Raw genomic sequence first — 57,671 nt, forward strand, 5'->3', positions numbered from 1 at the left:
GTCAAAGAAAGAGTTGATACCTTTTTGGATTGCTTGTAAAGGGGATAGTAATTTTGAAGAAAAAAAGTAAATAGCAAAACATGAAATAAACAATATAATAATAGAAAAAATAATTTGCTTATATGCGTCTTTTAAAACCAACATTTCCAACTCATCTTGCTTTTGAGTTGCACAAGCAATATAGCTTACTTTAGCTTTTGAATTATCTATATTAGCGCAAATTCCAAATCTTTCTTCTTGTGTATCAACGCTTATATATTCAAATGTTTTATAATCTCCAAATTGTTGATGATATTTTTTTATCTCTTCTATACTTGGATGTTGGGTTAAGATTAGTGATTTATTATTTGATGCAAAAGGAATAGAGCTTGTTGTATCAAAAACAAAAACATTTCCTGGAAGTTTTTCAAAGGTCTTTTGCAAAGATGTTAGCAGTAAATCAACACCTAAAACACCTATCAACTTACCATTTTTCTTAATCGGGGTAGAATAAGTAAAACTAGGTAATTTTGTAACAGAATCTTCATAAACATCACTTATAAACACTCCATCATTTGCAATAGCCCCTTTATACCAGTCTCTAGAAGTAGCATCGTAACTTGGATCATCATAAGAAGAAATTCCACCACCTCTTTTTCTAAAATTAACCCCTTTTTTATCAGAAACAGTATCACTTACAAGCATAGTTCCATCGGGAAAACCAACATAGACAGCTAAAGTATTTGATCCATCTTTAAAAATTTTTAAATCATCTCCTAGCATTTGCTCCATAGAATCAAAATTTAAAACTTGATTTTTTCCCAAAGAATCAATGTATTTTTTTATGGCAAGTAAAATATCTATATAGCCATCAACATATCCTTCTACTTGAGTTTCTGTGATCAATAAATAATCTTCATTCGCTTGTTTACTGTTTGAAATTAAATTATTTCTACTAGAAACAAATGCCATTATAGTGATTATTGATAAAGCTAAAAAGACAATAACACCAACAACAATGGACAATTTATTTTTCACACTCATTTGTGTATTTACATTCATATATCTCCTTTTTTGTATTTAAATTGAAGTATTTTAGTAAATATATTTTATCAAAAAATAATAAATTTTAATAAAAATTATATATTATGACAAAATATTTGTTTATTATTTAAAATAATACTCTGCTGGTTTAGTGAAGAAAAATTAGGTATATAAGCATAACCGCTGATAGGATTTATAACTATACATATATGCTGATCTTGTTTATTAGATAATCTTATAATGCAGTTATTATTAAAAGATGAGAGTTTATCATAAGGACGCATAGCATTTTTCAAAGGTGTATATAAGCGACCATAATCATCAAAAATTAAACGCGTACTTCCCTTGCAAGCACCTTCGAACAAAACTTTTGAAATACCATATGTTTTTTCTATATTATATTTTAAATTCGCCTTAGAATCATTTTGATTTATTACTCCACTTTGTCCTGAGTTCATCAATAAGTTTGGATTAATCAAATCAACAGCTATTTCTCTGTCTTTATTGATCATATTTTTACCTATATTTGCATTACCATCACCATTTTTATCTAAAAAAATAGTATAAGTTTGTTCATTATTTGTAGCTGACTTTGAGCGTATGAAATATAATTGCCATTTGGCTTTAAACCACTCTCGTTTAGCAATGTTAAATTCTTTTACTCTAAAATCATTTTGTATTAATGCTAAATGTCTTGTGTATTTAATATCATTTAAAATTTGTTCAGCCCCTAAACGCAAATAGTCAGGTTTGTAATAAAAATACCCCATAGAAAACAATAAAGATAATATAATACAAACAAAAACTAGTTCTATTAAAGTAAAAGCTTGTTTCATTTTATATAATAATAAATTTTATGCTTACCTAAACTAACATATATCTTACTAGCTTTTTTACTAGAATGAAGTTCTAATTTACCTTTGGAAATACCATAAAATTTAAGTCTTAAAGCTAACTCTTTATCTTTAGTGAAAATATGTGTAAAATTTCGTTGTTTTAACTTTAAAGACAATTCTTTAGCAATATGATAATCATAAGCAAAATGTTTTTTTGGATCTTTTAATAAATAATAAAAACTTTGATTAAAAATAATACCAAGATAAAAAAATAGTAAAAAAACTAAAGAGCATTCTATAAAAATTTTATGTTTTAGGCGCAATTGTGGCATTCTTGAGCGATAAGAAGACATTAAATAACGAACTAATAATGGAGTACAAACTACACAAAAAGGTAAAAAGTCTTCTAAAAAAAGTCTTTGTCTTATAGAAAAAATCAAACAAAAAACAAAAGTAGTTGCACTAATAAACCATAAAAGAGGTTTATCATCTTGTAAAAGAATTCTATAAATAACATAAAAAAAATAAAGAAAAATTAAAGGTGAAAAGCAAGCTGCAAAAATACCTAAAGTATCTAAAAAATATCCTTTAGGTTTTCCACTTGCATCAAAACCATAAATACTCATTGCAATAGCAAATAAAATCAAAGAGCATGCAATAAGTAATTTATCTTTTTTATATATAGCAAAAAAGAAAAAAGATAAATATAAAATTACAAAATTTCCATCTACAAAAAGAACTAAAAAAAACAAGATATAAAATAAAAAAAATTTTTTATATTCAAACAGCACCAAAATCAAAAGCGTAAAAAATATTACTACGCTAGATTCATTGATAAGCAAAGCACTGGCTACACTACCAGGAAGCAATATAAAAAGCACAACAGAAATAAAAGCATCAAAAGAAGTTTTGGTGTATCTTAAAGCCAAAATATACAACAAAATACAACTTAAAGAATGCAACAAAACAAACGGAAGTCTTAATCCAAAATCATTTTGTCCAAGAAGAGCAGTACCAAATCTAGCAATCATAGCAATTAAGCTATGATCGTAAAAATAAATTTGTGCTTCATTGTAGCTGATAGATAAAGTGCTTACACCATATAATAAAGCACAAAAATCAAAAAATAAAACGGCTAATAAATACCTTTTCATTTTTGATTAGTCAAGTTTTACAGGCCCATTACTTGCGTGAGATTGTAAAAATCTTAAAATTCTATCTTTTTCCGCATCAGTGATTTTAGCAAAACCTTGCATAGCAGATAAATATGCATCCCATTCTTCCATTAAATGTTCTTTTGGTTTATGTGCTGCGTGACAACTTGTGCAAGTATCATAATAAGTTAATTCTATCTCATCCCAAGCAAGAATTTCTTGATCGGTCAAATCTTTACTTTTAACTAAAAATTCCATTTCATTACTTGCATTTTTACCATTTAAAGTAAGTAAAAGATAAATTCCATCTTTGGTATAAGCAAGGCTTTTTGGATTTGACTCCACAACCTCACCTTTGACTTTAATTAAAGAGTATTCACCTTCTTCTTTTATAAGCTCCACTTTAGAGCCTTCATAAATTTGTCCTACTACTTTTTTACTAGCACTATCTAAAAGATCTACTTTTTCATTAAAAATAAACATATCTTTAGCAAACAAAGCACTAGCTAAAAAAGTTAATGTCAATATAATTTTCTTCATTTTAAGCTCCTATGATTTCTGGTGGTGTAGTTGAATTATAAGGTTTTATAACTTCTTTTAGCTTTTTAATACCCACTAAGCAAGTATTTACACTAGTTGCTTGAGCCATAGTTGAAGTTGGTCTTGAGCTTGTTAAAACATTTACATGGCCTGCATTACATCTTGGCTTGCTATCGCTTACATCTTCAGGGTCATACCAAGCACCCTCTTGGATACTAATAACCCCTTCCATGATATTATCTGTTACAAAAGCACCTGCTAAAAGTGATCCACGATCATTATATACTTCTACAACTTCTCCGTGGGTAATGCCAAGTTTTTTAGCATCATTTGTATTAATCATCACAGGCTCTCTACCTTGAATTTTATACAAATCTCTTACCCAAGTATTATCAAGTTGAGAATGCACTCTATATCTTGGATGTGGACTTACTAAATGGAAAGGATATTTTTTAACTAATTTTTCATTACCCAGCCACTCTGCAGGCTCAAACCATGTTGGATGTGCTTTAAAATCATCTAAATTGTATTTTTCAAATTTTGGAGAATAAATTTGGATTTTTCCACTTTCTGTTGCAAGTTTATTTGCCACAGGATCGGCTCTAAATTCAGAGTGTCTTACAAAATTATAAGCTTCTTTTGGTGGTTCAAAATGGATAAAACCTTGTTTCCAAAAGTCAGCAAATTCCATATAATAAGGACAATCACTTCTTCCATAAAAACCTTCAAGCCATTGTTGTTTTGTTTTATTACCTGTAAATTTTTTATGCTCTCTCTCGCCAATTCTTTTTGCTAATTCTTCGAAAATATCATAGTCATTTCTACTTTCAAAATAAGGCTCAATTACTTTTTTCATAGCATAAACATAATCTTGAGAATAAGAGCCACCAAAGCTAATATCATCTCTTTCTAAAGTTGTAGTTGAAGGTAATACAATATCTGCCATTTTTGCCATAGGAGTCCACCAAGGCTCATGTACAATTAATGTATCAAGTGTTCTTAAAGCTTTGATAAGTTCATTTGTATTTGGATGATGGCCCAATACAGAAGCACCCACTACATACATGAGTTTAATTTTAGGATAAGTGATTTCTTTACCTTTAAATTTAACTGTTTTACCTGGATTTAAAATAGCTTCTGAAACTCTACTTGCAGGAATATTAGTATCAAGATTATTTTTACCTTGTGGTAAACCTACTGGTAATCTTACACCTGAAAATGCTTGACCACCACCTGAATAATGCATAGAAAAACCAAATCCACCACCAGGTAAGCCTACTTGACCTATCATTGAAGCTAAAACCATTAAAGTCCAATCAGCTTGCTCGCCATGGTGTGCTCTTTGCATAGCCCAGTTACCTGCTAAAAAGGTTCTATTTTTTACAAAAGTATCTGCCAATGCGGTAATAACTTTTTCTTCAACGCCGGTAATATTTGCAGCCCAAGCTGGAGTTTTATCAATACCATCAGTTTTTCCAAGCAAATAAGGTAAGAATTTGTCAAAACCATCAGTGTATTTTTCAATGAATTTTTTATCATATTTTCCACTTTTATATAAATAATTCATCATACCAAGCATTAAAGCAACATCAGTATTTGGACGAATCTTAATCCACTGGGCATTTAAAATTTCTGCTGTTTGAGTATATTGAGGATCGATAGTTATAAACTTAATTTTTGATTTGCTGTATTTTTTATAATAATCATCATTACCACGATTTGCAACTTTAAAATCAATTTGATTACATTTATAAAGATCAGCTCCCCATAAAACATAAACCTGAGTGTTTTCCAAAATAACTTCATGAGAAGTTTGTAAAGAATAAACTTCCAAATCTCCTACTATACTAGCATTTACTTTACCAGCAGCACCATTACTATACTCACCATCAGTACCAATATGGCCACCTAAAGCGGTATTAAAAAATCTTCCTGCTACTGAGTTACAATTGTGCAATAAACCTACATGTCCCCATGCACCATAACTTGCATTAAATAAATTTTCAATAGGGGTTTCTTTTAATTTTTCCAATACAAGCTCTAAAGCTTTCTCCCAACTTACTCTTACAAAAGGTTCTTTACCTCTTAATTTAGGTCTTTTTTTACCTTCTAAAAAGCTTTTTCTAACACAAGGATACTTTACCCTAGTGTCTGAATAAGTTCTATCGATAATAGCATCAGTTATTACTGAAGGATGTTTATCAGATTTTTGTGGAGTAACTTTTACTATTTTTCCTTCTGAATTTACTTCAGCCCAAAAAGCACCAAAGTGAGTTGCATGAGGAATTTTTTTAGTATCGTAAAATTTTGTTTGTGCTGCCATTAAAGGATTAACGGAAGCAACTGCTGAAGTTGCAGCAAGACCTTTTAAGAATTTTCTTCTTGTTAAACTCATGTTTGTCCTTCCTTTTAGTTTAGTATTTAATTATATTGTATTATTTATAGCTAATAATAAACTAAATTTTAATACTCCAGAAAAAATCAATCCATTCTTTAGCTTCTTTAATATAAAATTCAGGGATTAATAATGCTGAAGTTTTGTAAAAAACACTTGCTACTTTAAGCTCTAAATGAGGAAACTTTTGACTTAAGACTCTCTTAATTTCTATCATAGTTTCACCACTATCTATGATATCATCTACCAAAAGAACTTTTTTATATGAACTAAGATCAGGAATATTAAAAATTTTAATCGTATCTAATTTTTGAGTATCTTCATAATGGATAGAATTTAAAGAAAATAAATTTCTATTACCCATACCTTCTGCTAAAAAATGGCCCAAAGTCATACCACCTCTTGCTATAGCAAGTAAAACATCGGGATTAAATTCCTCTTTTATTTTACGCGTAAAAGGGATAATTTCTTTTTGAAATTCTTCATAAGCATAATAATACATAATCACTTCCTATAAAAATTGTAATAAAAATACCAATAATGAAATTGCACTTAAAATGATAATTCCAAGATTAATTTTATCAAATTCTTTTTGCATAATACGCATAAATAAATACGCAATAAAACCAAAAGCAAAACCTGTTGTAATAGAATAAGTCAGTGGCATCATAATAATAATAAAAAACGCACTCACAGCTATTGCTTTATCTTTAAAATTAATATTTGCAACTTCCATAAACATTAAAACTCCAACAAGAACCAATACAGGATAAATAGAATTTGCAGGAATAGCTTTAAATACCGGTAGTAAAAATAAAGTGAAAACAAAACATATAGCAGTAACTAAAGCTGTAAGACCTGTTCTACCGCCTGCTTCAACTCCTGCTGAACTCTCCACAAATGCCGTTACAGTAGAGGTGCCAACAACTGCTCCCATAGCTGAACTAACAGCATCTACTCCTAAAGTTTTTCCTAGTTTTTTATCACCTTGTTTTGGATCATCAAATATTTTTCCTCTTGAGCCTACGCCCGTGATTGTCCCTACGCTATCAAAAAGCTGAGTAACAAAAAAAGTAAGCACTATAGGAATCATACTAAGCTCTAAAGCTCCTTTAATATCAAGCTTACCAAATATTGCACTTAAGCCATTATCTCCGTTTATAACTGGCATCGACAAAAGTTGTTCTGGAAACCTAGCTCCATCAATACCAAAAATCCAAGCACACAAAGCACTTACAAAAACAGCTAAGATAAAAGCAGCTTTAATCCTCCAAGCCCAAAAAATAAAAACTAAAAACAAACCAAATAATCCAAAAAGTACTTTAGTGCTTGAAAAATCTCCCAAGCCTACTAAAGTTGCTTCACTTTTGGTGATAATTCCCATTTGCACAAGTCCCATAAAAGCTATAAAAGTTCCAATACCCGCTGATATAGCTTTTCTTAGATCATTTGGTATGCTTTTTATAACCCAAATTCTAAAATTAGTAAAAGATAATAAAGTAAAAACAATACCTGATAAAAAAACAGCCCCCAAAGCACTTTGCCAAGGAATTTGATAAGTATTACACACGCTAAAAGTAAAATACGCATTTAATCCCATGCCTACACTCATAGCCACAGGAGTATTAGAAAAAAAAGCACTTAAGGTAGTAGCTATAATAGTTACCAAAGCGGTTGCTACGATTAAAGCTTCTAGTGGCATACCTGAATTACTCATTATATTAGCATTAACTGGTATAATATAAATCATTGCTAAAAAGGTAGCAATACCTGCATAAATTTCAGTTTTTACATCGCTATTATGCTCTTTAAGTTTAAAAAAATCCATTTTAATCCTTAATAAATTTTTAGTTCATTATATAAACTATCTCGCTCTATTGCTATATAACCTGAACTTTGAATCATCTCTATGAAGGTTTTTAAACTTAAGCCATTTGAACTTTTTGCTCCACCTGCACTTTGTATGCTTTCTTTTTCTATGGTACCATCTAAATCATTTGCGCCAAAATCTTGAGCCACCATAGCTAAATTTATACCCATAGTTGCCCAATAAGCTTTGATATTTTTAATATTATCAAGTACAATTCTTGCTATAGCTAAAGTTTTTAAAATTTCCACCGAGCCAAGTGGCTTTTTACCTGTAATAAAACTATTATCTTGTTGCCAAACTAAAGGAATAAAAGCATTAAACCCACTTGTTTGATCTTGGAGATTTCTTAATCTTATCATGTGATTAATTCTATTTTCTCTACTTTCTATATGCCCAAATAACATAGTAGCATTACTTTGTTTGCCTTTTTCATGCCAAAGTTTGTGAATTTTTAGCCAATTTTCACTACTTACCTTACCATGACAAATTCTTTTTCTAACTTCTTCATCAAAAATTTCAGCTCCACCACCTGGCATAGAATCAACACCATACTCAAGCATTTTTTCTATTACTTCTTCATAACTCATATCAAAAGCTCTACTTAAAAAATCAACCTCAGCAGCAGTTAGAGCTTTAATGTGTAAAAATGGATATTTTTCTTTAATCATTTTAAAAATTTCTAAATACCACTGCCATGATGTATTTTTATTGTGCGCTGAAACAATATGAATTTCTTTCGTATCTCTTAAAACTGTTTCATCAACTATTTTCATTATCTCTTCATGTGTCATAGTGTAAGGATTAGGATTTTTCCTATGTGCTGAAAAAGCACAAAATTTACAAGTATCTGCACATATATTTGTAGGATTAATATGTCGATTGATATTAAAATAAACCTTTTTGCCATGCAAATTAGTACGAATTTTTTGTGCATATTTAGCTAGAGTAAAAAGCTCTAAATCCCAAAGTTTATTAGCCTCTTCTTCATTTAATCTTTCTTGATTTTCTAATTTTTCTATAATTGTTTGCATATTCTTACCATATTTTTAATTTTAAACTACAATTATAATTTTAACTTACTTAAAATTTAATACAAAGTATTTTTTGGTATGATTTTAATAAAAATTTAAAGCAAGGAATAATTTTCAAAAATGGATATGCAAAAAATTCAAAAATTAAAAAATTCTTTAAAAGACTATGAAGCATATTGTTCTAGACTTTTTTTAAAGCAAGGCTCTTTTAGCTTTTACCATTCTAAAGAGATTGATCGTTTTATAGAAGATATTTATGAACTTGTTTTAAATGATTTTTTTGATGATTTTTTTCCACATAATGACAAAATTCCTTTTTGTATTATCGCCATTAAACAATATGCTAAAATGAATTTAAGCATAAAAGAAAATATTGATTTATTGCTTATTTATAAAGATATAAAAGCTTATAATATTAAGCCTTTAATGAAAGCATTTATTACTTTTTTAAACGATATTGGTTTAAGCATTAACTATCAAATTTGTGAAATAAATGGACTTTATAATATAGCTAAAAATGAGCTTAAACAAAATATTTTACAATATCGCTATATTAGTGGTTCTAAGATTTTATTTAAACAAATCAAAGAAAAAATTTCCCAAGCTCAAGATGAGTTAAAAGAAGAATTTGCTCTAAAAATCTTGCAAGAATTTAACCCTTATTATCAACCTTTAATCAAGCAAGAATTTGATATTAATAAAAATTTTGGCGGTTTAGATGAGCAACTTAATATAGAAAATTTAAATATTTTATTTAAAGATTCTCCCAAAAATTATATGCTTAATTTTATCAATGAAAAAGAATTTAGCGAATTTAAGCTTGCGAGTGATTTTTTATTTTCACTTAAATGTGCAATGAATCTTTTAGAAGGTAAAAACACAAATTTATTTTTAATACAAAATTCACAAGAACTTGCTAACTTAATGCATAAAAAAGAAAAGAAAAATTTAGATCTTAAATCCATACTCATTCAAAAAGCAATGCAAAGTATGCAAATTTGTGGAATTTATACACATTTTTTAGCAAGATGCATCCAGGAAAAACATTATAAAGAAAATAAACTTTATGAAATACAAGATAACTTTTTTACTCATTCAGATGAAAATGAAAATTTAAATTTAATACTCAATCGACTTTTAAAACTAGAAGATGAGGATTTTATTTTTGATATTAAACTAATTTTTGCATTAAAAAGAGCAAAAAATAATGATGAAAATTTGGAGTTATTTAAAGGCATATTAGAAAAAAAACATTCTTTTAGTATTTTAAAACTACTAAACAATGCAAACATTTTAAAAGATTTTTGCAAACCATTAATTCAAAGTAAATTTTTACTCGAAGAAGAAGGTGTTTATAGCGCATTAGATAGAGCATTACTTTGCTTAAAATACTTTGAAGAAAAAGATTGCAAATTTGATAAAAAAACACTTCTAATAATAAAGCTTACCATACTTTTAAGTGCTATTCATGAAGAAAATGAAATTTCTTTAGCTAATATTTATAGAGCTTATGTTGGAAAATTCCAAGTTGATAATGAACTTTTAGATTTTGGCTTAAGATTATTTAAAAATTTTAATGCTTTTAAAGATATTATAGAAAAAGAAGATATTTATAATTCTACTATTGTATTAAATTTTATTTCCAAATTAAATGATACTCATACCCTAAAAACCTTACATCTTTTATCTTTTTGCAATGCTAAAGCTTTGGGTATAGAAAATCATTTTTATTATAAAAGTTTAGAAAGATTGTTTCAAAATGCACTAGAAGGTTTTGAGGATGAAAATTTAATTGATGAGAGTCAAAGAAGGGTAAAAAAAGAACAAACCCTAAAAAGAAGCAAGGCTTTTTTAGATCTTGATGAGCAAACTCAAAACAATATCACTCATATTAAATCTAATCTCTTTTTTATAAAAAATAGCTTTGAAAAAATTATTAAAATAACACAGATTGCGCAAAAAGAAAATTTTACTTTTTGGCTTGACAATCAAGATAATTTTACTCTAGAGCTTATAATGAATAGAAAAAATAATCTTGAAAATATACTCAACACTTTAAGTTCTTTAAATTTAGTCTTTATGAGTTTTTTTGAATTATTTGATGAAAAAGTTTATCTGAAATTTGAATATTCAGATATAGTAAGTGATAATCAAAAACAAAGTTTAGAAAATTTACTTAATTCTAAATTACATTTAAAAGTACAAAAAAAAGCAAAAAAACCAAACATTAAAAAAGATGAATTAAAATTAGACATGAATTATTCCAAAAGCTATGCCAAAATAACCTTAAACACAAAAGATCAAAAAGGTTTAATGGCTTATGTAATGGATGTGCTTGTAAGATATGATATTGTCTTAAGTGCAGCAAAAATTCAAACTATAAAAGAAAGAACGCGAAATGTTTTGATTTTGCATAAAAATGAAAGCTTGCAAGATCATAAAGATCAAATTCTTAAATCACTAATAAGCGAGTAAAAGATGTGTGGAATAGTAGGTTATATAGGAACTAAAGAAAAGAAAAAAATCATATTAGAAGGTTTAAAAGAGCTTGAATATAGAGGTTATGATAGCGCCGGTATAGCAGTAATGAAAGATGGAGAATTAGACTTTTTTAAAGCGGTTGGAAAATTAGAAAATTTAGCTAACAAAACTGCTAATTTTAATAGTGATGGATTTGGGCTTGCTATAGGCCATACGCGTTGGGCAACCCATGGAAAACCAACTGAAATAAATGCGCATCCACATTTAGGACAATACTCTTGTGTAATACATAATGGAATCATAGAAAATTACCAAGAATTAAAAACAAAACTCACACAAGAAGGTATTAATTTTCTAAGTCAAACAGACACTGAAGTTATTGTACATTTATTTGAATATCATGCGAGTAATTTAGAACCATTTGAAGCTTTTAAAAAGACTATAGCTGAACTAAAAGGTGCTTTTGCAATCTTGCTTGTGAGTAAAAAAGATCCTAATACAATTTATTTTGCTAAAAATGCTGTGCCACTCATCATCGGAAAAAATGGCGATGAAAATGAATATTATTTTGCATCAAGTGATGCACCTTTAGTTTCTTTAGTGGATAAAGTAGCCTATCTTGAAGATGGAGATTATGGATATGTTAATTTAAACGAATGTAAAATTTGTCATGATCAAGCTTGTATACAACCTACTTTTGTGGCTTTAAGTCAAGATAAAAGTTATGCTCAAAAAGATGGTTATAGGTTTTTCATGGAAAAAGAAATTTATGAGCAAAGTAGAGTTTTAGGCGAAGTTTTAATGGGACGATTACAAGGTGAGCAGATTGTTTTTGAAGATATAAATGAAACTCTTTTACAAAACATAGATGAAATCACACTTTGTGCTTGTGGTACAAGCTATCATGCAGCATTAAGTGGGGCTTATTTACTTGAAAGACTTGCAAAAATTAAAACTAAAGTTGAAGTAGCAAGTGAATTTAGATACAGAGAAGCCATTATAGGTAAAAATACTCTTTTTATAGTAATCTCTCAAAGTGGTGAAACAGCTGATACACTAGAAGCTTTAAAAATAGCAAAAACACAAGGAGTTAAAACTTTAGCAATATGCAATGTGGATAATTCTAACATCGTGCGTTTGGCTGATATATCTTTACTTACTAGAGCGGGTATTGAAAAAGGCGTAGCTTCAACTAAAGCATTTGCCACTCAAGTAGCAACTTTATGGATGCTTGCAATCTATCTTGCACAAAAAGCAAATTTAGATATGAGTAAAGAAATCAAAGCTCTAAGAAGTTTACCAAGTATAGTTAAAGTTGAACAAAACTTGCATGAAAAAGTACATAGAATTTCAAAAAGATACCTACATGGCCATGGCTTTTTCTTTATAGGAAGAGATGTATTTTATCCACTAGCACTAGAAGGAGCTTTAAAACTTAAAGAAATTTCATACTTACATGCTGAAGGCTATCCAGCAGGAGAGATGAAACATGGACCTATTGCTCTAGCAGATAGTGAGCTTTTTACCGTTGCATTAATGCCGCAAAATTGTCTTTATGAAAAAACAAAATCAAATGTAGAAGAATTAGCTGCAAGGGATTCTACTTTACTTGCTATCTCTCCACTTGATTTTGATTTAAGTGATGATTTTATAAAAACTTCAAAGCAAGAGCACTATATGTGCGAATTTTTCGAAATGATGGTAATCTTACAACTTCTAGCTTTAGAAGTTTCTATAAGACTTGGCAATGATGTGGATATGCCAAGAAATCTAGCAAAAAGTGTTACAGTAGAATAATATTTGTGTAGTTTTGAAAAAAACTACACCTTTCTTCAAAAATTTTATAAATACTTCTTAAATTATAAGCAAACTTTAGGGTTTATTTAGTTTAAATATCACAACTTATTTTATTACAAGGAAAGGCCATGGAATACAGAATCGAACACGATACTATGGGAGAGATTAAAGTTCCTAATGATAAATATTGGGGAGCACAAACTGAAAGAAGTTTTGAAAATTTTAAAATTGGTTGTGAAAAAATGCCAAAAGTTTTAATTTATGCTTTTGCAAATCTTAAAAAATCTTTGGCTTTGGTAAATAATAAACTTGGTAAATTAGATGATGCTAAAAAAAATGCTATCGTGCAAGCTTGCGATGAAATTGTAACAGGAAAATTTGACGATAATTTCCCACTAGCAATATGGCAAACAGGTTCAGGCACTCAAAGCAATATGAATATGAATGAAGTTATAGCAAACCGTGCAACTGAAATTATGGGTGGAGATTTTAGAAAAGAAAAGCTTGTTCATCCAAATGATCATGTAAATATGAGTCAAAGTTCAAATGATACTTTTCCAACTGCTATGAGTATAGTTTCGGTAGAGCAAGTAGAGAAAAAACTTATCCCTGCTTTAGATGAGCTTATTGCAACTTTTGAAAAAAAAGTAAAAGAATTTGAAGGAATTATTAAAATAGGAAGAACTCACCTTCAAGATGCTACACCACTTACCCTAGCTCAAGAATTTAGCGGATACCTTTCTATGTTACTTCACTCAAAAGAGCAAATCATCGCTTCTTTACCTACATTAAGAGAACTTGCAATAGGTGGGACAGCTGTTGGTACAGGATTGAATGCGCATCCAGAACTTAGTGAAAAAGTAAGCGAAGAATTAAGCAAGCTAATAGGCACTAAATTTGTTTCAAGTCCAAATAAATTCCATGCCCTAACAAGCCATGATGCAATTAATTTTACCCATGGAGCCATGAAAGGCTTAGCTGCAAATTTAATGAAAATAGCAAATGATATTAGATGGCTAGCAAGTGGTCCTAGATGTGGTCTTGGGGAATTAAACATACCTGAAAACGAGCCAGGAAGTTCTATCATGCCAGGCAAGGTTAATCCTACTCAATGCGAAGCTTTAACTATGGTTGCAGTGCAAGTTATGGGAAATGATACAGCTATTGGCTTTGCAGCAAGCCAAGGAAATTTCGAGCTTAATGTTTTCAAACCTGTGATTATTTATAACTTCTTGCAAAGCCTTGATTTATTAGCTGATGCTATGCATTCATTTAATATCCATTGTGCTGTTGGTATAGAACCAAATAAAGAAAAAATTGATTTTAACTTGCATAATTCTTTAATGCTAGTAACTGCACTAAATCCACATATTGGCTATGAAAATGCAGCTAAAGTAGCAAAAAATGCTCATAAAAAAGGTATTTCTTTAAAAGAAAGTGCTATGGAACTTGGCTTAGTAAGCGAAGAAGACTTTGCTAAATTTGTAGATCCTACAAAAATGATAGGAGTAAAAAAATAATCAAAAGACTAGGAATAACCCTAGTCTTTTTAAGGATTTAGATGATTTATGAAAATGATTTTTTATTTATAGAAAAAGAAGATTCTCAAATTCCTTGGGTAAAAATTTTTACTAAAGAAAATTACAGAGAATTAAGTGATTGTCCAGCCTTTTTGCAAAATATGCTTTTTCAGTATGTTTTAGCTTGTGAGTTAAGCCTTAGAGAATACTACAACCCAGAAAAAATCAACATAGCTTCCTTTGCAAACTATGTGCCAAGAGTGCATTTTCATGTTATGGCACGCTTTAAAGAAGATGGGTTTTTTCCTGAATGCATGTGGGGAAAACAACAAAGAGAAATTAAGGATTTAAAATTGCCTGATTTTGAAGGATTTGTATCAATTTTACTTAAAAAAATAAACAATATTCATGTTTAAAAATTTATTAATTCTAGTTATCAAATCCTATTACATTATCTACTTAGGATTATTTTAGTATAAAAATCATATAAGTTTAAAATATGAGAAAATCAAACTATAAGCTTGATAATAATTCATCTTTATTTTTATAAAAGGTCAAATAACTTTTTTTAAAACTCATGTTTTTATTAAAAACAGCAAATAAATTATTTAATATAATAAACTAAAATTTGAAAAAAGAAAGGTTTAAACTATGAAGCAATTGTTATTTTTACTTACACTTTGCTCACTTGCATTTTCCACGCAATGTGAGGTTAAAATAAAGCAAATTCAAAAAGAAATAGCTTATGCTAAAAATTACAATCATCAAGAAAAAGCTTTAAGTTTAGAATTAGCCTTAAAAGAAGTTCAGGCAGATTGCGCAAAAGATCCTCTTTTTTATGATAAAAAATTAGAGGGCAAAAAACTTAAAGAGCAAGAGATAGAAAAAATCGAACAAGAATTAAAAGAATTAAAAAAACAAAAAGATTATATGAGTAAAACAGAGTATAAAAATAAAAAACAAGCTTTAAAAGACAAAAAAGACAAAATCAAAAAAGAGATTAAAGAATACATCAACAAACTCTAATTTAATTCCAAATTTGCCACCATTTTTTATTTTGTTGTTTTAATTTTTGCATTAAAATATTTTGATTTTTTAATGCAAACTCATTTTCTCCATCAAGCTTTGATAATTCTTTGGTATATTCTAAAACTTGTTTACTCAATCATTTTATTAAAAAATTCTATAGCCTTTTGATAATCTTCCAAATTCTCAAAGTCGCTTCTTAAACAAGAGCTAGATCAATACAAGTTTACAATTTTTTTAAGGCTTTTATTTGCTTATCTAAAAGTATATAAACTCTAGCTCTGTTAAAATATACTAAATAATATATATTATCTAGTACATGGTTTTATGAAAGTCAAAAGTACTTCTTGAAATTTCAAACAATTAAATCCACAAAATGCTCTATTATGATAAGCTTCCAAAAACAATACGCTCGCTTAAAACTTCATCGCATTTTTCAAATTCTGAATTTTCAAAATATTCTTTAGCTAAATCTGATAACTCAGTAATTAAATTATCTAAATCTTAACCCTAGTTTTGATTTTCTTTATTTAAACTTTTCAAAAATTCTTCTATATTATATTTTGTTCTATAAGTTTCACTCATTAAGTGAATCAAAATATCTCCTAAATCAAGCACAGTCCATTCTTCACTACTTTCTATATTTAAAAACTCCTCACCCTTGCTTTTAAGATTAGTTTTTAAATCATCAATCAAAGAAAGCGCGTGTCTTTCCCCCATAGTAGTAGCAATCACTACAAATTTAACAAAATAATCCTTATCTTGCATATCAAAGCTTTCTATTAAATCTGCCTTTTTATCATCTAAAATCTGCACTATATTATTAATTCTTTCTTGCATTGTTTTCCTTTTGTTAAATATTTTTAAATTTAGAATAATAAAGCTTAACTTCTTCTTTGATTTGCTCACAAACTTGCGTTGTTTGTAAAGTTTGTCTTATAAAAGATGAAGAGATATTTACTTTAGTATCTAAAGTTTTAAAATGTTTTGGTATAAAAATATCATCTCTTTTAGCTATAACAAATTCTACCAAATTTTGCAATCTTTCAAATTCATGCCATTTTTCAAGACTTTGCAAATGATCAGCTCCTAAAATAAGATAAAATTTTGAAATTTCATATTGCTTATATAAAAATTCAACACTTTCTATACTAGGCACAGGTCTTTGCTTTTTTATTTCAAAATCACAAATTTCAACTTTTATTAAGCTTTCCCAAATTTCCTTGCACCATTTTAAGCGTCTTTGTTCATCTGCAGTAAATTCTTGTTTAAAAAGACTAATAAAAGTAGGCATAATAATGAGCTTATCAAGCTCTAAATTTTCTAATGCATTTAAGACTATAGCATTATGACCTAAATGAGGCGGATCAAAACTACCGCCAAAAAGTGCGATTTTCATTAAAATTTAACCTTTTTTTAGTAGAATTTTATCTACTTAATCATAAAAAGGAAATGAAAATGGCTGTAAAAGTTGCAATAAATGGCTTTGGACGCATTGGAAGATGTGTTGCAAGAATTATCATGAAACGCGATGATATAGAACTTGTAGCGATTAATGATACTACTGATATTGAACTCACAAAATATCTTTTTAAATACGACACCGTTCATGGGGTATATGATGGTAGTGTTGAAAATGAAAATGATGATTTAATAATTGATAATAAAAAAATAAAAGTTTTAAAAAGTAGAAATGTAGCAGATTTAGACTTTGCAAAATATGGCGCACAAATTGTTTTAGAGTGTACCGGTGCACACTTAACTATGGAAAAATGTCAAGGATTTTTAGATCATGGGGTGCAAAAAGTCATCATGAGTGCACCTGCAAAAGATAAAACTCCAACCTATGTTTTAGGAGTAAATGCTCACGAATATAAAGGCGAAAATATCATCTCAAATGCAAGTTGTACCACCAACTGCCTAGGACCAATTTGTAGAGTTTTGCAAGATAATTTTGGCATAGAAAAAGGTTTAATGACTACTATACATGCTTACACCAATGGTCAAAGTATTATTGATGCAAAAGCAAGAGATAAAAGAAGATCACGCGCTGCTGCACAAAATATCATCCCTACTTCTACCGGTGCAGCAAAAGCTATGAAGCTTGTTATGCCTGAACTTGATGGAAAATTACATGGTCAAAGCATGCGTGTGCCTGTAGCTGATGTATCAACTGTAGATTTAACTGCAACTTTAAAGAAAAAAGTAAGTAAAGAAGAAATCAATGAAGCCTTTAGAAAAGCAGCTGCTAGTAATTTAAAAGGCATATTATTGGTAGATGATGAAGAAAGAGTTTCTAGTGATTTTATAACTTGCTCTTATGGTGCAATTGTAGCAAGTGATTTAACTCAAGTTATTTGTGATGATTTTGTTAAAGTGGTTGCTTGGTATGATAATGAATGGGGTTATTCTTCTCGTTTAGTAGATATGGCAGTATTTATAGCAAAGGCTTAAGATGAGTAGTATTTTATCGATTAAAGATATTGATCTTGCAAAGAAAAAAGTATTTATAAGATGTGATTTTAATGTTCCTCAAGATGAGTTTTTAAATATCACCGACGATCGTCGTATTCGCTCGGCCATCCCTACTATAAGGTATTGTTTAGATAATGGCTGTGCGGTTATTTTAGCTTCACATTTAGGGCGTCCAAAAGAAATAGCTTCAAAATACTCTTTAGAACCAGTTGCAAAAAGACTTGCACGCTTAATGGCTAAAGAAGTCATCATGGCTAAAGATGTTATAGGTGAAGATGCAAAGAAAAAAGCTAGCGAATTAAAATCAAGTGAAATTTTGCTTTTAGAAAATTTACGCTTTGAAAAGGGTGAAACTAAGAATGATGAAAATTTAGCCAAAGAACTTGCTTCTATGGCTGATGTTTATATTAATGATGCTTTTGGGGTTTGTCATAGAGCCCATGCTAGCGTTGAAGCTATTACAAAATACTTTGATAATACAAACAAGGGTGCGGGATTTTTACTCCAAAAAGAAATTGAGTTTGCAAGCAATCTTATCAAACACCCTGCGCGTCCTTTTGTGGCCGTAGTAGGTGGTTCTAAAGTAAGTGGGAAATTACAAGCTTTGACTAACTTACTTCCAAAAGTAGATAAATTAATCATAGGCGGAGGTATGGCCTTTACTTTCTTAAAAGCTCAAGGTTATGATATAGGAAATTCTCTTTTAGAAGAAGATTTAATTGAAGAAGCAAATAAAATCTTACTCAAAGGTAAAAATCTAGGTGTAAAAATTTATCTTCCTGTGGATGTTACAGCAGCGCAAACTTGCTCTCAAGAAGCAGTAATGAAATACACCCCTGTGCAAGAAATTCCTGCAGGTTGGATGGGACTTGATATAGGTCCTGCTAGCGTAAGATTATTTAAAGAGGCACTTTCTGATGCTCAAACTATATGGTGGAATGGGCCTATGGGAGTTTTTGAAATCGATAAATTCTCAAAAGGTAGCATTAAAATGAGTCATTATATTAGTGAATCTCATGCAACAACTGTAATAGGTGGTGGTGATACTGCTGATGTTGTAGCAAGAGCAGGTGATGCTGATGAGATGACTTTCATTTCAACCGGTGGTGGAGCATCATTAGAGCTTATAGAAGGAAAAGAACTTCCTGGTGTAAAACCTTTGACCATAAAGGATAATGAATGATTTTTGCAGCAAATTTAAAGTGTAATCATACAAGATCAAGCTTTGAACTTTACGCTCAAAAATTAAACCAAAACTTAAACAAAGAAGATGAAATTTTCATCTTCCCTCCTAGCATAGCTTTTTTAAAAGACAATTTTTCATTTCAGCAAGGCGCGCAGAATTTCTACCCTTGTGAAAATGGAGCCTATACCGGAGAAATTGGTAAAATTCACTTAGAAGAATTTAATATCAAAAGTGTTTTAATAGGTCATTCTGAAAGAAGAGCTTTAAATGAAAATGAAAGCTTTTTAAAAGCTAAATTTGATTTTGCAAAAAATCTTGATTTTAATATCATTTATTGTATAGGCGAAAGTTTAGAAACCAAAAATACTAATAAAAGCTTAGATTTTTTAAAAAAACAAATTGAAAATATTGATTTATCTTATAAAAAACTTATCATAGCATATGAGCCTATTTATTCTATAGGTACAGGAGTTAGTGCTAATCTTGATGATATTAATACCATACTTAATTTTTTAAGAGAATTTACTAACGCTAAGCTTTTATACGGTGGAAGTGTTAATCAAAACAATATTAAAGAAATTTGTGCTTTAAAAAATTGTGATGGAGTATTAATAGGTTCAGCCGCATTAAATGCAAATGATTTTTTAAATATGATACAAATAGCCAAAGGTTAAAAAATGTCTTTAAGCAATGAAGAATTAAAAAGCATATTAGAGCATAAAATTGCTCTATTAGAAAACTCGCATAAAGAAGAGAAAAATATCTCATTAGAAGCCGTAAATTCTATCATTAAAACTTTAGGTTTGCCAAATGATTTTAGCCCTTTAGCACATAGATATTTTCAACTTCACACCCCACCTAGTCTCATATGGCTTCATTTAAGTGAATGCACAGGATGTAGTGAGAGTTTGCTTAGAACTTCATTGCCTGACTTTTTAGATCTGATTTTTGATTTCATTTCTTTAGAATATCATGAAACCTTTATGAGTGCAAGCGGACACCAAGCAGAATCGCATTTAGAGGAAGTTTTAGAAAAAAAAGATTTTCTTTTGGCCGTTGAAGGCGGGGTTTGTGCTATAGATCCTTTTTATCTAACTATAGGGGCACATGGTGAAAATGGATATGAAATTTTACAAAAATGTGCCAAAAATGCTAAAACAATCTTTGCTATGGGAACTTGCTCAAGCTATGGAGGAATTCAAGCTGCACATCCAAACCCTACCAAAAGCATAGGAATTTCTAAAGTCTTGGAAAAAAAAGTAATCAATATACCAGGTTGTCCTCCAAGTGATGTAAATATCATTGCAGCGCTTTGCTTTTATATATTATTTGAGCAAGACATGGCTTTAGATGAACAAAATAGACCTTTGGCTTTTTATGGTAAATGTTTGCATGATTTATGTGAAAGAAAAGCTAAATTTGAAGCAGGTAATTTTGCTCAAAGTTTTAACGATGAAAATATAAAACAAGGTTATTGTCTTTTTAAAGTAGGTTGTAAAGGACCTTATGCTTATAATAATTGCCCTAAGGTTAAATTTAACTCCAAAACCTCTTGGCCAGTAGCTGCAGGACATGGCTGTATTGCCTGTAGTGAAGAGAATTTTTGGGATGATTTTGGTTTTTATGAAAAACCTATGAGCAATGAATTTGCTTATAATAATTTTTCTATTATATTGGATAATAAAATAGTCCATAATAGCTCTAACAATGAGCTTAATTCAGATAATATTTTGTTAGATTTAGAAAGCGATATTAGTGGAATTTTTTATCAAAATGACACAAAGATTAATTTTTTAGACTTTAGTTTTGAAGCTAATCCTAAAGTTTTTTTAAATAATTTTGCAAAAACTAAAATGGCTATGACTTTAGTACAAAACTATCAAGAGCAATTTAAAACATATTATAATTTTATACAAGAAAATTATAATAATGAAAGCAAAATTAGTAATAATATCTTAGATTTATTTTATTTTATATATCCTTTTATTAGCGGAAAAAAATTAAGCCATTTAGATGAGTTTTTAGATCTTGCTTTAGCTTATAAGTTCAAACATCCTAGCAAATTTGATTTTAAAACTACCATTAATGAACAAGCAAAGCTTGATATTTCTAAATCAATGCGTATGCCTTTGATTTATATTTTAGGTGGTTTAGATAAAGAAGCTATTGCTTTTGGATTGATTTTTTCTTTAAAAGAAAATTTAAAACAGGCTTTAAAAGCATGTAAAAATATACATAACAAAAAACAAATTTTAATACACTCAAATAATGAAAAAATACTAAAATTATTTTGGGATTTAACGAGTGTTTAAAGACTTAATGATAAAATATTTATCTCCCTAGTATTTGAAATTTGCAAAGCTTAAAAACTTTGCAAATTTATTTAAGATTTAGTTATTTTGACGATATAACTTTATCTTGATTTGAAAGGAACATTATGCAAATTTCTAGCTACAACTCTCAAAATTTTTCTATGGATATAAAAACAAAAAATGGCAATCATCTTTCTTTTTCTATGTACGATAAAAAAGAAGCAAAATTAGATAAAGATGGAAATTCAGCATCTTTGAGTTTAAGAAATCAATTTGGTTTTTCGTTTTCATATAGTGGCACAAAACTTTCGCAAGAAGAAATTGAAGAAATTAAAGAAGCAGTAGCCAAAGTACAGCCTCAAATTGATGAATTTATGAAAAACTCAAGAGTAGGAACCTTAAAGCCAAAAGAGCTTATCACCACTGCGATGAAAATTGGTGATGCTCTGCCTATACCAAAAAATGAAGAGCACAAAAAAGCAACCTTGCATGAGTTATTTAATATTATGGATAAAAGTTTAAATAAAGAAATGACAAAAACTGATCTTGAAGATATTAAAAAACAGATTTTCCAAGATAGTGCTAAATTATTAGAAGAAATTTGGAAGCAATATAACAATCAAGAAAAGAAAAAAGAAGAAGAAAATAATAAAGAATTTGGATTTTACGCTTAAGAAGGAAAATAAATGCAAGTAAAAGATATTTTAAAAAGCATGCTAGAACTCCAGCAAAAATTAAATGATGATACTAATGGTATAGGATGGGAAAATGGCTATACCAAAGAAGGTAAATTAATTAGCTTTAGAAGATGCATTTATATGGAGTGTGCTGAACTTATTGACTCTTTTGCCTGGAAGCATTGGAAAAGTATACACACTCCTGCAAACTGGGATAATGTATGTATTGAAATAGTAGATATATGGCATTTTATCTTGAGTTTAATTTTAGAAGAATACAAAGAAAAACAAATTAATGATAAAAATTTCATAGCAGAAGAAGTTTCTTCTGTAAGTTTTTTTGATGATTTTTGCAAAGAAACTTCTAATCCAAACGAAGCAGATATTTATGGAATTTTAAATGATATTGAGCTTATTATCCATAAATGCAGTGGATTTGATTATGATTTAGGTGAGCTTTTAAGTGTCTATTTTATTCTAGCTAGAAAATGTGGCTTAAATTTCTTTAAACTTTACAAAACATATATTGGAAAAAATATTTTAAATCAATTCAGACAAGAAAATGGCTATAAAGAAGGCACATATAAAAAAACATGGAATGGTGTAGAAGACAATGAAGTTTTAAATCAAATTTTAAAAGAAACCTTAGATTATAAAGAAATTTACAAAAAACTTCAAAATTATTACGATGAATTAAAATGAATATTTTATATCTAAGCTTGCAAAATTTTTTTAGTAAACCTTTTTTAAAATTTTCTTTTTTGCCTTTTTTTGTTAGTTTAATTATTTTAGCCTTGCTTGTATTCTACACCTATGATATCTTTTTTTCTTATATTGAAGATGTCATTAGCAGAACTTTCATGGCTTGGTTTTTTAGCTTTTCCATAGTACAATTTTCACTTACATTTTTGAGTGCCATAGGTGGATTTTTCATAGTAGTTTTTGCCTCAGTATTTTTATCCATGCTAATTATTTCTTTTTTAACGCCTTATATAGTAAAAAAAATAAATCAAAAATACTACAACTATTTCATACAAAAAGAAGTAAATTCTTTAGAAGTTTTACTCAAAACATTTAAATTTATATTGACTTTTTGCGTATTATTTATAATCGCTACTTTTTTACTAATCATACCTTTTATAAGTATTCTGATTTATTATGGAGTTTTTTATTATTTATTTCATAAACTTTTACTCTTAGATGTATTAAGCAATGTCTTGGATAAAAATTCTTTTAATAATTTTTATAAGAACTCTTCACCTTTGAACTTTAAAATAAGTACTTTAATATTTTTTATTTTATCAAGCATTCCTTTACTTGGACTATTTTTACAAGTATTTTATGTAATTTTTTTAACTCATTTAAGTTACCAAAAGATCTTAAATTTAGAAGCTAAAAATAATGGATGAGAGAATTAAAAAATTCATTCATTCTCAAAAACTCTTAACCTTGAGCGTGCAAGATAATGATGAAATATATTGCGCAAGTTGCTATTATACTTTTGATGATAAAAATCTTGCATTGATTTTTGCTAGCGAAGAACATACTAGACACATTCAGCTTTCTTATAAAAATCCAAAAGTAGGAGTTAATATAGCACTAGATACAAATATTATCAATCTTATTAAAGGAGTACAAATTAAAGCTATTTTTAGAAAAGCTACCGCAGAACAAGAAAAAATATATTATGAAAAATTTCCCTTTGCAAAACTTGCAAAAGCTTGTATTTTTGCTCTAAATATACAATGGGCAAAATATACCGATAATAAAATTCTACTTTCTAAAAAATTAGAATTTTTTATTTAAAAATATCCTAAAAATATAATATTTTTTAATAAAAATTAATTTTTTTATAATTTTTTAAATATTTTTTTAATAAAATCATACAAACTATCATAATCATAAAGTCAAATATTGACTTTGTCAAGGAGAAAAAATGCTCTCTTCTATTAAGAAATACCTACTAGGTAATTTTTCCAACAAAATAGCTTTCTTAGTTTGTATTTTTGTTGTAGTTTTGCTATGTGTTTTAGGTTTTTTTAATTATGTTAAATCTAAATCCAATAGCCATACACTGTTAGTTCAGTTTCAACAAAAGGTTGCTTTTGATGTGAGTAAAAGATTTGATTTATACGCAAGCGATAGACGCAATGTGATCAATTCTTTAACAAAATACATCAAAGAAAATAAAAATAATCTAAATTCAACACAATATACTAGTTTATTAAATTCTATAGGAAATTCTTTGGGTTTTGATTTAACCTATGTGGGTTTTGAAGATGGAACTATATTTAGATCAAATGGCAATAATCAAACTCCAGAAAGTGGTTATGATCCTAGATCTAGAGGATGGTATAAAGAAGCCAAGGAAAAAAGAGAGTTAATTGTCACAGATCCTTACATATCATCTAGTATGCAAAAACCAACCATTTCTTATGCTAGTCCTATTATAGACAATGGAGAAGTTATAGGTGTAGTTGCTGCTGATTATGATTTGAAAAAATTCTCAGAAGAAGTTTTGGCTATAAGTAAAACACCTTATTCACATGCTGCTGTTTTAGCTGATGATGGAACTTATCTTTTTCATACCGATTCTTCCAAAATCTTAACCTCAACTAATATTAGTAAAGATATTATTTCAAATTATTTTAAAACAACTGAAGGTGCAAACAAAGGTCTTTCTAGGGATATTTTCAAAATTCAAACTAAAGAAGAAGGGATCAAAGCTTTAATTTGTAATGGTAGTATCAATCCAAAATATACTATTTGCTCTATAGCTGATTATGATTTTTACAGCGATACAGCTAAACAAACATTGATGGAACAAATTATTATTTCCTTAATTGCTATTTTTATTACTTTGATTTTTATTAGAATAATCATTTCTTATAATCTTAAGCCAATTGCTATTATATCTTCAGGCTTGCATAATTTCTTTAACTATTTAAATCATAAAGACATTCATTCACACCCTATTAAACTAAAAACTCAAGATGAATTTGGAAAAATGGCTGATGAGATTAATGAAAATATTAATATTATCAAAGAGGCTTTAAGTAAAGATGCAAAAGCTATTGAAGAATCTGTAAATGTTGCTAGAAAAATAGAAACAGGTGAGCTTAATTTACACATTAGCTCTCATGCTAACAATCCACAAATTCAAGAACTCATAGATGTTTTAAATAAAATGCTTGATACTTTACAACAAAAAATTGGTAATAATTTAAACGAAATTCAAGCGGTATTTGATAGTTATAAACAATTAGATTTTACTGCAGCTATTAATACCCCAAAAGGCGATGTTGAAAAAGCAATCAATGCCCTTGGGAATGAAATCAAAAACATGCTTTCAAAATCACTAAACCAAGGTGAGTTATTAAATCAAAAAGCCGAAGCACTCAAACAAAGTATGCATGAACTTACAAATGATGCCACACATCAAACCTCATCATTACAAGAAAGTGCAAGAGCTTTAGAGCAAATGAATTCAACTATGAGTGAAATTTCTATCAAAGCACAAGATGTAGTTAAACAAAGTAATGATATTAAAAGTGTTACCACTATGATTTCAGATATTGCTGATCAAATTAACCTACTTGCATTAAATGCAGCTATTGAAGCAGCTCGTGCAGGAGAACATGGTCGTGGCTTTGCTGTTGTTGCTGATGAAGTTAGAAACTTAGCAGAAAGAACTCAAAAGTCTTTAGGTGAGATTGAAGCTAATACTAATATCTTAGCCCAGTCTATAAATGATATGGGCGAAGCTATAAAGGAAGAAGCTAATGATATTAGCCAAATTAATGAGTCAGTGGCTACTATAGAAAAACTTACACAACAAAATTCTCAAACAGCAATACATACAAATGCTATTGCAAATGAAGTAGATTCTTTAGCACAAGATATATTAAGTGAAACAAAAAAAAGAAAATTTTAAAAGATGCCTTTTTGGCATCTAGATTTAAGAAAAAGAAGGTTTAATTTGTTCTAACCAAGCATCAATTCTACTTTCGGTTAAATCCTCATGGTTATCATTATCTAATGCAAGCCCTACAAATTTATCTCCTTCTACCGCATCACTTGATTCAAAAGTATAACCACCTGTAGAAACTGAACCTACTAAATTTGCACCTGCTGCTTTTAAAGCCTGAGCAAGTTTTCCCATAGCACTACAATATGTATCTGAGTAGCTTTCACTATCTCCCATACCAAAAACTGCAACGGTTTTTCCACTAAGATTTAAAGCTGAAAAATCAAAACTATCCCAATCATCTTGAAAATCTCCACTTCCCCAAGTAGAAGTTCCGCAGATTAATTTATCATAAGAATTGATTTTTTCTGCATTAATATCTGCAATATTTAACACATCTGAAATTCCTAATTTTTGAGCGATCATATTTGCCGCACCTTCGGTATTTCCCATAGAGCTACCATAAATTACTGCTACTGACATTTAACATCTCCTTAAAATTTGATTATTAATAGTATAGGGAACTAATTTTAGCAAAGTTTTGTTATTTTCACATAAATTATGTCTTATTTCTTTATGTTGAGTAAAATTTTTATTTCTTGGATACACAATATAAAATATTTCAAAAACATTTTTTTTGATAATTTGCAAAGCTAAATTTATATCCTTTTTATTATCTTCAAAAAAAGAAGGCATAATAGCCATTTTATCATTGATAATAATGATATTTTCTTGAATATCTACCCTAGCCTTTACATTGCTTTTACAAATTTTATCATACACAAAAGACTCAAAAGCCACCTGTGGATCTAAGATAAAATTTGATGACATAAAAACATTTTGTATTAATCTAGCTAAAGCATATTTTGGCATCTTTGCTTCAAGCTGTAATTTATTTAAATTTCCTTCTTTATATGCTTTGATGATTTTATGAGAATATGGACAAAATTGTTTTATTTTACTAAATTTCAAAACCCTTTCTGTGATCATATTTTGGATTTTTAACTCAAAAATATTTCTTAAACTAGTAGCTTTTTTTGCATAAATATAAGGTATTTTTAGATCATTTTCCACCAAAGAATTATACAAATTTAAAAAAATAAAATTAATATTTTCTTGTTCTAAATCTCTAAATATTTTAGGTACCAAATCCTCTTTGTTATTAAAACCAAACATATTATGCCTTTTTTGTACATTCATAAGTTTGTTCAAGACCAAAAACCTTGCAATATTCGCAATATACACAACTCACACTGCGTTTAGCACAAACCAAAGGTATATTGCGTTTTTTTGCCTCTGTTTTAATTTTTTTCATGGTGTTGTGATTTAAAAAACTAGTAAGCATGACTATGCATTCAGTATTTTGCGGAATGGGTTTTCTATTTACCCTATTTTCATTTCTAGCATCCCAATGCTCTATACTTTTTGCGCCTAAATTTGTCAAAACTGCCTTAATTGGAGTAATTTCATCTGCACCTATAACCAAAACTGACATTGAGCTTTCCTTTTATAAAAATGATAATTGTTATTATAATTTATAAAAGATAAATTTTAACTGATACTCAATATCAATTTTTAAAATTATGTATTATAGGTTTGATCAAAAATATCTGCGTGTAAAATCTCTTCTAAAACCACTGTAGCATATGAACCTTTTTGCAAGAAAAATTCTAAAGTAAAATGAGCTTTTTCTTCATCATAATAACTTTTACAATCTTGCAAATAAGACCACATAAAGCGTCTTGAACCTTGCATTTTATCTTTAAACTCATATGCAAAAGAAAAAATCTCATCTTCTAATTTTTTAGCTAGACCTTCATTTGTTTCATAAGCTTTAGAGCCTATTAAAAGCCCCATAGAACTAATATCTTTTTGATTAAATCTTTCTACTTCACTTGGCAAATCTTCACATACAAAGCATTTACCAAAAGGATAATGCCCTAAAACTTCACCTTTTAAAATCTTAAAAAACTGCTTTTGATTTTTTAAACTTTTAATTTCATCTTTATCTAAATCATAAATTTGTTTTATTTCTTTTTCACTAAAATCATTGATAAAATGTGATAATTCCACCCTTTTACTCAAATATCTGTTAAAAAGTTCGCTTTGAAAGGCAGAAATTAAAAATTCTTGTATTTTTTTATTTTTGATTTTTTTACCTTTTAAAATTTCTAGTCCTTGTAAAAAATTATCTTGAAATTTACCAAAACGCTGATATCCAAAATAATTAGCAAAACCTTGTTCTTGGATATTTTTGAAAGCTTGTTCTATTTTTAAAGCATCTACTTTTGAAACTTTTTTTAATCTTATAAAAAATGAATTTCCTTTTAAATGCCCTATTCTAAGTTTATTATCATGATAAAAACTTTCTAAAATTTTCATCTTATCATGTTTAAAATTTTTTAAGCCCTCTTCAAATTTTTTAGGCATAGAAATATATTGAAAAGTTAAGCCTTGTTTATCTTTTAAACCACTATAACCAAAATCTCTCATTTTAACACCGCTTTGCTCACTTAAAATTCTCAAAGCTTCACTGGTGCTTAGATCTTTTTTTTTTATATGTAAAATAAGATGTTCACCTTTACCACTAAATTCATACAAAGGCTTTTCTCTTACTACAAAATCATTACTATTTTTTGAAAAATACACATTTATCGGGCTGTGTTTTAAAGTATATAAGGGCTTAAAAATGATGTTCTCTTCCATAAAATTTATACCTTCCTGTTGTTGTTTTTGCAAAAATATTTAGTTTAATTCTATGTTTTTTAGCCATATTTTGTATAAATACTTTATGTTTTTTATCAAAAGCAAATAAAATTTCATACTCTTCTGCACTATTTAAGCTAAATTTATCTAATTTTTTAAGAAATTTTATACCAAGTTGATTTATAAAGAGTATTCTCGATAGATCCTTATTTAAACCATCTGAAATATCCATACTCACTCTGACTTTTTTTGCTATATCATAAAAAAATTTCTGCCTTAAATTCGGTTTTATAAAACGATGTTTAGAATGCAATTTTCCACCGCGAAATAGTATATTTAAACCTTTTAAACTCTCACCTAATTTCCCACTAAAAGCAAGCAAATCTCCCTTTTTTAAACCTTTTCTAAAAATAGCCCTTTTATTCACTTTAGAAATAATAGTTATACTAATATTAATTTTCCTATCTGCTATAGTATCTCCGCCTATAATTTGCACCCCAAATTCTTTTGCGCTATCTAGCAAGCCTTTTTGCAAAGCTTTAACTTGTTTCATTTCTAAACATTTTGGTAAAGAAAGCCCTAAAAGAGCGTATTTTGGTGTAGCATTCATAGCAATTGCATCAGAAATATTAACGAGCATAGCTTTTGCACCAATTTGCTCTAAACTCATCCAAGAGCGTTTAAAATGCACATCCTCACAAAATAAATCTTTAGAATAACAATATCCATCGATGATTGCTCCATCATCTCCGTTGATAGAATTTGCAAAAGCATTTATAATAAATTTTTCTTTATCCATGTGAATATTTTATACAAAAAGCTTTTAATTTTATATAATAATCAAATTTTTATAAGTTTAAAATGTATATAATCAAAAATAATACCAAGGATAAAAAATGCAAATAACTTTAAGAATTTTTCGTTTTGATAAAGATAGTGATTATTTAGCTTATTATAAACCATATGTTTATGATAGTAAAAATTTTAAAAGTGTTTATGATATTTTAAGTCAGATTAAAAAAGATGATATATATTTTGATTTTGAAGAAAATCCAGAAAGTTGTATTAAAGTTAATCAAGTTACCATTAGACAAAGAAGAGATTTAAGTAATATTATTGAAAGATTTGGAAAAGAACTCATCATAGAACCACTCGATACTAAAAGAGCTATTAAAGACTTGATCATGGATAAGAGTGATTTTTTAGAAAAACTTGAACTTTTTAAAGGACTTATTGACATACATGATATAGAGCTTTACAAGCAATATGACTTTTTATATTATACAAGCGAAGTAAGAGAATTTCTACCTGAATATTTAGGAGATAGTTTCTTTATATTTGCCTATAAAATGCTACTTAAATATCCAGAAAAAACTCCACAATTTTTAAAATTGATAGCAGATGAAGAAAAAGGAATTTATTATCATACTAAATTCAAAAATTTTATTTCATCTAATGAGCTTGACTATGAATCTTACATCAAAGAATTAAAAGTTATGCTTGTAAAATCAGGTCTTGCAAGAAGTATTTTTTAAGGAATTAAAATGTATAAAATTTACACCAATAGCAATAATGATTTATTTTGTTATTTTGATATTATCAAAAATGTCTTAGATACAGTCGGTGTTGAAAGCACATTATGTGAAAAACCTTTGGGTAAAAATTATTTTATTATTGACTATGATCCTAAAGATATTTTAGATGAATATTCTAGAATGATGGATGAGAATAATATCTTAGCTTGCGAATATAGCTCTTATGAAATTATGAGTAAAATCGATAAGATTAAATACGCTCCAGAGTTTTTTTTAAAATACTTAAAAACAGAACACATTAAATATTTTTTTGATAAATTTAACATAGGTGTATATCAAGGATTTTCCCATGCTAATTGCTCTTTAGAACTTGCTAAGATTCTTAAAGCAAATATAATTGATTTTGAAAGAAAATATAAGAGTTGTGGCTATGGGTTCTTAAGTTTAAATGCGCAATTAGCTTATAAAAGTGCAGCAGCAATCATTTTAGATGCTTATGATAGTGGTTGTGATTTTTTAGTTGTAGAAGATTTTTATTCTTTTTATATGTTTGATAAGTGTTCTAAAGAATTACAAGCAATTTCAAATAGAAATTTTGAAGATTTTTATATTTTAAGTTTCGCAGAGCTTGCAAATTTAGCTCTAGGTATAGTACCATACACTTTAAAAAAACACAAATTAAAAGTGAGTTTAGTCAATGAAAATCGCTCTTGAATGCAAGGATTTAATTTTAGAAAAAACTTTAGAAATTGCTTTAAAAGATTTTTTAGTTTTAAAAAAAGATTGTGATTTTTTAGTCTGTGATGAAAAAATCAACACACAAAAGCCACAATTTATCATCAACAAAAAATCAAATTTCTTAACTCACCCTTTTAACATAGAAGAGTTGCTATGTGCTTTAAATGATTTCAATGCAAGCTTGCAAAATATTGCCTATAAAATAGCAATGCGTGAGAAAAAAATTATGAATCAAAAATGTGAAGCCATTTTAGAACAACTACGCCAAGAAAGTCATGAAAAAATCGATGCAATATTTGATCTTTATAAAACAGAGTTAAAAAATCTTATCAAAGAAGAAAATAATAATGCATAAAACACAAGAATATCAAAGCGTAAGAGATTTTTTAAAAAATTACAAAGAGGATAAAAAAACAAGCTCAAAAAAACAAGCTCAAAAAATTTACACCACTATAGAAAGTGGAATTTATAAGGGTAAAAAAATTTTACTTCCTAGCCTAGATACCACAAGAAGCACTAAAAGCATAGTAAAATCATGTGTTTTTAATGTTTTGCGTTTTTCTTTACAAGATAAGGTTTTTATAGAGGCCTTTGGAGGAAGTGCTTTGATGGCATTAGAAGCAAGAAGCAATGGTTGTTTAAAAAGTTATGCCATAGAAAAAGATAAAAAGGCTTATGAAATAGCTTTAAAAAACGCTTCTGGTGTTGATCAAAATACCCTTTGTTTTAATGATGATACTTTTAAAAAAACTCCTCAAATTATTCAAAATTCTAAAGAAGATATTATTTTATATCTTGATCCTCCATTTGATATTAGAGAAGGTTTTTTTGATATTTATGAAAAAACTTTAAAATTGATAGAAAATATACAAAATTCAAATGTAAAAATCATTATCATAGAACACCACAGCACTTTTAAAACTCCAACTAAAATACAAGATTATGAAAAAACTAAAGAAAAAAAATTTGGCTCAACTACTCTAAGTTTTTACTCCTTTATATAAATTTGGAACTTTTTTTGCTTTAATTTTATGAAAATAGCATAGATTAAAGGAAGAATCGATGAGAATATTACTATTTTGCTTGGTATTAAATCTAAGCATTTTTGCAGCTACTATTAAAGAACTTACTAATGTAGTAGGTGTTAGAGATAACCAACTTATAGGATATGGTTTGGTTGTTGGCTTAAACGGAAGTGGAGATGGTACAAGTAGTGAATTTACTCTACAATCTATTTCAAATATGCTTCAGGGTATGAATGTAAAAGTTAGCCCAGGTGATATAAAATCAAAAAATACAGCAGCAGTAATGGTAACAGCAAAGCTTCCTGCTTTTGCAAGAAGTGGGGATAAGCTTGATGTAAGTGTGGCTTCTTTAGGTGATGCAAAATCTTTACAAGGTGGAACCTTACTTATGACAGCTCTAAAAGGAGTTGATGGAGAGATTTATGCAGTAGCTCAAGGTTCATTAGCTATAGGTGGACTTAGCCCAAGACCGGGTGCAGCAGGAACACACTCAACCTCAGCAAATGTTATTAATGGCGCTGTAGTAGAAAGAGAAATTCCACAAAACTTTAGCCAAAGTGAAGATTTGATTTTAAGCTTAAAAGAAGCAGATTTTAAAACAGCTAATAATATAGAAAGAGTTTTAAATACTATTTTTGACACAGATATAGCAAAAGCTTTAGATTCTAGAACTATAAAATTAACAAAACCTGAAGAATTTTCTCATGTTGAATTTATGGCAAGAGTATTAGAACAAGATATAGCTTATACCCCAGAAAGCAAAGTGATTATTGATGAAAGAACAGGAACTATCGTAGCGGGAGTAAATATAGAAGTTGAACCTATATTAATTACTCATAAAGATATTACTATAAAAATTGATCCAAACAATACCGTAGCTTTAGGACAAAATGAAATCGATATGAAAGATGGTGGTATTTTAGACCCTGTATCTAATACTTTAAAAATCACAAACAATAAAACAACAGTAGCAAACATAGCTAGAATGTTAAATAAACTTGGAGCAGCACCAAATGATATCATAGCTATTATGCAAAATCTAAAAAGAGCTGGTGCAATCAGTGCTGAATTAGAGGTGATATGATGAGAGTTGATAATTATTTAGCGAGCAAAAATTACAGCAGTGAGCTTTATGAAAACATTACCAAGCATAATAATAGCTATAAGGCTGCTAAAAACTATGCAGATAGTGCTTTTAAAAATGATTTAACTCATATACAAGCATTAAATGATGAAGATAAAGCTTTAAAAGAACAAACCGATGCTTTTGAAGCTTTCTTAATTAAAAGTGTTTTGGATATTTCTTTAAAACAAGAAAATTCTTTATTTGGAAAAGATGCAAGTGATGAAATTTATTCATCTATGTATAATGATACTATGAGTAAAGCATTAAGTGGTGGTTTAGGTTTTTCAAAATTATTATTTGATTATTTAAAAGAAAGGCGTTAAGTTATTTTTTTAAGTGTCGATATGGTTCTTAGAGTTTTTCAATAGAACTGGAGGCTTAAAATGATAAACCCTATACATCAAAGCTATGTGGCTCAAGTTGCTACTAGCGATATAAATAAAACAGAAAACAAAGAAAATAACAAGGCAAAAGAAACTCAAAAGGTAGAAGAAAATAAGGCATCTTTTATTGCTTCACAAATAAAGAATGGCGAGTATAAAATAGACTTGCAAGCCACTTCAAAAGCAATAGTAGATTCTTTATTATAATTTTTATCCTTTTTTGGGTTAGTGCCTAAGAAAGGATAAAAATGGTTAAACAACACTTAGACAAAACAAATTCTATTTTAGAAAAACTCATCAATCTTACTTTAGAAGATATAGCTCAAATTCAAGCTGCTAATCACCAACATGTTAGCAAAAGCGTAGAAGAAAAAACTAAACTTGTAAATGATTTTCAAATTGCTAAAAAAAATCTTGATAAGGCTTTAGTAGAACTTAGTAATCAAGGAAACAATAAAGGTTTAGACGAACTTTTAGATGATGAAGATAAAGAAAAACTTGCTCTTTTAAAGCAAAATTTAAACACCTTACATCAAAAAAATAAAGAATATGCTAAATTGGCTCTTATTATTAAAAATTTTTACGACAATCTTTTAAATACAATGTTTGAACAAAATGGAACAAATAATGCTTATGGGGATAATAAGACAATTCCAGATTCATTATTTAAGATCAATGTTTAAAGGCTAAGTCATGGGAATTTTTGATAGTTTATATACAGGGGTTAGTGGTATAAGAGCTGCTGAACTTCAAATCAATACCACAGGTAACAATATCTCTAATGCAAATGCAGTATTTTATACTAGACAAAGAGCGGTGCAAAGTTCAGGTATGTCTCTTGATAGAGGTGGCTTACACTTAGGAACAGGTACGCAAATTGATACTATTAAAAGATTGCATGATGAGCATTCTTATTATGAGCTAAAAAACGCCACTACTCAACAAAACTATACAAATTATTTAGGACAAATTTTACAAGAAGCAAGTCAAAGATTTCCTGATATGCAAGGAACTGGTATTTTACAAGATTATAAAAATTACTATGATGCGTGGAATAACTTTGCTTCCAACCCAAGCGATGGAGCAAGTAAAATAGATCTTGTTAATAGCGCAAACACATTAGCTCAAAACATACAAAAAACATTACAAGATCTTAGCAAAATGCAACAAACAGTTAATGAGCAAATTCAACAAACCGTAGATGAGATTAATAACATTGGTCAAGAAATTGCAAATATTAATAAACAACTTGAAAATGAAGAAGTTTTACCTACCGATAATGCAAATCAACTAAGAGATAAAAGAGATGAACTTGAACTTAGACTTTCAAAGTTAGTTAATGCTGTTGCTTGGAAAGGAACAAGCTCTCAAGATAGTACTTTAGAATCTACCATGACTGATTCTGGAAGATATTATGATTTAAGCATTCAAGGCTTTAGTATAGTAAATGGCTCTAGCTTTCACCCTTTAAAATTAGATAATAACAACCCTAATGGTTTTTATCAAATTTATTATGAAGTAAATGATGAAAACCGCTATGATTTAACAAGCAAAATTTCAGGTGGGCAGCTTGGTGCTCAACTTGATCTTAGAGGTAGAAATTATGATGGCAATCATGATACTTACAGCGATGGAAAATTACAAGAGTATAAAGATATGCTCAATACCTTTACAAAAACACTCATAACTCAAACTAATAATGTCTATGCTCAAGCAGCAACCGATAAAGTAAATTCAGATGATTTAAAAGGTTTAAAATCTGATACTTCTTTAATGAGTTATGATAAAAACATCCAAGCAGGAAGCTTTGACATCACAGTTTATGATGAAAAAGGTAATGCAGTAGCTACTAGAACTATAAAAATAGATGTCAATACCACTATAGAAGATGTTATTAAACAAATCAATGCAGATGTTGATGATAATAAAGATGGTGTTAGCGGTAATGATTTAAATGATTATTTTCAAGCCTTTTATCATTATGATGGAAAAAGTGATAGTGGAAATTTCCAAATCAATGGCTTAAAAAAAGGTTATAAAATAGCTTTTAAGGATAATGGCACAAATTTCCCAGGCGCTTTAAATGTATCTTCATTTTTCAATGGTCAAGATGCAAGTAGCATTAATGTAAATTCAAGCATTAGAAATGATCCAAATAGCTTAAAAGCTAGTTCAAACGGAGTTGATGGAAATAACGATGTAGCTAATGCTATGTTGCAACTTCAAAATCAAAAAGTAAATTTTTATAATAAAGATGGTACAGTAGATACTATGACTTTGGATGGATATTATAGAAAATTTACAGGCCAAATTGCTTCAGATGCTGAAAGCAATGGCTTTGCGCATGCAACTAATATGACGGTATTTAATACAGCTTATGCAGAATATCAATCAAAAAGTGGTGTAAATACCAATGAAGAATTAGCAGCACTCATACAATATCAAGCAAGTTATGGCGCTGCAGCTAAAATCGTAACTACCGTTGATCAAATGCTTGAAACCTTACTTGGTTTAAAATCTTAATGCAAATTAAAGCTCTTTTAGATGAAGCAATTTTAAGCAAAAACACTCAAAAAGAGCTTTTCTCTCATCCTGATCCTTTACAAATTGCAAGTGTTTATAAAGATGAAAATATAGCCTTGCTTTGTGCTTTATTTGCCTATGGAAATGCTAAAAATATTGTAAATTTTTTAAATAAACTTGATTTTTCCTTGCTTGAGAAAAGCGATGAGATTATTAAAAAAGAATGTAAAAATCTAAAATACCGCTTTCAAAACTCTCAAGATATAGCTCAAATTTTCATCACACTCAAGCGCTTAAAAAATGAAGATAGTATAGAAAATATTTTTACCAAAACTTATCAAAAAGAGCAAAACATAACACAAGCAATAAAAGCTTTCATAGAAACAATTTACAAGCTTAATCCTTATAAAAGTTATGGTTATGAATTTTTCTTTTCAAAAGAATTTAACATTCCAAAAGGTCCTTTAAAAAGATACAATATGTATCTTAGGTGGATGGTAAGAAAAGATGAATTAGATTTAGGTTTGTTTAAAAATATAGACAAAAAAGATTTACTCATACCCTTAGACACTCATACTCATAAAGTTTCATTAAAACTTAAGCTTTTAAAGCGTAAGATTTATGATTTTAAAAGTGTTTTAGAACTTACGCAAAGTCTTAAAAAATTCGATCCTACTGATCCTATAAAATATGATTTTGCTCTATATAGAATCGGACAAAACAAGGAAAGCTTATGGAGCTTGAATTAACTTATTATGTGATTTTATTCTTTGTTGCTGCTTTTGCAGGTTGTGTTGATGCGATTGTAGGTGGTGGTGGGCTTATTACCATACCTGCTTTATTTGCTTGTGGTATTCCTCCTCATTTAGCCCTAGCTACTAATAAACTTCAAAGTACCTTTGGATCACTCACTGCGGTTTTAGCTTATAGAAAATCTATGCATATAGAAAAGATAGCTTTGGGAATTTTATTTACTGCTATTGGAGCTGCCATTGGAACTTATGCAGTCTTACTAATAGATCAAAATGCTGTTAAAATCATTGTATTAATTTGCCTTGTTTTAATCTTTTTTTACACTATTTTCAAGCCTGATTTAGGCCATGTACATAATAAAGCTAAAATGAGTACTACAAGCTTTCAAATCATCTTTGGCTTGCTACTTGGTTTTTATGATGGTTTTTTAGGACCTGGTACTGGTTCTTTTTGGATTTTTGCTTGCGTGATATTTCTTGGTTTTAGCATGAAAAATGCAAGCATTAATACTAAAATCTTAAATTTTACTAGCAATGTAGTAGCTTTAGGGGTATTTTTATACTCTTATGAGGTGCTTTGGAAAGTTGGTATTTTAATGGGTATAGGTCAAATTTTAGGTGCTTTTATAGGATCAAAACTAGTCTTAAAAACGCAAGGAACTTTTATCAAAAAACTCTTTTTGATTATGGTTGCTTTAACTATAGCTAAGGTTGCTTATGATTATCTTGCTTAAATTTCTTGACTAATTTGCCACATAGGTAAAAATACACCCAAGGCTAAAACTAAAATCAAACTCGCCATAAAAATTGTCATCAAAGGCTCCAAAACACTCAAAAGCTTTTGAGTATAATTTTCTTTTTTATACTCATAAAACAAAGCAAGCTCATAAGTGCTTTCATCTAATTTAGAACTTTTTAAAGCTAAATTTAACATTCTTATCACAAAAGACTCAAAAAGCTTTGTGTTAGAAAAAGCCTGAGCTAAATCAAGTCCTGATTCAAATGAAGTCTTTATAATAAACATTTTGTTTTTAAAGAATTGATTTTCTATACCTTCACAAGCAAGTTTAAAAGCTCTTTTTATATCCACCCCTGCTTTTAATAAATATGAAAAAATTAAGAAAAAGCAAAATTTATCTTGATAAAATATTATTTTTCCAAAAATGGGAAAATAAAAAAGAATTTTATGAAAAAACAAAGACTTCCTAAAAAAATAAGTAAGTATTATAAAAAATCCTATATTTAATAAAATAATCATGTAAAAATGACTAAAAAAATCAGCTATAATAAAAAGAATTTGAGTGATTTTTGGCAAATCCAATTCAAGTTGTAAAAATAAAGTTTTAAATTCAGGCAAAACTAAAGTTATAAGAATAAAAAAAGCAAAAATAATACACATAAAAACGAAAAGTGGGTAAGCTATAGCCTTTTTTAACTGCTTAAAACTATAAAGATTTTTTTCTTTTAAACTAATAATAATATCAAGAGCCTTATGTAAATCTTCTCTGCCATCACAAATTTTTAAAATAGCACATTCTCTAGAATTTAAAATATCTTTAAAGGCTTCATTATAAGAACTTCCATTATTGAGTTTATTATAAATTGTATTAAAAATTTTAATATTTTGTTTTTCATAGCTTGATTTTAAAAATTCTAAAATTGCTTCCTGTAAGCTTAATCCTGCCTTTAAGATCATATTTAAATCCTTAAGAATGAAAATAAGCTCTTCTTCTTTGATTTTATGTTTTATCGGTTTGAAATATTCTTCAACACTAATAATATTTACAAATGACTTTAACGCAAAATTTCTAGCTTCATATAAATTTCTAGCCCTTATTATATATTGTTTTTGCTCTTTATTTAATACATAAAAAATAACAAATTTTTTCAAAAACTAATCTTTCTTAACTCATCTATACTTGTTAAGCCAAGTTTTGCCTTTTCTAAAGCATCCATACCTAAAGTCAAAAAACCTTTTTTTAAAGCGTATGTTAAAATATTTTCATAATTTGCATTATTTTCTATCATATTTTTTAAATTATGATCTAAAAACAAAAATTCAGCTACCATTAAACGCCCTTTATATCCACTATACATACACTCAACACAACCTTTTGCTTTGTAAAATTTTCCTTCAAAAACTTGATTTTGAAAGTAAAATTTTTCCTTGTTAGGTTCTTTACATTCACATAGTTTTCTTACTAATCGTTGAGCTATAATTAAATTAAGAGAATGAGCTATTAAGTATTCTCTTGCACCCATATGCTTCATTCTAAAAATAGCTTCTATAGCGCCATTAGTGTGTAGGGTACTTAAAACTAAATGTCCGCTTAAAGAAGCTTTTAAAACTATATCCAAACTATCCTCATCTCTAATTTCACCTATCATAATCACATCAGGATCGTGTCTTAAAACTGCTCTTAAAGCTTTGTGAAAATCAAATCCGGCTTTAGAATTTAAAAGAATTTGTTGAGCATATTTAAGTTTATATTCTATAGGATCTTCTAGAGTGATGATTTTTTTACTTTGTTCAATTTCATTTAAAATAGCATGCATAAAAGTACTTTTACCACTCCCTGTTGGCCCACAAAACAAAATCAGACCATAAGGTGCATTCGTGTGTTTTTTCAGCTGAATTAAATTTTCTTCTTTGATAAAAAGTTTATCAAGTTTTAAAACATATCCATCTTGTTTTAAAATTCTAAACACTACGCTTTGTCCAAATAATAAAGGCATAATTGAAACTCTAAAATCATATTTTTGTTCTAAAATGATTTTAGAAAAACTCCCATCTTGAGCTTGTCTTTGTTCAGCTACATTAAGCAAAGCAATAATTTTTACATGCAACAATAAGGCTTGGTATGATTTTGCATCAAAACTATATATATATTTTAACTCCCCATCTATTCTAAATCTTATATATACTTCATTTTCTAAAGGCTCTAAATGGATATCACTTGCTCTTAAAAAACAAGCATAAGTTAAAATTAAATTCAAAAACTGCTCTAATAAAAATTCATCTTTATTTTCATCACTTTTCAAACTAAGCTCTAATCTATTAAGATGATTTTGAAATTTAATTAAAAATTTAACCCTTTCTAGCAAAAATTCAAATTGCGTAAAAACACAAAGAAAAATCTTGATAGTTTTAAAACGATATAAATTTTGTATTTTTTCCAAAACATTCTCTTCCAATGGTTTAAAGGAAGCTATATGGATATTTTCATCATCTTCATAAAAACAAAAAATATCATGTTGTTCTATTAAAGAAAAAGGCAAAATGTGAAGATATTTTTCAAAATCAAAAGTTTGATTTAAATTTAAAAATTCCATTTTATATTGAGAAGCAATTTCTTTTAAAGAATACTCACTTAAGTTTTTTAATTTTTGATGTGTATCACTCAAAATAAATCTCCAAAAGCTTTTCGTATTCTTTTTTAGCTATTAAAGCATCTTCATATCTTCCGAGTTTTATTTTAGCATTAATAAAAACAAGCCAAGCTTCTTTTTGCAATAAATCAAAATCATTAGCCTCTATAGCCCAAAAAACTGCTTGTTTGTATTCTTTATTTTGATAAAAATATTTTGCTAAATTTAAAGCATTTTCATAGTTTGGTTGATTAATGAATTTTTCATAAAATATGTTTTGATCGAAACTATTGTTTTGAATTTCTATAGCATTTAAAAAAGAAAAACATATTAAGATTTTAAAACATATCATCTTCATGCTGAAAACCTAGGTCTTTTAAACTTAAAATTTTATTATTAGTTTTTACTAAACTTGGTTTGATAATAAAAACTATTTCGCTAATATCTTCATAATTTTGTTTTCCTTGAAATAAAGCTCCAAAAAGTGGAATTTTAGATAAAATGCTTATTTCATTATGATTATTAATGGTATTTTTACTAATCAATCCGCCTAAAATTAAAGTTTGTCCATCATCAACCTCAACTACAGTAGAAAGCTTTTTTTGTATAGTATCTGGCGCTATATTTCTTGGTTTGCTTTGTCTATGATTATCAAAACTATATTTAAAATCACTCAAGCTTGGATTAATCCTAAGCATAATTTTATGATCATCTGAAATCTCAGGCAATATATTAAGTAAAATTCCTACAAAAATAGAATAATTATTATATATTTCACTAACTATTGTACCATTTTCTGTTCCTTTAGAACTTTCTTTTACTTGATAATTTATTGTATCGCCTATAGAAATAATAGCTTGCTGATTGTTTAAAGCCATAAGTTTTGGGTTAGAAAGTATAGTTGTTTTACCATTTTCTTGTAATAAATTTAAAATAGCTTTGGTTTCAATATTTGCTTTTAAGTTAATATTTCTAACACCATCTTTATTAATTATAAAATCATTATCATCACCATTAAGTTTAAAAGCAAGTTCTTGCCAATTAATTCCACTTGAATGATTTTTGTTTAAATGCACAGCAACAATACTTACATCAATTAAAACTTGTTTTTTAAGTCTTTTATTTAAGTCATCTAAATATTTTCCAACTCTTGCAAGTTCATATGGAGTTGCATTTAAAGTAATAATTCCTGCATTAGTATTGACAATAGGTTTAGTTGTATTTTCATCCAACAAAGCTTGAATTTCTTCTGAAATTTTCTCCCAAAAATCAAATTTATCAGTACTAATAACTAAATTATCTACTTCTTTATAATTATCATAATCTCCTTGTTTTGGTCTAGAATCCACTGAAGCTTTAGTAATACTTTGTCCTTCTCTAATAGAACTTATATAATGCACTTTAAAAGTTTTAACTTGTTTTCCATAAATTTTTAAAGCATTTTTATCGTATTCATAAGCAAGATTGTTTTCCACCAATAAAAGCTTAAAAATCTCTCTTAAAGACATTTTCTTTATATGTAAATAATTTTGAGCATGCATTAATTTTTCTTGAGCAAAAATATCTTTGATAATAATACTAAAATCACACTCTCTTCCGAGTTCATTTAAAATTTCAAGCAAAGAAGTTTTGTTTTCTACTCTTATATTGAAAAAATGCTGATTACACTGCATGGCAAATACATTTGTAAAAAACAAAAAATTAATACATAAAAATACTATTTTTTTCATACAAATTTACAACCATTATTTTTTCTTCCTTTTTTAATACAACTTGAGAATTTCTAATTTCAACTATTTTAAAACCATCAATATAATCGTTTAAAGCATACCACTTATCATTAATCTTAATCTTATTTGAAACAATAGCTTGCAAAGAAAAATTAGATTTTATATTTGTAGTCTTTTTAAAAAAAGGATCTTGAATTGAAATTAAATTATCAACATAACAATTTTGATTTAAAAATGGATAATTAACACCAAAAGCATTAATTATCCATAAAACAAGAATAAAAATTCGAAACAAAATTAATTTTCATTGCTAAAATCAGCACTTGCTAAACGCTTAAGCTGTCTGTAACGACGTTGTGCCTCTGCTTTATTTTTTTCAAATAATTCTTTTGCTTGCTCAGGATTTGATTTTTTCAAAGAATTATAACGAACTTCATTCATTAAAAAGCTTTCATATAAATCCCAATCAGGTTCTTTTGAAGAAATTGTTAAAGGATTTTTACCTTCAGCTTCTAAACGCGGATCATAAATATAAGTTGGCCAATATCCACATTTTGTAGCTAACTCTGCTTGATTTCCTGAATTTCCAAGTCCACCTTTAATACCATGAGCTATACAAGGAGAATAAGCAATAATCAAAGAAGGTCCATCATAAGCTTCTGCCGCCATTACAGCTTTTAACAATTGTGCATAATTTGCATTAGAATTTACTTGAGCCACAAAAATATAACCATAAGTCATAGCAATTTGACCAAGATCTTTTTTCTGTACTGGCTTACCTGCTGCAGCAAACTGTGCTACTGAACCTGTTCTTGAAGATTTTGAGCTCTGACCGCCTGTGTTAGAATACACTTCAGTATCAAGCACTAAAATATTTACATTCTCACCGCTTGCCAAAACATGATCAAGTCCACCATAACCTATATCATAAGCCCAGCCATCACCACCAAAAATCCAATGTGATTTTTTACTTAAATAGCTTTTAAGTTCTAAAATATCATTAACTGCTTTGATTTGCTTATTTTCTTCTAACAATGGAACTAATTTATCTCTTAATTCCAAAGAAACTTTAGAATCTTCTTTATTTGCAATCCACTCTTTATATAATGCAGAAAGTGCGTTAGGTACTTCTTGCATACTTTCATTCATTATGTGTTCTATTTTATGTCTTGTAGTTTCAGTTGCTATTTTCATACCAAGACCAAATTCAGCATTATCTTCAAATAAAGAATTGCCCCAAGCAGGTCCATGACCATTTTTATTGCTTTTTCTATATGGAGTTGAAGGAGCTGAGCCACCATAAATAGAACTACAACCAGTTGCATTAGCAACAATCATTCTTTCACCAAATAATCTAGTAATTAAAGTAATATAAGGAGTTTCTCCACACCCTGGACATGCTCCATGAAATTCAAATAAAGGTTGAGCAAATTGGATGCCTTTGGTATTTTCTCTATTTAAAATATTATCTTTATAACTTACTTTTTTGAATAAATAATCTGCATTTTCTTGCTCACCATGATCAAGCTCTTCACCTAGTGGTACCATCACTAAAGATTTTTCTTTGGTAGGACACTCATGCACACAAAGCTCACAACCTGTACAATCAAGCGGCGAAACTTGAATTTTGAAATTTAATTTTTGTTCTTTCACGCCTTTTGCATTTAAGCTGTGCTCTTTTACACCTGCTGGAGCATTGTTTAATTCTTCTTCATCAATCAAGAAAGGTCTGATAACTGCATGAGGGCATACTGAAGCACATTGATTACACTGAATACAATTAGTTTCTATCCATCTTGGCACCATAACACCAACGCCTCTTTTTTCATACTCAGTAGTACCATGCTCAAAACTACCATCTTCATAGCCCAAAAATGCCGAAACTGGTAAATCATCGCCCTTAGCTGCATTCATAGGTTTTGCGATTTTTTCAACAAACTCAGTACCTTTATAAGCTATAGTTTCTTCTTTTGCTTCATTAGCTAAATTTACCCAAGAAGGATCAATATCAACTTTTACAAGTCCATCTGCACCTACATCAATGGCTTTATAATTCATTTCAACTATAGCATCACCTTTTTTACTATATGATTTATAAGCTAATTCTTTCATATATTTTTGCGCATCTTCAAAAGGAATAATATTAGCAAGTTTGAAAAATGCTGATTGCATAATCGTGTTTGTTCTACTACCTAGTCCTATCTCTCTAGCAAGTTTTGTAGCATTAATGATATAAAAATTAATTTCCTTTTGTGCTAAAACTCTTTTTACTGCATTTGGAATTTTTTCAATAGTTTCTTGCGCACTCCAAATACTATTTAAAAGGAAAGTTCCACCTTTTCTAATGCCTGCTAAAACATCATAAATTTCTAAATAAGCAGCCACTGAACACGCTACAAAATGCGGCGTAGAAACTAGATAAGTTGAAGTGATAGGTTTTTTAGAAAATCTTAGATGGCTTCTTGTATAACCACCTGATTTTTTAGAATCATAAGCAAAATAAGCTTGCGCATAAAAGTCTGTTTTATCCCCTATAATTTTAATAGAATTTTTATTTGCACCTACAGTACCATCAGCACCAAGTCCATAGAATAAGCACTCTATAGTACTTTCATCACCTAAAGAAATTTTCTCTCCCACAGGCAATGAGGTAAAGGTTACATCATCATTAATTCCTATGGTAAAACCATCTTTTGGATTAGCTTGATTTAGGTTTTCAAAAACTGCTATTAGCTGAGCAGGATCAACATCTTTTGAAGAAAGTCCATATCTACCACCAACGATTAAAGGTGCTTTTTCTTTTCCATAATATGCACTTTTTAAATCCAAATAAAGTGGCTCGCCTAAACTTCCTGGCTCTTTAGTTCTATCTAAAACAGCTATTTTTTCAACACTTTGAGGCATTACATCAAATAAATATTTTAAACTAAACGGTCTATATAAATGAACTTTTAAAACCCCTACTTTTTCGCCTTTGTTGTTTAGATGATCTACAACCTCTTTTAAAGCTTCAGTCACTGAACCCATTGCTACTACAATGCGTGTTGCGTTTTTATCCCCATAATATACAAAAGGTTTGTATTCTCTTCCTGTAATTTTTGAAATTTCTTGCATATATTCATTAACAATGTCAGGAATAGCTTCATAATATTTATTTGCTAACTCTCTTGTTTGAAAATAAATATCATCATTCTGAGCTGTACCTCTTGTTTTTGGATTTTCTGGATTTAGACAGGAATTTCTAAATTCCAATAAAGCCTTACGATCCAGTAAGCGATCAAAATGTGCATAATCCATTACTTCAATTTTTTGGATTTCATGAGAGGTTCTAAAACCATCAAAAAAATGCATAAAAGGCACTCTACCTTTGATAGCTGCTAGGTGTGCAACACCTGCTAAATCCATACTTTCTTGCACAGAATGCGAACAAAGCATAGCAAAACCTGTTTGTCTTGCAGCATAAATATCTTGATGATCTCCAAAAATAGATAGCGCTTGAGATGCTAAAGCTCTAGCTGCCACATGAATTACTCCAGGTAAAAGTTGACCTGCAATTTTATACATATTTGGTATTTTTAACAAAAGTCCTTGAGAAGCGGTATAAGTCGTGGTTAAAGAACCTGCTTGCAAAGACCCATGAACTGTCCCTGCTGCACCTGCTTCACTTTGCATTTCTACAACTTTAACTGGCACTCCAAAAAGATTTTTTTTGCCTTGAGAAGCCCATATGTCAGTATAATCAGCCATAGGAGAGCTTGGAGTGATAGGATAAATTCCAGCAACCTCTGTAAATGCATAAGCAGCGTAAGCTGCTGCTTCATTACCATCCATCGTTTTCATTATTTTACTCATTTAATCTATCCTTATAATTAAATAATTACTTAAAGTCAATAACTACTTTATCTTTAATTGTCTTAAACAATAATAAAAATTTTTTATTATTTATAGGTATAGAGTTTAAATGGGAAATTATCGGATATTTCTTATATATTTTATGGCTTCATAGGTATTTTTAAAAAGCGGAATTTCAAATTTAGCTAAACTTTCTTTACTTTCATAACCACTACTTACAGCCACAGGAATAATATTGGCATTTTGAGCAGCTTTTATATCTAAATGAGTATCACCTACCATAAAAGCATTTTCTTTGTTTTTAGAAAGTTTCTTCAAAGCTAATAAAATAGGCTCAGCATCTGGCTTTGGACAAGTTACATCGTCTCTACCTATAATAACTTTAAAATGCTCTCCTATACCTAAATGATCAAGTAAAGGTTTAGAAAATTTAGAACTTTTAGTCGTAACAACAGCTAAATCAGCAAATAAACTAGCCTCATATACACTTTCTTTTGCAAAAGGAAGTAAAGAAGTTTGTTCTATATAGATTTTTTGATATACATTTCTATAAGCATTAATATATTCACTTGTTTTCTCTTTTGCCACACCAAGCTTTTCAAAAGCTACATCCAAAGGAAAACCTATCAAAGCCTTAATAGCTTCATGATCTCTTAAAGGCTCATTAAAAGCTTTAAAAGCAGCATCAAATCCATCTAAAATGGCACTTGTAGAATCTATCAAAGTGCCATCTAAATCAAATAAAATTGTCTTTTTTAGCAAAATTTATTCTTTAATAAAAAATTTTGCTTCAACGCGTCTATTTTGCGCACGACCTTCTTTGGTATCATTGCTTGCTTTTGGCTTTTCAAAACCATAGCCTTTAGTTACAATTTTTTCTTTAGCAACACCTGTTTTTTCAAGTTCCTTCGCTACGGCATTAGCACGCTCTAATGATAATTTTTGATTATAAGCCTTAGGACCTGTACTATCTGTATGGCCTTCTAAAATAGTATAGTATTGAGGATTTTCTTCTAAGATCTTACCTACTTCTTGAATTTTTTGAGCAAATTCTGGATTTATATTAGTCTGATCAAAACCAAAATGTCCCTCAAGGGCTATTGTTTTTTCACAACCTATATGATCAAGCAAAGCACCTTTTCTTGGTTCTGAACATGTTTTATCGATTTGTTTTACTTGTGGCTTTTCTTCAATTTGCTTTGTTTCAACATTAGGAGTTTTTGGAGCTTTATTGCCAAAATAAAAACTTAAACCAACACTAGAAATTAAATTATGTTCGCCATTGTTGAATTTAATTTGATCTCTTGCTTCAAGTCTTAAAGCTAAATCTTCTCCAAGTGCGAATTTAAAACCCGCACCATATTGAGCAAACATACCACTTTTATTTTCATAAGCCCCATGACTTAAATACTCATAACCTGTTCCTAATAATCCATATAAATACACATGATTAGCTAAATCAATTCCTTTAATAGCATTCACATAAAATCTCGAAACACTAGTATTTGTATGTGTATTATCATTTGGATTATTATATTTTGCATTATCATAATACTCTAAACCAAGTTCAGCTTGATCTATCCATAAATCATCATAGTGGTAGCCAAATCTTAAGCCAACTCCACCATAATTTTTAAGATCTAAATTTCCTTCTGGTGTTGTATAGTTAAAGGTCGGGGTTATTTCTATTTTGCTAGCATCAAAAGCAAATAAAACACTAGCTAAACTAACTAAGCTTATAATTTTTTTCATAACAATCCTTATAAAATAAATTGAGCGATTATATAAAAAAGAAGATTAAAATAAAATAAGCCCCTTTGGGTAAGGGGCTTAAATTTACTACAAAAAGGAGGTTTCCCTGATCGGACCTTGGAATTATAAATATTTATTCTAAACAAAAAATCCTTTGATTTTAAATAAAATAAAAATATATGAAAAAAATATGATTTTTTTTAAAAAAATAGAGAAAATGGATCCAAAATGGATCCAAAAAATATTAGCGTTTAGAGAATTGTGGGCTTCTTCTTGCTTTTCTGCGACCGTATTTTTTACGCTCAACAGTTCTACTATCTCTAGTAAGAAGTCCTTTTGGTTTTAATAATGCTCTAAAATCTGCATCCATAGCAGCTAAAGCTCTTGAAATACCATGTCTTAAAGCTTCAGCTTGAGCACTGTAACCACCACCTAAAGTTGTTGCTTTAATGTCCATAGAAGTTTCTTGTTTAGTTACTAATAAAGGCTGAACTACTTTTAATTTTATAGCTTCATGTCCGCCAAGCCAAGTGTTTAAATCCATACCATTAACGATGATTTTACCACTACCAGCTTTTACCCAAACTTTAGCTACAGCGGTTTTTCTTTTACCTGTTGCGTATGTTGTTGCCATGATTATTTTCCTTTATTAGCAATTTGAGCAGTATGAGGATGTTCGCTACCTGCATAAATTTTTAATTTTTTAAGCATAGCTCTACCTAGGTTTGTTTTAGGTAGCATACCACGAACTGCTAATTTATATAATTTAACTGGATTTTTTTCTAATAAATCACCAAATTTTTCACTTTTTACGCTTCCAAAATACCCTGAATGTCTGTGATATAGTTTATCTTCTGCTTTATTTGCACCTGTGAAAACTGCTTTAGAAGCATTGATAATGATTACATAATCTCCACAATCAACATTTGGAGTATAGCAAGGTTTATTTTTACCTCTTAAAATAGTCGCTACTTCTGTTAAAAGACGACCGAAACGCTTTCCTTCAGCGTCTAAAACGATCCATTCGCGTTTTACTTCGTTTGGCTTTGTTATCTTTGTCATCATCTTACCTTTGCCAAAAATTTTTTAAAAATGAGATTATAATTATTTTAGCTTAATTAATACTTAATTTAAGAATATTTAAAGCTTAAATATTTTGATTAATTCTTGCAGATAAAAGTAAAATAGCACTTTTTAAGTAAGTTCTTTATAAAATAACTTTCTATTATATTAAAAATAAGGTTTTATTTTGTTTTCTTTAAAATTTAAAGTTCAAGAATATAGAATTTGTAAGCATTGCTCAGAATTTAATCCTGATAAAGACGCTAAATTTTGTATATTTTGCGGAAAAGAATTATACCATGCTGCAAGACAAAAATTTGATTTTATTTATAGTAAAAATCCTGCTATCATGGTTGCTTTTTTAGCAAAAGTTGCCAAAGTAGATAATAAAATCATTACTCAAGATTTATCTAAATTTATATCTTCTTTGCTTGATAAGATAGAAATGTTTTATACTAAAGAGTATAGTGGCTTTAGAAATACTTATGCAAGTATTTTTGAGTATGAGAAAAGTCAAGGCAGAAGCATTAGTGAGCTTTGCTCTAACATACGCATAAGCAAGAAAGAAGCAGATTTTCTTATATGTTTATTGCTTGATCTAATATATTATAATAAACAAATGAGTGCAAATGAAAACACCTTAATGGAAAATATCATCATAGGACTTGGATTAAACCTCATAAGCTTTAGGGAAATAAAAATAAGATATGAGCAAATTTATAATTTCACACATGAAAACACTCAGCAAAAACAAGAAAAACACCAAGATGAAATAAAAATCACCCTAGAACAAGCCTATGAAATTTTAAATTCTCATCCAAATGATGATTTTGAAAGTATAAAGAAAAATTATAGAAAACTAGCTAAAGAATACCACTATGATAATCTTCATTCTAAAGAGCTTCCACCTGAACTTTTAAAGATAGCTCAAGAGATGATGAAAAAGATCAACCTAGCCTATGAAATCATAAAACAAGCAAGGGGTGAATGATGCTTATTTGCAAACATTGCAATATGAAAAATTTAGATGTAGCTAAATTTTGTAAAGGATGTGGAAGCAATGAACTATACGATCCACAAGCAAAAGAAAAACTAGAAAAAGAAAGACAAAGACAAGAAGAATTAAAAAGATTAGAAGAAGAAAGAAAGAAGAAAATCGAAGAAGAGATAAAAATAGCCCAAGAAGAAAGAGAAAAGAAACTCAAACAAAGAAAAGAATTTATCACAAAACACAAAAGTAAAATCATAGCTAGTGTGATGATTTTGATTTTGATAGCTTTAGTTAGTGTGTATCAGTATTTTTATGGTGGAAAATATAGCCGAATTTACATAAGCGAACTTGAAAGTAAATGCCACAGCGATGAAGCAAGTTGTAAAATACTCCAAGCTATCTACAAAGAAAAATGCGACAAGGGAGATAGTAAAGCTTGCATAAGTGCTTATATACACAAACATAAGGATCTAAGAGCTATCAAAGATAATGATCAATGGAATTTAGTCGATGAAAATAATAAAATTTTAGTTGAAAATGTATTTGATAAGACTTGGATTTTTAAAGAAGGATTAGCAAAAGTTCTGCTAAATGATAAATGGGGTTTTATTGACACAAGTGGAAAAATTGCAATAGAACCTCAATTTGACTATGCATGGGATTTTGACAAAGGATTGGCAATAATCCTATTAAATAAAAAATATGGTTTTGTAGATAAAAATGGGGAAATTGTAATAAAACCTATATTTGACGATGCGTGGGGTTTTAGTGAAGGTTTGGCTAAAGTTCAACTAAATAAAAAATGGGGTTTTATAGATAAAAATGGAAATTTTGTAATAGAACCTCAATTTGATAATGTGGAATATTTTAGAGAAGGTTTGGCTAAAGTTTTGTTAAATAGGAAATGGGGTTTTGCAGATGAAAATGGAAAAATTATAATAGAACCTCAATTTGATAATGCTAGGGATTTTAGTGAAGGTTTGGCAGCGATTAAACTAAATGGTAAGTGGGGATTAGTAGATAAACATGGAAAGATTATAGTAGAGCCTAAATTTGATAGCATTGTGAGATATTATCGTTTTAGTAAAATCAACAAAAATGAGAAATGGGGATTACTAGATAGCTATGGAAAAATTGCTATAAAACCTAAGTTTAATGATGTTACAAATTTTAGTGAAGGTTTAGCCGGTGTTAAACTGAATGATAAATGGGGTTTTATAGATAAAAATGGTAAAGTTGTTATAAAACCTCAATTTGATGATGTGGGATATTTTAGTGAAGGTCTTGTAAGAATTAAACTTAATGATAAATGGGGTTTTATAAATAAAAATGGTAAAGTTGATATAAAACCTAAATTTGATGATGCATGGGGTTTTAGTAAAGGTTTAGCAGAAGTTTTACTAAACGGAAAATGGGTATATATTGACAAAAAAGGTAATATTATATCTAAAGATTAAATAACTTTATAGATTTGTTGAAAGGATAAATAATGAACCCTGAAATTATTAAGCTAGGCAATTTTAAGGAAGGTTTGATAATAATTAGAATGGGAAATAATTATGGTTTTATGAATGAAAAAGATGAGATTGTAATAAAACCTATATTTGATGATATAGATTATTATTAAACCTCCGCTATCTCCACTTTATCCTTTAAAACATATACCAAAAAAGCCTTAGTGGAAGTCTTGGCTAAGATTTTTTCTATGGCTTCTTTGTAAAGTAAAACTTGCTTTTTATGCTCGTTTAAATTTAAACCCGTTTTATAGTCTATAATGATAGCTTCATTATCATCAAATGCAAGCATATCAAGCTGTTTTTGCTCACCTTTATAAGTGATGATTTGCTCTTTTAGTAGCTTTTTACCCGCTAAAAGCGCGTTAAAGCTCTCATCTTTTAAAAGCATAGTAAGTCTTTTAAAAAGCTCATTAAAACTTTCATCATCTAAGTAAAAACGATATTTTTTATACACCATTTGCTTGCAAAATTCAAAATTGCTTTTAGTGTTAAAGTCAAAATATTGCAAAAACTCATGCAAAGCCAAACCAAAGTGTATTTGCGTGCTTGAAAGATGACTTTTTACTTTAACTTCTTGTAAATTTACCTTTTGAAATTCTTCAAAGTTTTCTATTTGTTCTAAATTTTCTAAAGGCTCTTTTGTTTTTGAAAGCTGTTCTTCTATTATGCCTATTTGTTTTTCCTCATAGCCTTGAAAATAGCTCTTAAAGGTTTTAAAACTCTCATCATTTTTTATAATAAAAAGAGAGTTTTTAGCTCTAGTAAGCGCCACATATAGACAATTTATCTCATCTTCTGCTTGAAGTTTTTCTTTTTTAGCTAAAAAGGTATTGTAATTTTGATCTTCAAGATGTTTTCTAGCACTGTGTCGGTATTTTACTTCCCAACCTTGCTCTAAATCATACTCAAACATTAAAGTTTCATTATCCGGAGCTTTTTTACTAAGTCTATCAAGTACGATTAAATTTTCAAATTCAAGCCCCTTAGACTTATGCACGGTCATAATACTTACTCCATCATCTTGAGCTTGTAAAGACTTCAACTCGCATGGAGCAAATAAAAAATCAAAAAAATTATCAAAAGTACTTGCATACTCTAAATATGCGATGAGATTAACATCGCTTAAATCAAGCTTTAAAACATGTACTAAGTATTTTAAAATCTCACTTACACTGCGGTTTAAATCAAGCGTTATAAACTCAAGCTCTTTTTCTAAAATACTACTTGCAAAGTACAAGCTAAACTCATCTTTAAGCACACAAGCCTTTGCATAGTCAAAAAGCACTCTTACGCTAATACAATCCATCAAAGCTACATTGCTTTGCGTATAGGCTTTAATGTCATTTTCTTCAAGAAATTCTTTCATTAAAGTAGCGTCTTTGTTAATCCATACCAAAATGCAAATTTCACTGAGCTTTACGCCTTTTTCTAAAAGCTTTTGGATGATCTTTAAAACTTCTTTGCCACTTGCTTCATGCAAAGAACTTTTTGGTAGGATATGATTTTGCAAAACTTCCACATATCCACCTTCTTTAATGCTTTTTTGCAAAGTAAAGCTAGGATTTAAAAAGCTATCAAAAAATTTATCTTTAAAGACTTCATTTACATAATCAACAATGATCTTTTTACTACGATAATTAGTATCTAAATGCTCTAATTTAATTTGTGGAAAATCTTTTAAAAGCTTATCAAAAAGCTCTTTTTTACCCCCTCTAAAACCATATATACTTTGCTTTTTATCCCCCACATAAAAAAAGCTTCTATTTTTTTTCACTCCCTCGCCTGAAACAAGCTCAGCAATGATGGGTTTTAAAATTTGATACTGCAAAACATTAGTATCTTGAAATTCATCGATTAATAAATGTGAAATATAACCATCAAGTCTAAAATAAATCAAATCTTTATTAGTTTCATCACTAATTAACTCATGAGTTTTTAAAGCTATATCTGAAAAAGTCAGTGCATTTTGCTTGGCATTGTTTTCATTTCTTGCTTCTTTAAAATGCGCCAAAAGCTTTGCAAGCATACTTATACGGTAGTTTTCCATTTGGGTAAAATACTCTTTTGCACTTTGTAAAAACTCTGCTCTTTTTTGTAAAAATTCACTATCGATGACTTTTACAAAATATTTTTTATCTAAATCACAAATAATAGGTTTAGTAAAGAAATCTTCTATGTTTTCAAATTCGAAATTTTTTTGATAGTTTTTATCTGTGCTTAAATTTCTTGCATAAGTTATAAACTCACTTAAGCTTTTTTCTAAAAAAGTTTTATTTGGAAAATGTGCATTTTGTATAGATTTTATCTCACAAGATCTTTCATACAAGCTTTCAAGATTTTGCAAAAAATCACTTTTACTTTTTGTTTGGACAATGTAATAAGCTAAAGCTCTTAATTCTTCTTCGTCTAATTTAGAAATGAAATTTTTATAACTATCTTGACTTTCTATAATGTCAAAATCACTCATAAGACCTAAATTTAAAGCAAAAGAACGAATGATTTGTGAAAAAAAGCTGTCAAAAGTGTAGATATTAAGCTTAGATCTTAAAAACTCATCTTTGTATTTTTCTCTTAAAGCTATAAGCTCATCTTTGCTTTTACCTAGCATTTTCATAAGCTCATTACACTCTGCTTTATTCTCTCCATTTTCAAACACATCAAATTCTAAAAAGGTTTTAAAAACTCTTTCTTTCATTTCGCTTGTAGCTTTATTAGTAAAAGTAAGGGCTAAAATTTCATTAATCTTAGCTCCCATTAAAACCAAAGCTACAAAACGCACACTTAATGCAAAAGTTTTTCCACTTCCTGCACTAGCTTCCAAAGCTAAAAAAGGCTCAAAATGATAACTCAAAGTTTAAACTCCTTTTTATAAAGCATGGTATAAGGGCTGTAAGCATTGTCGTTTTTTTGATTAAAAAATTCTTTTTCCAAAGGTTCTTTAGCAAGTTCATTAAGTAAATCTTTCAGTTCTTGCACGCTCTTGCTTTTAGCATTTTCATGTATGATTTTGATATTTTTAAGATCATAAAAACAAGCTTTTGTATTTAATAAGGCATTTTGATTTTCTAATAAAAACTTATAAAAAGCAAGTTGATAAGACTTTTCATCTGCCTTGCCACTTTTATAATCTATAATCAATCTTTCATTGCCATTATTATCTACTCTATCTAAAAAGCCTATGGCGTGAATTTTCACTCCATTTTCTGCAATAAATTCTTTTCTTGGTGGATTAAATTCGCATTTTTCTACCACATAACCTTGCTTAAAATGCTCATTTTCAAGTGTTTGGAATTCTTTAAATATAGTTTGTATTAAAGCTAAATTTAGCGCATCAACTCGGTATTGTTTAATGCTTTTTACCACTTGCATAAAAACTTCATAATCAAAATGATTTTTAGATTTTTGTGTATAATAAAGTTCTAAAGCCTTATGGATAAAACCCCCCAACTCATTTGCTCTAAGTGTATCGTCTAAAGTCTTTGGCTCTTTTAATCTTAAAACATATTTATAATAATAATCCAAACCATAATGCACAAGAAGATGAAATCTTGAAAAAGAAAGATCGTTTTGAAAATAATCGTGCTTTGCTTTAATACTTACAATAGGCTCAAGATTAAAAGTACATGGATAAGTTTGAAAATATTTCACATAAGCATTATTACTATAAGTCTTGTCTTCATAAAATGGAAGTTCAAGTTCGTTTAAAAATCTTGATTTGATTTTTTCTTCATTTTCCACATAAGAAATTCCAACTAATTTTGCCTTGGCTATTAAAGTATAATAATAATGTCTTTGTAAATTTTCTCTTTGAGCATGAGTGATAAGTCCTGCTTTTTTGCGAATTTCATTATTTAAAAATAACTCGCTTGAAACTCTTTTTGGGATAAATTCATCATTAAAATCGACTATAATCACCCCGTCATATCTAAGTCCCCTACTTTCTAAAAGCCCCATTACAGTAACTTCACCACCACCAACACTGCTTAATTTTATACCATCAATTTGCATGAAAAATAATTCTAAAATTTGCACAAAGCTTAACTCGTGTGTTTTTATAAGCTCTTTGATAAAAATAAGCTCTTGATGTATATAATTTTTTAATTCCTCATCACTATCTTCTAGCAAATTAAAAATAAAATTCTCAAAAAAATCATAAGAAATATTTTCATCAAAAAGATTTTTAAACTCTGTAAAATCAACACTAGAAGAAAAAAAGTGTAAATTACACAAATGTTTGTTTAAATTACACCTTTCATAAAATTCTTCACTTTCTTCATACTCAAACTCATCATCTTTAGCACTTTCATACAAAGACTTTAATCTGTGATAAAAAAGTGTATTTTTAATACTTTCTCCACTTGCATAATTTAAAACATTGTTTTTATCATAAAGTCTTAAAATATCTACAAAATTCTCATCAGGTGTAATCACTACAATATCTTTTGCACTTATACCGGATTTTAAAAAAGAATTAATTTTTTCAAAAACAAAAGCAGCTTGCAAAGATCTTAAATGAAAACTTTTATAACTAATTTTACTTTCTTTAAAAAAGCACTCTTCTTTTAAAATTGTTTTTTGATTTAAATCAAGCAAATAAGCATAATTTGCCTTAAGAGAAAGTCCTTGTAAAAAGCTAAGAGTATTTAAAAAATCTTTATTAAATTTAGTGCAATTAAACTGCACTTTAAGAGGAATTGTTTCCTTAACTTTTAACAAAAGCTCTACTTCAAAGGCATTTAAAAAACCTTGAAAATCAAAAATAATCTCATCATAATTTTTTAAAAAATCGCTATTAATTTCATAATCTAGTGGCAAAGAAATATCATCATATAAATTTTGCTCTTTTAATAAAGTAAGATAATTTTTAAAAAGCTCTTCTAAAATTTGCAAATGCTCATCATATTGAGCATAAGCATCATGAAATTTTAATGAGTTGATATCTTTTTTTTCCAAACTAAGCTCTTTAAAGAAACTAAATAAATAAGCATTGTTTTTTAAGAAAGCAAAAAAATTATTCGGTATTTTTAAACTTTGCTCTAAATTTTTAGTTTGCTCGCAAGCCTTTTTCATCAAAAGCAAACACTCATAATGAGTTGCTTGAAAATGTGGAGAAAAAACTAATTTTTGCATAAATTCAGCTATACTCATAGCCGGTTCTACTAAACTATCAATCTGTAGTTTTTTCTCATAATATTTTCTTAAAGCCCTTAGTGAGCTAAATACAAAAAGCTTCATTATCTAGTTTGTAAAAAGAATTTAAAAAATCCTACACTATTTTCATCTTGAGTGATTTTTAAAAGTATTTGCCAAACACCTTTTTCTTTGATATTAAAATCAAACACCAAATCACTTCCTTCTAATCTTACTTGCAAATTCTCATCATTTACATTTGTATGTGGACGCGAAAGTAAAGTTTGGATTTGAAGCTTACTTAAATCATAATCTTTTAAATTTTCAATTGCAATCCTAAGCTCATTTTGCCCTTCATTGATATAATAAACTTGATTTTTCTTACGCATAAAGCTTTCTTTGTCTTTAATGCTTAGCTTAAAATTTTCATCAAAAGTCTTTTGTCTGTTTTGAATTTCATTATAATTTAACTCTACATTTTGATAAGAATCAAAATAAAAATTATCTTCATACACAGGAGCCTTGCTTGCAATAAAAATCGTAACAATACAAGCTATAACAATAAGCCCCAAAGAAATCAAAATACCATAAGGCCAAAATGTTTTCTTATTTTCCATTTTTATTTTCTCCTTTTGATTTTTCTTTGAACTAGCATTAAAATTGCAACACATAAAAATCCATAGATTAAAATTCTCATGATATTTAAAGTATCACGATTTGAATTTCCATAAAAAGGTTTTATATTAAAATAATTTGCTACTTGATCGGCTATATCTGCATAACCATTTAAAATAGCTGCATTATAAATATCTTTTTGTTTAGGATTTGCAAGTATAGGTAAAATTGTTCCTTTTTCAGGATAAGGACTCAAAACACCTTCTTTATCAAAAAAAGCCAAAGCATCATCGCTTGCAAGTATATCTACCTTATGTGAAGCTTTAGAAAATACAAGTAAAATATATGGTTTACTTAAATTAGCTTCATAATTTTTTAAACTTTCAAAATCTTTTTTATCACTTAATGCTAAAGCGATATTTACTCCAGTTAATTCATAAATTTGTCTAGAACTTGTAGTGATATTTTGTTCTATCGCAGTGTTTAAGATATTATCATTTAATAATATTTCAGCATGTAAAAAATTAGCAAAACAAATAAAAATGGCGGCTAAAAAACCGCCTTTAAATATATTT

Annotated in this window: 58 protein-coding genes and 1 pseudogene (1 of these 59 running past the window's edge); 29 read left to right on the forward strand and 30 right to left on the reverse strand. The window is 28.6% G+C overall.

The window, feature by feature from the left end; genetic code table 11:
• From L8X33_RS00005 to mqnE, 8 genes are all read right to left on the reverse strand, one after another.
• On the reverse strand, positions 1-1,041 hold a 1,041-nt coding region (locus tag L8X33_RS00005), incomplete at its 3' end, for a cache domain-containing protein (protein ID WP_263666232.1).
• Between the two features lie 77 nt (positions 1,042-1,118).
• A complete protein-coding gene (locus L8X33_RS00010; protein ID WP_220566288.1) occupies positions 1,119-1,859 on the reverse strand; it encodes a Tfp pilus assembly protein FimT/FimU in 741 nt (246 codons plus the stop codon).
• Positions 1,856-3,013 (reverse strand): hypothetical protein, encoded by a 1,158-nt coding sequence (locus L8X33_RS00015; RefSeq protein WP_263666233.1) that lies wholly within the window; start codon positions 3,011-3,013, stop codon positions 1,856-1,858. Before L8X33_RS00015 ends, L8X33_RS00010 begins: the two co-directional genes overlap by 4 nt.
• A 6-nt stretch (positions 3,014-3,019) precedes the next feature.
• Positions 3,020-3,553 (reverse strand): hypothetical protein, encoded by a 534-nt coding sequence (locus L8X33_RS00020; RefSeq protein ID WP_133319345.1) that lies wholly within the window; start codon positions 3,551-3,553, stop codon positions 3,020-3,022.
• Between the two features lies 1 nt (position 3,554).
• The gene (locus L8X33_RS00025; protein WP_133319346.1) at positions 3,555-5,948 is read right to left on the reverse strand and encodes a molybdopterin guanine dinucleotide-containing S/N-oxide reductase; all 2,394 of its coding nucleotides are present in this window, start codon (positions 5,946-5,948) and stop codon (positions 3,555-3,557) included.
• Between the two features lie 61 nt (positions 5,949-6,009).
• Positions 6,010-6,450 carry a phosphoribosyltransferase gene (locus L8X33_RS00030; protein ID WP_133319347.1) on the reverse strand — a complete coding sequence of 147 codons (441 nt, stop codon included), beginning with the start codon at positions 6,448-6,450 and terminating at the stop codon, positions 6,010-6,012.
• Positions 6,451-6,459: 9 nt separating this feature from the next.
• Positions 6,460-7,776: an NCS2 family permease gene (locus tag L8X33_RS00035; protein WP_263669679.1), complete on the reverse strand. Its 1,317-nt coding sequence runs from the start codon at positions 7,774-7,776 to the stop codon at positions 6,460-6,462.
• Between the two features lie 8 nt (positions 7,777-7,784).
• The gene (mqnE, locus tag L8X33_RS00040) at positions 7,785-8,849 is read right to left on the reverse strand and encodes an aminofutalosine synthase MqnE (protein WP_133319349.1); all 1,065 of its coding nucleotides are present in this window, start codon (positions 8,847-8,849) and stop codon (positions 7,785-7,787) included.
• A gap of 120 nt (positions 8,850-8,969) precedes the next feature.
• Here mqnE and L8X33_RS00045 point away from each other — a divergent pair, with 120 nt between their 5' ends.
• The 5 genes from L8X33_RS00045 (at position 8,970) to L8X33_RS00065 (ending at position 15,673) form a co-directional block, all read left to right on the forward strand.
• Complete coding sequence (locus L8X33_RS00045) at positions 8,970-11,324, forward strand: nucleotidyltransferase (RefSeq protein ID WP_263669680.1); 2,355 nt, start codon at positions 8,970-8,972, stop codon at positions 11,322-11,324.
• A gap of 3 nt (positions 11,325-11,327) precedes the next feature.
• Positions 11,328-13,127 (forward strand): glutamine--fructose-6-phosphate transaminase (isomerizing), encoded by a 1,800-nt coding sequence (gene glmS, locus L8X33_RS00050; RefSeq protein ID WP_263662841.1) that lies wholly within the window; start codon positions 11,328-11,330, stop codon positions 13,125-13,127.
• A gap of 128 nt (positions 13,128-13,255) precedes the next feature.
• A complete protein-coding gene (fumC, locus tag L8X33_RS00055) occupies positions 13,256-14,647 on the forward strand; it encodes a class II fumarate hydratase (protein ID WP_263669681.1) in 1,392 nt (463 codons plus the stop codon).
• A 41-nt stretch (positions 14,648-14,688) separates the two neighbouring features.
• On the forward strand, positions 14,689-15,063 hold the full coding sequence (locus L8X33_RS00060) for an HIT family protein (protein ID WP_263662839.1): 375 nt from the start codon (positions 14,689-14,691) through the stop codon (positions 15,061-15,063).
• A 235-nt stretch (positions 15,064-15,298) separates the two neighbouring features.
• Entirely contained in the window at positions 15,299-15,673 is a 375-nt protein-coding gene (locus L8X33_RS00065; protein WP_263662838.1) for a DUF1090 domain-containing protein, read from the forward strand.
• A 1-nt stretch (position 15,674) separates the two neighbouring features.
• Here L8X33_RS00065 and L8X33_RS00070 read toward each other — a convergent pair whose 3' ends face one another.
• The 3 genes from L8X33_RS00070 to nadD all read right to left on the reverse strand — a co-directional run bounded on the left by L8X33_RS00070 (position 15,675) and on the right by nadD (position 17,072).
• Positions 15,675-15,812, reverse strand: coding sequence for a hypothetical protein (locus tag L8X33_RS00070; protein WP_220566298.1), 138 nt, complete (start codon positions 15,810-15,812; stop codon positions 15,675-15,677).
• Between the two features lie 371 nt (positions 15,813-16,183).
• Positions 16,184-16,513, reverse strand: a complete 330-nt coding sequence (rsfS, locus tag L8X33_RS00075) for a ribosome silencing factor (RefSeq protein ID WP_133319354.1) — start codon at positions 16,511-16,513, stop codon at positions 16,184-16,186.
• A 13-nt stretch (positions 16,514-16,526) separates the two neighbouring features.
• Positions 16,527-17,072, reverse strand: a complete 546-nt coding sequence (nadD, locus tag L8X33_RS00080) for a nicotinate (nicotinamide) nucleotide adenylyltransferase (protein WP_263662837.1) — start codon at positions 17,070-17,072, stop codon at positions 16,527-16,529.
• A 59-nt stretch (positions 17,073-17,131) separates the two neighbouring features.
• Between nadD and gap the strand changes: the two genes are divergently transcribed.
• The 10 genes and pseudogenes from gap (at position 17,132) to L8X33_RS08740 (ending at position 26,257) form a co-directional block, all read left to right on the forward strand.
• Positions 17,132-18,127, forward strand: coding sequence for a type I glyceraldehyde-3-phosphate dehydrogenase (gene gap / locus L8X33_RS00085; RefSeq protein WP_220566300.1), 996 nt, complete (start codon positions 17,132-17,134; stop codon positions 18,125-18,127).
• A 1-nt stretch (position 18,128) separates the two neighbouring features.
• Positions 18,129-19,331 carry a phosphoglycerate kinase gene (locus L8X33_RS00090; RefSeq protein WP_263659824.1) on the forward strand — a complete coding sequence of 401 codons (1,203 nt, stop codon included), beginning with the start codon at positions 18,129-18,131 and terminating at the stop codon, positions 19,329-19,331.
• Entirely contained in the window at positions 19,328-20,008 is a 681-nt protein-coding gene (locus L8X33_RS00095; protein ID WP_263662836.1) for a triose-phosphate isomerase, read from the forward strand. Before L8X33_RS00090 ends, L8X33_RS00095 begins: the two co-directional genes overlap by 4 nt.
• Positions 20,009-20,011: 3 nt before the next feature.
• Positions 20,012-21,646 (forward strand): hydrogenase small subunit, encoded by a 1,635-nt coding sequence (locus L8X33_RS00100; protein WP_263662835.1) that lies wholly within the window; start codon positions 20,012-20,014, stop codon positions 21,644-21,646.
• A gap of 125 nt (positions 21,647-21,771) precedes the next feature.
• A complete protein-coding gene (locus L8X33_RS00105; RefSeq protein ID WP_133319360.1) occupies positions 21,772-22,320 on the forward strand; it encodes an ATP-binding protein in 549 nt (182 codons plus the stop codon).
• Between the two features lie 12 nt (positions 22,321-22,332).
• Complete coding sequence (locus L8X33_RS00110) at positions 22,333-23,025, forward strand: dUTP diphosphatase (RefSeq protein WP_133319361.1); 693 nt, start codon at positions 22,333-22,335, stop codon at positions 23,023-23,025.
• Complete coding sequence (locus tag L8X33_RS00115) at positions 23,022-23,732, forward strand: EI24 domain-containing protein (RefSeq protein WP_263662834.1); 711 nt, start codon at positions 23,022-23,024, stop codon at positions 23,730-23,732. Before L8X33_RS00110 ends, L8X33_RS00115 begins: the two co-directional genes overlap by 4 nt.
• Positions 23,725-24,129, forward strand: coding sequence for a hypothetical protein (locus L8X33_RS00120; protein ID WP_263662833.1), 405 nt, complete (start codon positions 23,725-23,727; stop codon positions 24,127-24,129). Before L8X33_RS00115 ends, L8X33_RS00120 begins: the two co-directional genes overlap by 8 nt.
• A 130-nt stretch (positions 24,130-24,259) precedes the next feature.
• Positions 24,260-24,928 (forward strand): annotated as a pseudogene (locus L8X33_RS08735) (cache domain-containing protein); the annotation flags it as partial.
• 804 nt (positions 24,929-25,732) lie between these two features.
• Positions 25,733-26,257 (forward strand): methyl-accepting chemotaxis protein, encoded by a 525-nt coding sequence (locus tag L8X33_RS08740; protein ID WP_393921402.1) that lies wholly within the window; start codon positions 25,733-25,735, stop codon positions 26,255-26,257.
• 24 nt (positions 26,258-26,281) lie between these two features.
• On the opposite strand, the gene fldA is transcribed toward L8X33_RS08740, so the two are convergent.
• The 5 genes from fldA to L8X33_RS00150 all read right to left on the reverse strand — a co-directional run bounded on the left by fldA (position 26,282) and on the right by L8X33_RS00150 (position 29,795).
• Positions 26,282-26,773: a flavodoxin FldA gene (gene fldA, locus L8X33_RS00130; protein WP_133319365.1), complete on the reverse strand. Its 492-nt coding sequence runs from the start codon at positions 26,771-26,773 to the stop codon at positions 26,282-26,284.
• Positions 26,774-27,466 (reverse strand): hypothetical protein, encoded by a 693-nt coding sequence (locus L8X33_RS00135; RefSeq protein ID WP_133319366.1) that lies wholly within the window; start codon positions 27,464-27,466, stop codon positions 26,774-26,776.
• Position 27,467: 1 nt separating this feature from the next.
• Entirely contained in the window at positions 27,468-27,785 is a 318-nt protein-coding gene (locus L8X33_RS00140; RefSeq protein WP_133319367.1) for a DUF2325 domain-containing protein, read from the reverse strand.
• Between the two features lie 86 nt (positions 27,786-27,871).
• On the reverse strand, positions 27,872-29,005 hold the full coding sequence (truD, locus tag L8X33_RS00145) for a tRNA pseudouridine(13) synthase TruD (RefSeq protein ID WP_263669757.1): 1,134 nt from the start codon (positions 29,003-29,005) through the stop codon (positions 27,872-27,874).
• Positions 28,974-29,795, reverse strand: a complete 822-nt coding sequence (locus L8X33_RS00150) for a thiamine-phosphate kinase (protein WP_263661058.1) — start codon at positions 29,793-29,795, stop codon at positions 28,974-28,976. Before L8X33_RS00150 ends, truD begins: the two co-directional genes overlap by 32 nt.
• A 97-nt stretch (positions 29,796-29,892) precedes the next feature.
• Here L8X33_RS00150 and L8X33_RS00155 point away from each other — a divergent pair, with 97 nt between their 5' ends.
• The 11 genes from L8X33_RS00155 to L8X33_RS00205 are packed head-to-tail and all read left to right on the forward strand — an operon-like array spanning position 29,893 to position 37,812.
• Positions 29,893-30,531, forward strand: a complete 639-nt coding sequence (locus L8X33_RS00155) for a DUF5644 domain-containing protein (protein WP_133319369.1) — start codon at positions 29,893-29,895, stop codon at positions 30,529-30,531.
• A gap of 9 nt (positions 30,532-30,540) precedes the next feature.
• Positions 30,541-31,245: a hypothetical protein gene (locus L8X33_RS00160; RefSeq protein ID WP_220566453.1), complete on the forward strand. Its 705-nt coding sequence runs from the start codon at positions 30,541-30,543 to the stop codon at positions 31,243-31,245.
• Entirely contained in the window at positions 31,229-31,624 is a 396-nt protein-coding gene (locus L8X33_RS00165) for a hypothetical protein (protein ID WP_263659833.1), read from the forward strand. The genes L8X33_RS00160 and L8X33_RS00165 overlap by 17 nt, the downstream gene beginning before the upstream one ends.
• The gene (locus L8X33_RS00170) at positions 31,617-32,273 is read left to right on the forward strand and encodes an RsmD family RNA methyltransferase (protein ID WP_133319372.1); all 657 of its coding nucleotides are present in this window, start codon (positions 31,617-31,619) and stop codon (positions 32,271-32,273) included. The genes L8X33_RS00165 and L8X33_RS00170 overlap by 8 nt, the downstream gene beginning before the upstream one ends.
• A gap of 58 nt (positions 32,274-32,331) precedes the next feature.
• The gene (locus L8X33_RS00175; protein ID WP_263659834.1) at positions 32,332-33,378 is read left to right on the forward strand and encodes a flagellar basal body P-ring protein FlgI; all 1,047 of its coding nucleotides are present in this window, start codon (positions 32,332-32,334) and stop codon (positions 33,376-33,378) included.
• On the forward strand, positions 33,378-33,743 hold the full coding sequence (locus L8X33_RS00180) for a rod-binding protein (RefSeq protein WP_207921002.1): 366 nt from the start codon (positions 33,378-33,380) through the stop codon (positions 33,741-33,743). The genes L8X33_RS00175 and L8X33_RS00180 overlap by 1 nt, the downstream gene beginning before the upstream one ends.
• A 60-nt stretch (positions 33,744-33,803) precedes the next feature.
• Positions 33,804-34,010 carry a flagellar biosynthesis anti-sigma factor FlgM gene (locus L8X33_RS00185; protein WP_133319374.1) on the forward strand — a complete coding sequence of 69 codons (207 nt, stop codon included), beginning with the start codon at positions 33,804-33,806 and terminating at the stop codon, positions 34,008-34,010.
• A 41-nt stretch (positions 34,011-34,051) separates the two neighbouring features.
• Entirely contained in the window at positions 34,052-34,486 is a 435-nt protein-coding gene (gene flgN, locus L8X33_RS00190) for a flagellar export chaperone FlgN (protein WP_133319375.1), read from the forward strand.
• 10 nt (positions 34,487-34,496) lie between these two features.
• Entirely contained in the window at positions 34,497-36,326 is a 1,830-nt protein-coding gene (flgK, locus tag L8X33_RS00195; protein ID WP_263659835.1) for a flagellar hook-associated protein FlgK, read from the forward strand.
• Positions 36,326-37,075 carry a TIGR02757 family protein gene (locus L8X33_RS00200; protein WP_133319377.1) on the forward strand — a complete coding sequence of 250 codons (750 nt, stop codon included), beginning with the start codon at positions 36,326-36,328 and terminating at the stop codon, positions 37,073-37,075. The genes flgK and L8X33_RS00200 overlap by 1 nt, the downstream gene beginning before the upstream one ends.
• Complete coding sequence (locus tag L8X33_RS00205; RefSeq protein WP_220566448.1) at positions 37,060-37,812, forward strand: TSUP family transporter; 753 nt, start codon at positions 37,060-37,062, stop codon at positions 37,810-37,812. Before L8X33_RS00200 ends, L8X33_RS00205 begins: the two co-directional genes overlap by 16 nt.
• Here L8X33_RS00205 and L8X33_RS00210 read toward each other — a convergent pair.
• The 10 genes from L8X33_RS00210 to rplM all read right to left on the reverse strand — a co-directional run bounded on the left by L8X33_RS00210 (position 37,809) and on the right by rplM (position 48,843).
• The gene (locus tag L8X33_RS00210) at positions 37,809-38,969 is read right to left on the reverse strand and encodes a type II secretion system F family protein (RefSeq protein WP_263662831.1); all 1,161 of its coding nucleotides are present in this window, start codon (positions 38,967-38,969) and stop codon (positions 37,809-37,811) included. The genes L8X33_RS00205 and L8X33_RS00210 overlap by 4 nt on opposite strands.
• Positions 38,966-40,483, reverse strand: a complete 1,518-nt coding sequence (locus tag L8X33_RS00215) for a GspE/PulE family protein (protein WP_263669683.1) — start codon at positions 40,481-40,483, stop codon at positions 38,966-38,968. Before L8X33_RS00215 ends, L8X33_RS00210 begins: the two co-directional genes overlap by 4 nt.
• A complete protein-coding gene (locus L8X33_RS00220; protein ID WP_133319381.1) occupies positions 40,476-40,805 on the reverse strand; it encodes a CDC27 family protein in 330 nt (109 codons plus the stop codon). Before L8X33_RS00220 ends, L8X33_RS00215 begins: the two co-directional genes overlap by 8 nt.
• Positions 40,786-42,177: a pilus (MSHA type) biogenesis protein MshL gene (gene mshL / locus L8X33_RS00225; protein WP_263664625.1), complete on the reverse strand. Its 1,392-nt coding sequence runs from the start codon at positions 42,175-42,177 to the stop codon at positions 40,786-40,788. Before mshL ends, L8X33_RS00220 begins: the two co-directional genes overlap by 20 nt.
• Complete coding sequence (locus tag L8X33_RS00230) at positions 42,149-42,472, reverse strand: hypothetical protein (RefSeq protein ID WP_263669684.1); 324 nt, start codon at positions 42,470-42,472, stop codon at positions 42,149-42,151. The genes mshL and L8X33_RS00230 overlap by 29 nt, the downstream gene beginning before the upstream one ends.
• Before the next feature lie 2 nt (positions 42,473-42,474).
• Complete coding sequence (nifJ, locus tag L8X33_RS00235) at positions 42,475-46,029, reverse strand: pyruvate:ferredoxin (flavodoxin) oxidoreductase (protein WP_263669685.1); 3,555 nt, start codon at positions 46,027-46,029, stop codon at positions 42,475-42,477.
• Between the two features lie 117 nt (positions 46,030-46,146).
• The gene (locus tag L8X33_RS00240; protein WP_263659498.1) at positions 46,147-46,791 is read right to left on the reverse strand and encodes an HAD family hydrolase; all 645 of its coding nucleotides are present in this window, start codon (positions 46,789-46,791) and stop codon (positions 46,147-46,149) included.
• Positions 46,792-46,794: 3 nt separating this feature from the next.
• Positions 46,795-47,781, reverse strand: a complete 987-nt coding sequence (locus tag L8X33_RS00245; RefSeq protein WP_263661062.1) for an OmpA family protein — start codon at positions 47,779-47,781, stop codon at positions 46,795-46,797.
• A 244-nt stretch (positions 47,782-48,025) separates the two neighbouring features.
• Positions 48,026-48,415 (reverse strand): 30S ribosomal protein S9, encoded by a 390-nt coding sequence (gene rpsI, locus L8X33_RS00250; RefSeq protein WP_039617655.1) that lies wholly within the window; start codon positions 48,413-48,415, stop codon positions 48,026-48,028.
• A gap of 2 nt (positions 48,416-48,417) precedes the next feature.
• Positions 48,418-48,843 (reverse strand): 50S ribosomal protein L13, encoded by a 426-nt coding sequence (gene rplM / locus L8X33_RS00255; RefSeq protein WP_039617653.1) that lies wholly within the window; start codon positions 48,841-48,843, stop codon positions 48,418-48,420.
• Between the two features lie 187 nt (positions 48,844-49,030).
• Between rplM and L8X33_RS00260 the strand changes: the two genes are divergently transcribed.
• From L8X33_RS00260 to L8X33_RS00270, 3 genes are read left to right on the forward strand one after another with little or no spacing between them, the layout of a single operon-like run.
• Positions 49,031-49,834 carry a DnaJ domain-containing protein gene (locus L8X33_RS00260; protein WP_263669686.1) on the forward strand — a complete coding sequence of 268 codons (804 nt, stop codon included), beginning with the start codon at positions 49,031-49,033 and terminating at the stop codon, positions 49,832-49,834.
• Entirely contained in the window at positions 49,834-51,291 is a 1,458-nt protein-coding gene (locus L8X33_RS08745; RefSeq protein ID WP_263669687.1) for a WG repeat-containing protein, read from the forward strand. The genes L8X33_RS00260 and L8X33_RS08745 overlap by 1 nt, the downstream gene beginning before the upstream one ends.
• A gap of 32 nt (positions 51,292-51,323) precedes the next feature.
• A complete protein-coding gene (locus tag L8X33_RS00270; RefSeq protein WP_263669688.1) occupies positions 51,324-51,461 on the forward strand; it encodes a WG repeat-containing protein in 138 nt (45 codons plus the stop codon).
• Here L8X33_RS00270 and L8X33_RS00275 read toward each other — a convergent pair.
• The 4 genes in view from L8X33_RS00275 to L8X33_RS00290 are tightly spaced (at most 2 nt apart) and all read right to left on the reverse strand, a layout consistent with a single transcriptional unit that may run on beyond the window.
• The gene (locus L8X33_RS00275) at positions 51,458-54,202 is read right to left on the reverse strand and encodes a RecB-like helicase (protein ID WP_263669689.1); all 2,745 of its coding nucleotides are present in this window, start codon (positions 54,200-54,202) and stop codon (positions 51,458-51,460) included. The genes L8X33_RS00270 and L8X33_RS00275 overlap by 4 nt on opposite strands.
• A complete protein-coding gene (locus tag L8X33_RS00280) occupies positions 54,199-56,586 on the reverse strand; it encodes a PD-(D/E)XK nuclease family protein (protein WP_263669690.1) in 2,388 nt (795 codons plus the stop codon). Before L8X33_RS00280 ends, L8X33_RS00275 begins: the two co-directional genes overlap by 4 nt.
• Complete coding sequence (locus tag L8X33_RS00285) at positions 56,586-57,098, reverse strand: FixH family protein (protein WP_263669691.1); 513 nt, start codon at positions 57,096-57,098, stop codon at positions 56,586-56,588. Before L8X33_RS00285 ends, L8X33_RS00280 begins: the two co-directional genes overlap by 1 nt.
• Before the next feature lie 2 nt (positions 57,099-57,100).
• Positions 57,101-57,671 carry the 3' portion of a hypothetical protein gene (locus L8X33_RS00290; RefSeq protein WP_261529512.1) on the reverse strand. It continues 5 nt past the right edge of the window, so the window shows 571 of its 576 coding nt (coding positions 6-576); its start codon lies off the right edge, out of view; the stop codon is at positions 57,101-57,103.

The organism is Campylobacter sp. CNRCH_2014_2849, assembly GCF_025772845.1.
GTDB lineage: Bacteria > Campylobacterota > Campylobacteria > Campylobacterales > Campylobacteraceae > Campylobacter_D > Campylobacter_D lari_D.

Coding starts and splice junctions, on each gene's coding strand:
- L8X33_RS00090 (WP_263659824.1), top strand. CDS start 18,129: ATGAGTAGTATTTTATCGATTAAAGATATTGATCTTGCAAAGAAAAAA.
- L8X33_RS00095 (WP_263662836.1), top strand. CDS start 19,328: ATGATTTTTGCAGCAAATTTAAAGTGTAATCATACAAGATCAAGCTTT.
- L8X33_RS00035 (WP_263669679.1), bottom strand. CDS start 7,776: ATGGATTTTTTTAAACTTAAAGAGCATAATAGCGATGTAAAAACTGAA.
- L8X33_RS00140 (WP_133319367.1), bottom strand. CDS start 27,785: ATGTCAGTTTTGGTTATAGGTGCAGATGAAATTACTCCAATTAAGGCA.
- L8X33_RS00045 (WP_263669680.1), top strand. CDS start 8,970: ATGGATATGCAAAAAATTCAAAAATTAAAAAATTCTTTAAAAGACTAT.
- nadD (WP_263662837.1), bottom strand. CDS start 17,072: ATGAAAATCGCACTTTTTGGCGGTAGTTTTGATCCGCCTCATTTAGGT.
- fumC (WP_263669681.1), top strand. CDS start 13,256: ATGGAATACAGAATCGAACACGATACTATGGGAGAGATTAAAGTTCCT.
- L8X33_RS00285 (WP_263669691.1), bottom strand. CDS start 57,098: ATGGAAAATAAGAAAACATTTTGGCCTTATGGTATTTTGATTTCTTTG.
- L8X33_RS08745 (WP_263669687.1), top strand. CDS start 49,834: ATGCTTATTTGCAAACATTGCAATATGAAAAATTTAGATGTAGCTAAA.
- flgK (WP_263659835.1), top strand. CDS start 34,497: ATGGGAATTTTTGATAGTTTATATACAGGGGTTAGTGGTATAAGAGCT.
- glmS (WP_263662841.1), top strand. CDS start 11,328: ATGTGTGGAATAGTAGGTTATATAGGAACTAAAGAAAAGAAAAAAATC.
- rpsI (WP_039617655.1), bottom strand. CDS start 48,415: ATGGCAACAACATACGCAACAGGTAAAAGAAAAACCGCTGTAGCTAAA.
- L8X33_RS00245 (WP_263661062.1), bottom strand. CDS start 47,781: ATGAAAAAAATTATAAGCTTAGTTAGTTTAGCTAGTGTTTTATTTGCT.
- L8X33_RS00020 (WP_133319345.1), bottom strand. CDS start 3,553: ATGAAGAAAATTATATTGACATTAACTTTTTTAGCTAGTGCTTTGTTT.
- L8X33_RS00205 (WP_220566448.1), top strand. CDS start 37,060: ATGGAGCTTGAATTAACTTATTATGTGATTTTATTCTTTGTTGCTGCT.
- L8X33_RS08740 (WP_393921402.1), top strand. CDS start 25,733: ATGCATGAACTTACAAATGATGCCACACATCAAACCTCATCATTACAA.
- L8X33_RS00185 (WP_133319374.1), top strand. CDS start 33,804: ATGATAAACCCTATACATCAAAGCTATGTGGCTCAAGTTGCTACTAGC.
- mshL (WP_263664625.1), bottom strand. CDS start 42,177: ATGAAAAAAATAGTATTTTTATGTATTAATTTTTTGTTTTTTACAAAT.
- L8X33_RS00270 (WP_263669688.1), top strand. CDS start 51,324: ATGAACCCTGAAATTATTAAGCTAGGCAATTTTAAGGAAGGTTTGATA.
- L8X33_RS00120 (WP_263662833.1), top strand. CDS start 23,725: ATGGATGAGAGAATTAAAAAATTCATTCATTCTCAAAAACTCTTAACC.
- L8X33_RS00030 (WP_133319347.1), bottom strand. CDS start 6,450: ATGTATTATTATGCTTATGAAGAATTTCAAAAAGAAATTATCCCTTTT.
- L8X33_RS00025 (WP_133319346.1), bottom strand. CDS start 5,948: ATGAGTTTAACAAGAAGAAAATTCTTAAAAGGTCTTGCTGCAACTTCA.
- L8X33_RS00105 (WP_133319360.1), top strand. CDS start 21,772: ATGCAAATTTCTAGCTACAACTCTCAAAATTTTTCTATGGATATAAAA.
- rsfS (WP_133319354.1), bottom strand. CDS start 16,513: ATGCAAGAAAGAATTAATAATATAGTGCAGATTTTAGATGATAAAAAG.
- nifJ (WP_263669685.1), bottom strand. CDS start 46,029: ATGAGTAAAATAATGAAAACGATGGATGGTAATGAAGCAGCAGCTTAC.
- L8X33_RS00150 (WP_263661058.1), bottom strand. CDS start 29,795: ATGGATAAAGAAAAATTTATTATAAATGCTTTTGCAAATTCTATCAAC.
- L8X33_RS00060 (WP_263662839.1), top strand. CDS start 14,689: ATGATTTATGAAAATGATTTTTTATTTATAGAAAAAGAAGATTCTCAA.
- L8X33_RS00155 (WP_133319369.1), top strand. CDS start 29,893: ATGCAAATAACTTTAAGAATTTTTCGTTTTGATAAAGATAGTGATTAT.
- fldA (WP_133319365.1), bottom strand. CDS start 26,773: ATGTCAGTAGCAGTAATTTATGGTAGCTCTATGGGAAATACCGAAGGT.
- flgN (WP_133319375.1), top strand. CDS start 34,052: ATGGTTAAACAACACTTAGACAAAACAAATTCTATTTTAGAAAAACTC.
- L8X33_RS00180 (WP_207921002.1), top strand. CDS start 33,378: ATGAGAGTTGATAATTATTTAGCGAGCAAAAATTACAGCAGTGAGCTT.
- gap (WP_220566300.1), top strand. CDS start 17,132: ATGGCTGTAAAAGTTGCAATAAATGGCTTTGGACGCATTGGAAGATGT.
- mqnE (WP_133319349.1), bottom strand. CDS start 8,849: ATGCAAACAATTATAGAAAAATTAGAAAATCAAGAAAGATTAAATGAA.
- L8X33_RS00175 (WP_263659834.1), top strand. CDS start 32,332: ATGAGAATATTACTATTTTGCTTGGTATTAAATCTAAGCATTTTTGCA.
- L8X33_RS00010 (WP_220566288.1), bottom strand. CDS start 1,859: ATGAAACAAGCTTTTACTTTAATAGAACTAGTTTTTGTTTGTATTATA.
- L8X33_RS00110 (WP_133319361.1), top strand. CDS start 22,333: ATGCAAGTAAAAGATATTTTAAAAAGCATGCTAGAACTCCAGCAAAAA.
- L8X33_RS00100 (WP_263662835.1), top strand. CDS start 20,012: ATGTCTTTAAGCAATGAAGAATTAAAAAGCATATTAGAGCATAAAATT.
- L8X33_RS00115 (WP_263662834.1), top strand. CDS start 23,022: ATGAATATTTTATATCTAAGCTTGCAAAATTTTTTTAGTAAACCTTTT.
- L8X33_RS00160 (WP_220566453.1), top strand. CDS start 30,541: ATGTATAAAATTTACACCAATAGCAATAATGATTTATTTTGTTATTTT.
- L8X33_RS00170 (WP_133319372.1), top strand. CDS start 31,617: ATGCATAAAACACAAGAATATCAAAGCGTAAGAGATTTTTTAAAAAAT.
- L8X33_RS00065 (WP_263662838.1), top strand. CDS start 15,299: ATGAAGCAATTGTTATTTTTACTTACACTTTGCTCACTTGCATTTTCC.
- L8X33_RS00165 (WP_263659833.1), top strand. CDS start 31,229: ATGAAAATCGCTCTTGAATGCAAGGATTTAATTTTAGAAAAAACTTTA.
- L8X33_RS00015 (WP_263666233.1), bottom strand. CDS start 3,013: ATGAAAAGGTATTTATTAGCCGTTTTATTTTTTGATTTTTGTGCTTTA.
- L8X33_RS00280 (WP_263669690.1), bottom strand. CDS start 56,586: ATGAAGCTTTTTGTATTTAGCTCACTAAGGGCTTTAAGAAAATATTAT.
- rplM (WP_039617653.1), bottom strand. CDS start 48,843: ATGACAAAGATAACAAAGCCAAACGAAGTAAAACGCGAATGGATCGTT.
- L8X33_RS00200 (WP_133319377.1), top strand. CDS start 36,326: ATGCAAATTAAAGCTCTTTTAGATGAAGCAATTTTAAGCAAAAACACT.
- L8X33_RS00220 (WP_133319381.1), bottom strand. CDS start 40,805: ATGAAGATGATATGTTTTAAAATCTTAATATGTTTTTCTTTTTTAAAT.
- L8X33_RS00135 (WP_133319366.1), bottom strand. CDS start 27,466: ATGTTTGGTTTTAATAACAAAGAGGATTTGGTACCTAAAATATTTAGA.